The following is a 46,002-nucleotide window of genomic DNA, read 5'->3' as shown; positions in this document are numbered from 1 at the left end:
AGATTCAGCTGCCAAAATAAAATATAAAATTTACACACTTAACTTGACAAAGTCGTGCCAGTAAAGCAGCCGCTCTATCTGCTCTAGGGTACAGCCGCACGCACCGAGGGGATTGGGCCTTTTGGCGTACTGTCCATGGAAATCGCTTCCGCCGGTTTCAAGCAGCCGATACTTCCCCGCCATCTCCCTGAGCCGCGCTCTGGCTGCTGCGGAATTTCTCGGATGCCATACTTCTACCCCTTGTATGAGGCCTCTGCGGGCAAAATCTTCTGCCAAATCAAATGAATCGAACTGTTCTGGATGTGCGATCACCGCGATACCGCCCACATCTTTGATGACCTCCGCCACCTTATCCACAGATGGATAGCTGCTTCGCACGTAGCAGCTGCCGCGGGAGGAGATAAGCTCCTCCATCAGCGTCCCGATAGCGGTGTTTGTATAGCCGAGGTTGCAAAGCACCTGCATGAGATGGCATTCATAGACTGCCCCGCTCTCACCAGACAGCTCCTCCACGTCTTCCACGGAAAATCCAGGATACAGCCTGCTGATTTTTCCTGCCATTTCAAGCTTTTGCCGCCGCCGTCTTGCAAGCGTCTCATCCAGAAAGCTCTGCAGGCCGGCTCCATCTTTCGGATAGTAGCAGAGTATGTGGACATTCCGGCCGGTTCTTTCGTCCCGCGCAGATATCTCCACTCCAGGTATGACCTTGACGCCTCCCGGCCTGACCAGCTTAAGCGCCTTGTCTGAACCTGCAAGCGTATCGTGGTCAGTAACCGAAATGTACGCAAGGCCGATGTGCTCTGCATAACCCAGTATATATTCTACAGATGCGGAGCCGTCGGAGCATACCGTATGCACATGCAGATCACCGGCAATCCTTCCCTCATCGGTCTCTATCCTCATGCTATTCATTTTCAATTGCCATTATCATATCGATACGGTCCTGGTGCCTGCCTCCCATAAATTCCGCATCCAGCCATTCTTCTATAATCATCTTCGCAAGCTCGCTGCCAACGACACGTGCACCGAATGCAAGTACATTCGTATTGTTATGCTGTCTGGAAAGCTTCGCCGAATATGGTTCCGAGCATACGACCGCCCGTATTCCCTTTACCTTGTTGGCGGCCAGGGAGATTCCGACGCCCGTCCCGCAGATAAGGATTCCAAGGTCCACTTCCTTGGCAGCGACGGCCTCGGCGACCTTACGTCCATACTCCGGATAGTGGCAGCTTTCTTTCGTATCTGTTCCAAAATTAACTACCTCATACCCCTTCTCTTCCAGAAACTCTACAACTTCTTTCTTCATATCAACCGCTGCGTGGTCATTACCAATTCCAATTTTCATTATTGTTCACGTGCTCCTCTCTTCCATTCATTTTCTTTTTATATTATAATGGGTAGGTATTTAATTAGCAATACCCAGAAAAGGAGACAAACTATGATACAATTGATTGCCAGCGACCTCGATGGTACCATTCTGCAGGATGACGCCCAGACTGTCAGCCCGAGAATGATGGAGCTTATCATGGAATTAAAGCAGAAAGGGATCCGTTTCGCGGCAGCCAGCGGCAGGCAGTACAGCAATCTGCGCCGCCTTTTTGAACCAATTAAAGATGAGATATCCTATATCGCCGAAAACGGTTCTTTATGCATACACAAAGGCCAGGTTCTCTCACGTGGAATCATCGAGAGGGAACTCGGCCTTGAAATACTGGATTCCGTAAAGGAATACGGTAAATGTGACTGCTTCCTGTCCTGCGAATCCGGCGGTTATATGGATTCCGGCAATCCGGAGTTTATCCGGCACATGACAGAAGTTGTAAAATTTGATATACGTCAGGTAGATAGCCTGAAAGATATCCATGAACCGTTTCTGAAGATAGCAGTGTGCAGCTTTTCCGGTACGCGGGATATGGCCCCCTTTTTCAAAGAACGTTTCCGCGGCAGAATCAATGTAGTGACTTCAGGCAATCTCTGGGTCGACTTTATCGCCCCGGGCGCCAACAAAGGAGCTGCCTTGTCCAATCTGCTGGCACATCTGGATATACAGGCAAAAGACTGTATCGCGTTCGGAGACCAGTATAACGATGTTGAAATGCTGCAGCTTGCAGGCGCAAGCTACGCCATGTCTAACGCTGCGCCCGGTATCGCCTACTACTCTACCTATGTCACGGATTCCGTGGAGGAGGTGCTGGAAGACCTGGCGGCGTCTGTCGGCAAGGAGATACGCGGTTAAGGGCTTCCGGTATATCATTCCGCCGCATCACTGTAAACCGCATACCGGCCTTTTCCTTCTGCCTTCGCCTCATAGAGCGCTTCATCGGCCCGTTTCATGACTGCGTCATAGTTTTTCTCTCCCGGCTCTACCATTGCTATGCCAATGCTCAGGCCCGTTCCAGCCTCATCATAAGCTGCTTTCAGAATCCGCTTGGCTGCATCTTCGGCTGCTTTAACGCTGTCTACCTTGTACATCCATATGACGAATTCATCTCCGCCGAACCGGATGACGATATCCCGGTCGCGCGTATTCTGCATGAGTATCCGCCCTACATTGATGAGTATGCGGTCTCCTTCATCATGTCCGTATGTATCGTTGACCCCTTTGAAATTATCCACATCTATAAAGAGGCAGGCACCGAACGACTTGTTCTGCTCCATGTGCATCCCTCTCTCGACAATACGCTTTCCTGTCACCCGGTTGAAGCAGCCTGTCAGATAATCCCTCTGCATCTTTTTCACATTCTTCTGCAGATGACGTATACCGCTTACACTTGTAAGCAGTATCAGGACCACGGCGATGATTACTCCTGCCAGCATCCAGAGCGAAGTAGTCCTAAGCCCTTTCAGCACCTTTTCCTCGGCGTCCGTTACGACGAGCGAACAGATGGTCCAGTCATTGTACTCTGACGGCTGATAGTAGAACAGCCGTACTTTGTTATTATTGTAATAAGTCATATAGCCGGATTCGCCGGCAGCCGCATCCTTCTTAAGCTTCTCGACACCGTTTCCGTCCTTGTACTGCATCGTCTCCAGCATATCATATATCGTCGTGAAGTTTTCCATCCCTTTATAGGAGGCAACTACTTTTCCTGTCTTGTCGAATACAAGCGTTGCTCCAGCTTTTTCCGTAGCCGACGTATTCAGTGCCTGTCCAAGATTCAAGGTCGTGTATTCCGCACAGACTGCCCCGCTCACCTTTCCGTCTGTCCAGATAGGCACGGCCATGACGACTGTCTCCTGTCCGTCCCAGCTTCCGACCAGCACATCGGAGATGACTTCCTCTCCCTGCATCACTTTATTGTAGTAGCCCCGGTCGCTGATGTCCGCCGTCTCGTTATCTCCAAAATATATCGTCCCTTGCGTATCCGCGATTCCAAAGCGCATATCATCCGAACTGTACTCCTTAAGAATCATATGCCAGTTTTCATCACCTGACCCGTCCGGCTCATCACAGAAAGCGGCAACCGTCCTGTACCAGTTCAGCCTGCTGTTTACGAACTGCCAGAAATACTGTTCCTTATACTCGTTCTCTGTCTTTAAGTTCCTGCGGGCTTCTGACAAAAGCTTCTCATTCATGTCCATATAATAGCAGACGACAGCCGCAATCATAGCCGCCAGTAATATTACAATAGCGACTATATATTTCAGATAAGACAGATTACCCTCTTTCTCTCTTCCAGATCTTCTCATCGTACGTACCCAACCTTTTTATTCGTTGCCTCTATTGTACTATGAACCGGAAGATTATGGAACTATGTTTTCCTTTTCTTTTGGCAGACATTCTACAGAATCTCTTTTATACCGTCAGCCATAGCGCACAGGATAATACAGCAGGATACTGCCCCCGCGTCCGGCACGCCTCTGGAACGTTCCCCGAGCCTGCTGGAACGGCCATACTTTGCAGCCATATCCTTTGTGGAATCCCGCCCTGCCTTTGCCGCGGCCTTCATCCTGTCCAGAGCCTGCGCAAAGCATCCTTCCGTGCCGGCTTCTGCTTTCAGCGTATATACGGCCGGTGACAAGGTGTCTATGAGCGTCTTGTCACCAACTTTGGCCTCTATGATATCCTGCAGCCCCGTTAGCCCTGCTTCCAGCATAAGACTCAGCTCATCCAGTCCAACTACATCAAAGGAGGCGCCTGCCCGGGCCATTTCCGTAAAGACGGTGCCGTAAATAGGGCCCATGGAGCCACCAATCTCTCCAAGAAGAACCATTCCCAGCTGTTCCAGCCCGTCTGTAAAGCTGATGTCCCCGCTGCCATATCTGTCTGCAAAGAGCGTAAACCCTTTGTTCATGTTCATCCCGTGGTCACCGTCACCAATCAACCCGTCTATCTCACCGAGATAAGCCTTATTGTCCTGTACCGCCTTTACGATGGCAAGCAGCACGGGCTTTCCCTGCACATTATTAAATCCCTCCATCTCTGCCTCCTATAGCTGTGTCATGCCAACGCACTGTACCGGAAAGTCAAGCAGGTCTTTCAGCTCGCCATCCAGCTTCATGACAGTCAACGTAACGCCCATCATATCCAGCGAAGTAAAGTAATCTCCTACATATGCCTTGTATATACGGATACCTTTCTTCCTGAAAATCTGTTCCATCTCATTGTAAAGCACGTATAGTTCCATCCGCGGCGTGGCGCCCAGACCGGATATGAGTACCGCGGCCTCCTCATTCTTCCCAAATGGATTGTCTCCAAGCACGATATCCACCATACGCCTTGCCATGCCGGCGGCACTCTCAAGCTTGCAGACTTCTATCCCCGGCTCGCCGTGATGGCCGATTCCCACTTCCATCGTCCCTTCTCTGATTTCAAAGTTAGGGTGTCCGACCGCGGGCAGCGTACACGGCGTCAGCCCGATGCCCACGCTGCGCGTATTGTCTATGGCTTTCCTGGCCGCGGCAATCACTTCGTTAAGCTTGGCACCCTGGGCCGCTTTTGCTCCCGCTGCCTTCCACATGAACACCTCACCTGCCACGCCCCGGCGCTTTTCCCTCATTTCCTTCGGAGCCGAGGCCACATCATCATTGGCTGCCACCGTCTCTACATGGATTCCTTCCTTCTCCGCCATCTTGACCGCCATACGCACGTTCATATTATCACCGGAATAATTGCCGTACAGGCAGGCCACGCCTTTTCCCTGGTCTGCCGCCCGGAATGCGTCCAGGAAGGCCGCAGCCGTCGGCGAAGAACATATCTCTCCAACCGCGGCCGCGTCACACATGTTCTTCCCTACATATCCGACAAAAGCCGGTTTGTGCCCGGAACCGCCTCCGGTAACGACACCTGTCTTTCCCGGGGGGATGTCCCTGGCCCGCACTACACGGGAATTTCCGGTCCTTTCTACGAGATTTGCATGCACGTTCAAAAAACCTTCCAGCATCTCATCCACGATATCATCTGGATTATTCAGTATTCTCTGCATATCGAAGCGCCTCCTGTCTCACATAATCTGATTGGCTGCCCAATCCCTCTTCTTCATTCTCCGAGAACCTCAGCCTCTATGTCCAGCATCTTGCAGACCATCTTGAGTTCCCCCGTCTTATCGCCATATACGGCATGGCAGTGGTTGGCATCAAACTCATCCAGAAATATCTGATGATCGAAGGGCAGCCGTGCATATACATGAGGCCATTCTTCTGTGGTCTCCTTCATCTTCTCGTCCGGGAGCGTGACAAATTCAGCTGGTATGATTGTGAGCCGGTACCTCCCTTCCTTACGGTTGAGCCGTGCAATGGTTGCCCGGCCGGGTGCAGTCATCAGATTCACATGGCATCCTCCTCCTGCATAGATATCCAGTGCCGGATACAGCTTCGTCCTGCGAAGGTTCTCTTTGTAATCGTCGTGTCCCGTCGCATAATAGGTAGACTGGGAGCCACAGTTACAGAATACCATCACGCCGTGCTCATCGTCATAATGCCTCACATCCATAAAAATGACCGGCTCATCCGTGAGCAGCCTCAGAATCTGCATGGTAAGCGCGGCATCGGAATCCGCTTCACAGGCGCAGACGACCGGCTCCTTTGCACCGTCCCAGTCATAAGGGTCATTGCAGAACGCCGCACTGATACACTCGGTACAATAGTGGCGGCTCATCTCGTAATGGCACTTGACCCCAACAAAATCATATCCATTGTCTTTGATAATCTTCTTCAGCGCCTCGTAATGCCGGATTTGGGTTCTTAACTTATCCCTTGTAAAGCTGCCGCCATTATACCGTACCTCTCCCACATATTCTTCCAGCCAGGATAATGCCTTGTCGACTTTTTCTTCCGGCACTTCCCCGGCAAGCCTCACAAGCTCGCTCTGATCCATATGATCCACATCTACGCCGAACTTCTTCTGCCAGTCCTGCATGCTCACTGTGGCGCTGTACATTCCCAGGCTGCGCCCGCCTATGAGGCCATACTTCTGGCCGTTCAGACGGGTGACGGTCCGGGCGCATCTGGCAAACCGCATATACCTCTCAAGGACCTCCGGCTGCGCGATATCCCCGCTCGCCCTGAAATGCCGGATCCCAAGGTGGTTCAGCGCTCCTCCCGCGGCAAGCATCGCTACCATGCCCGGCCAGTCCGGATTCAGATTTGCAGCCAGCAGGAACGGCCCCTTGCCATTACGCGCAACGATTGCGGAAAAGTTCGGGAACGCAAATACGCCATAAGCCAATACCGTACCGTCCACATCCATCTTTCTCAAGTATTCGGCCTGTTCTTTTGCGGTCCTGACACTGCACACAAGTTCTTCTGCTTCTATAACTTCTATCTCGCCGGATTCTCTAAGCGCTCTGGCAATGGCATCAACCTGCTCCTGCACAATGCCCTTGAGCTGTGCGTGCACTTCAGGTTCACCGTCCGACAGACCTACGATTCCTATTACCGGTCTCTTTTTCATCTTGCCACCTCCTGTCTAATCATTGAATTTTACATAGCCCGGATGCCTGGCACCGGGATTGTTCTTGTGGAACGCAGCGAGAAGCTTGTCTATCTCTTCCCGCGAAAGCTCATTTGATCTGCCGAGAAGTCTTGCCATATATGTTATCTTCGCGTTGTATTCCAGCGTCTCTGTCTTATAGAAGGCCTTGATGAGATCCGTCCCTACCGTGACCGTACCGTGATTCTCCAGCAAGAATGCGTCATAATCCTGAAGATACGGGATGAGGCCGTCCGCCAGCTCCTGCGTGGACGGCTGCGCATATGGTATGACAGGTACGGCTCCAAGCGCATACACTGCCTCTGGCAGGAGATAGAAATCAAGGGGAATGTGTGCGACTGCAAAGGTGGTGGCATAAGGAGGGTGTGCGTGTACGACAGCCCCGACGTCCTCTCTCTGCTCGTATATCTTCAGATGCACTTTCACTTCTGAAGAAGGTGTATATTCTCCCTCCAGCATCTCTCCTTTCCTGTCTACCTTCACAATCATCTCCGGCCGCAGATAGCCTTTACTGATGCCGGTAGGGGTAGTCAGATACTCCTTTTCATTCAGCTTTACGGTGATATTGCCGTCGTTGGCAGCCACAAAGCCGTTCGTGTAGATCCGTTTTCCGATATCACATATAAGTTCTTTCAATTCTCTTTCTTTCATCCGTACCCCTCCCATTAATTTTCCAGGTCCAGGATTACCTTGACTGCCTCTTTCTCCGCCACAAGCCTCACGGCCTCCTGGATATCTTCCACGTTCAGTACATGGCTGTAGAAATCTTTCGGATGAATGACGCCTTTTTTTATCAGCCTGATATTTTCTGCCGTTATGTCATACTGTCCATATGGAAAGTTCAGCATCTGCAGGCGCGTGTTATTCTTCAGCTTTGTCACATCCACCATCGCGTCCGTATTCCGAAGCACGCCCATGGAACCGATGATTCCATAGGGTTTCAGCAGATGGGAGCCTTCCAGCAGAATCGAGGTCTGGCCGACGATATCAATGACACGGTCAAAGATTCTTCCCTTCAGCACCTCTTTCTTGTCCACTTTCGTATAATTGATCGTCTCATCTGCACCGGACAGAGACCTGGCCAGGGCAAGCCTTTCCTCCACCCCGTCTATGGCCACGATCTTCCTGGCTCCGAGATGTCTCATATATTTCATCGTGGCAAGACCCATAGGGCCTGCCCCGTACACAAGGACGTCCTTGTCCTCCACATCAAAGTTCCTGGCCGCGCTGAAGCACTCATTCAGCGTGATGAGGCATCCTCCGTCGATGACATCGAAATCTGCCGGAATCTGTACGCATTCCAGCTGCCTTGGGTTCAGCAGCGAGAGATCTTCCCCGTCATCAACCATCGCCTTCTGATCCTGGACGATACCATAGTCGCACATTGCGCCCCATGTACAGCCGTACCGTGTACCCGGCATCATCTTAATGATTGGATTCATAAAACGGTCGCCGATCTTATAGTTTCTTACTTTGCTTCCAAGTTCTACGATATCCCCGATTCCTTCATGTCCAAGCAGCGTGGGAAAGCCGTCCACATCCACAGACATCTCCCCCCGTATGATGTGGAAGTCGGTCCCGTTACAAAACCCGCACGACTTCATCCTTACGAGCGCTTCATACGGCCCTATCTCCGGGACCGGAACATCACGCACCAGTTCTACGCCGCCGCCCCCGACAGCCGCCACTCCCCGCATATATTTTCCCATCATAACGTTCTCCTCCTTGTTAAGCTCTTACACTGGTCTTTTCCATCCCCGTATATCGCACGGTTGTCTGTATCTGCTTTAAATCTCTCGTATTCTCCGCGGCGTTTCTTCCACTGTCCGGCATCCCGGGGCTGATATTCCTCTGTCCGGCACATTGCCTGAGACACGGACCTTATCTCCTGCTGAGAAGCGACCATCCCTGTTCCATATGCCTGGAGCAGCGCATTCCCCACGGCTGATGCTTCTGACGGCCCGGTCTTTACCGCAAGTCCCGTGGCATCCGCCAGAAACTGGTTCAGCAGTTCAATTCTGCTCGCACCTCCAATGACATACAGCACTTCTATCTTCCGGTCTGCTGCATCCTCCAGCATATCCAAAGCCTCTGCCGACCGGAGGGCGATGCTTTCGTATATGATTCTCACGATCTGCCCTGCGTCTTCTTCACCTGGCGCTTCCTGTCCCGTGTCTTTCAGATACGAGCAGATCTCCTGTACCATATCCTCCGGGTTGCGGAACCCTTCATATTCCGTATCAATCATTCCCCGGAACGGTTCTGCCCTGCACGCCATCTCCTTCAGCTCCCCGTACTCAAAGTTGAGGCCCCTCTCTTTCCATCGCTTTCTGCATTCCTGCACGAGCCACATAGCCGTTATATTCTTCTTCAGCAGTACCTTCCCGAACGCCATTCCAGTATTCGAAAGCTGATATTCATAAGACTTCCCTGCATCTGCCGGCGCATCCAGTTCCATACTCATAAGGAACCACGAGCCGGTGGCAAGGAAGGCCCATGCCTTCCCCGCCTCCGCGGGAACCGCCATTCCTGCGGAGGCGGTGTCGTGCACTGCAGGCATGACTGCGGATACTCTGCCTATGCCAAGATATCGGGCCAGGTCTTCTCTTATAGTGCCCACCCTTGTCCCGGGCGGCACCACAGGCGGCATAATCTCTTCCGGTATGCCATAACGCGCCAGCATATGGAAGTCCCATTCCCCCTTCTGCATGTTGTACAGCTGCGAGTACGAAGCAACGGACAGCTCGGAACAGACCACGCCGGTAAACAGGTACATGAGCATATCTCCCAGAAAGAGCAGCTTTTTTCTGCCCCAGAGACCTTGCGGGTACTCTTCCATATAGGCCAGAAGCTGGCACAGCGTGGAATCCTTAAGCTTCCTCTGTCCCGTCCGCCGGTATATCTCCTCATAACCCATTACGGCCTCCACTTTCTCCAGCGCCCCATCAGTCCGGCTGTCCCGGTAAAAGACCGGCATCGATATGGAACCGCTGTCCAGATCCAGGATTCCAAAGTCTGAGCACCAGGAATCTATCCCGATAGAATCAATAGAAATACCCTGTTTTGCAAGCGACATGACCACCCGGCATATTCTGCCATAGATGGCGAATATGTCTGTGGACAGATGTCCAAGATAAAACGAGCGCTCTGTCGCAAAGCGGTCTGCCTCTTTCATATACAGCACTTTATCTGCCTGCATCTCTGCCAGATATACCTTCACATTACTGGAACCAATGTCCACAACAAGACTACGCATACTCTTTTCCTCTCTATGGACGGTAATGGCCTGCCATATCCGTACAGCCGAGCAGGTCCATCTTCTGCCCCATTATCTTCTTCATCACTGCCATGGCCTCCTTATATATCTCATTTGGCTCCCTGAGCGTCTCATCCTGAAGCGTCTTTCTGACCTGCCGGTAGAATGGGTCTTTGATGTCCGAAGAGATATTGACCTTATTGATGCCGAGCTTTACTGCCGCTGCCACCTCTTCATCCGGATTGCCGGAACCCCCGTGGAGGACAAGCGGAATATGCACCGCGGCCTTAATCTCTTCCAATATATCCAGCCGGAGCTTTGGCACATACCCTTTCGGATACAGTCCGTGGGCAGTACCGATACCGACTGCCAGTGCGTCCACCCCTGTAAGCCTTACGAACTTTTCCGCCTCGGCGGGAACCGTATATGTAATCTCCTTCGTCCCTTCCTCCGCACTGTTTCCCATGATTCCGATCGTACCAAGCTCCGCCTCGACGGACACGCCGAGCGGATGCGCAAACTCAACGACACGTCCCGTTATCAAAACATTCTCCTCAAAGGACCTGCGGGAGACATCTATCATGACGGATGTATAGCCGTCACGAACTGCCCGTTCAATCTGGCTGTACATGGAACCGTGATCCAGATGAATGACCACGGGCATCCTCGTGTCATTGGCGGCCTTGACGCAGTATGTGATAAAGGCATCGCCCAGGAACTCTAGTTCATCCGGATGTACTTCGATGATTACCGGAGCATGCTTCTCTTCCGCCGTCTCGATTGCCGCTTTTACTATCTGGCTGCAGCCCGCATTGAAAGCAGGTACTGCAAAGTGGTGCCGGTCTGCCACCTCCAAAAGCTCTTTCATATTCATCAGCATCTCTTTTTCCTCCTGTCTTTCTTTTATCTGGCTAAGTTGAGATATCTTCCATATCTCTCTTCCCATTTCTCTTTCTGGCCCGGTATGTATGTCACTTCCGGAACATCCTTTGCCGCTATGCGGGGGAATGCGTCCATAGACGGAACCGCCCCCAACGCATGCAGCTGGATAAGTATATTCCCGGCGGCCGCTGCCTCCGGGTGCCCGCAGACGACCGGACACTGCGTGGCATCTGCGGCACATTGGTTCAATAGCCGGTTATGTCTTCCCCCGCCCACGATATACATATAAGTCACCGGACAGCCCGTCACGTCTTCCAGCTGCTCATTGTGCCGCCTATACTCCAGCGCAAGTCCGTTGACGACGGTACGCATGACTGCCTCCGGTGTCTCCGGCACTTTCTGCCGGCTCCTTAAGCAGTACCTCCGAATCTTCTCCGGCATATCGCCGGGCTTTTTGAAGTCCGGGGCATCGGTGTATATCATAGACGGGAAATCTCCCCCTTCTTCCGCCCTTGCAGCAAGCTCCGGTATACGCAGATTCTTTCCTTCTGCTCTCCATGCCCTCACGCACTCTTCTAATATCCAGAGCCCTGTTATATTGCGGATAAGACGGAACTTTCCGCCTGGCTGCCCCTCATTGCTCATCTTGTACCCGCAGGCTGTATCTGTCGTATATGGGCTGCCACACACGATTCCTTTGACAGACCACGATCCGCTGCTGATGAACGAACTGCCCCGGGTGTACGGGACAACAGATACCGCCGAAGCCGTATCATGGCATGCAGATGCAGTCACCACCGTACCACGCAGATTGGGGATTCCCCCTGAGATTTCCTTTCTCAGCACTCCAATGGCGGTGCCGGGAGCAGACAATGGATGGAATATATGCGCCGGCAGTCCGAGACGTTCAATCAATGCCATATTCCACTGTCCACGCTTGATATCCAGCAGCCGGGACGTGGTCGCTATCGTATATTCATTCACCATGTCCCCGGTAAAGAGATAGGCAAGCAGATCCGGCAGGAAGAGGAGGCGCACGGCACGTTTCAGGGAAGCAAACTTCTGCTCTGCCATTCCCTTCAGTATATGGGCTGTGCCTGTAGTGGCGTAGGTTACGCCGGTTCTTGCATAGATCGCTTTCTCATCGTTAAAGTATGCTTCGTATATGCCGTCACTGACCTTATCCCGGTAAGCAAGCGGACTGTCAAGAAGTGCGCCGCTACTGTCCAGCAAGCCGAAATCCGAGCCAAATGTATCAAAACCAATGGAGTGGATCCTCTCTCCCCGCTTAGCCGCGTCTCTCACCACCTGAACCAGATTATCCTTCATCTCCTCAATATCCCAGTAATAATGTCCGCCCCTGCTGACAGGCGCATGCCTGAACCGGGCCAGCTCTTTCATGGCAAGGCCCCCGTCCGTATATAAGCCTTCCATCACCCTGTAGCTGCCTGCGCCTATGTCCGCCGCCAATACCCTGCACATCGCCTTACCTCCTGTTACCGTGTTATCTTTCTCTGCTTCGTATTGTTCATAAATCTCTCTATCTGACGGCTGCTTCTGACTGCCATGTGGGCCCCTATGTCCAGTGAATTGACCGCACCCGCGGCACAGGCGAATCTTGCACACTCGTACAGGCTCCTTCCCCCAATTACCGAATGGATGAAACCCGCCGTAAAGTTATCGCCGCAGCCTGTCGTATCCTTGGCCGCCACCTCAAACGGGTCAACATAGAATTCTTCCTCCCGGCTCCTTACGTAGCATCCTTTCTCACCGAGCTTGATGACTGCAGTGCCCACCCCTCTTGAGAGCAGCTCCGCCGCCGCATCTCTTTCGTTCTTCTTCCCGGTTATATATCTGGCCTCGTCTATGCTGGGCAGCAGATAGTCGACATATGGGTATACGCTGTCCATGGCACGGGGGCCTAGCTGTTCCACATCATGATCCATATCTGCAAATGTCAGCACGCCTGCTTTTCTTGCCTCCTGCATCAGTACAGCCGCATCGCCCCGGTCAAGCCTGTAAGACGTATAGAGGCTTCCGATACAGACCGCCTTCGTCTTCTGAAGCATATCCAGATCTATCTCCTTCAGGGAGATGCCTTCTTCATATCCTTTGTGCAGGAAGAACTTGTGCCCGCCGTCTTTTTCCAGTATGACAAAAGCCGTTGTAGAACGGCTTGTTCCATCCCTGCACAGATATGACAAATCTATCTTTTCCTCCGTGAGATTCCTGTACAGCGCTTCACCTACAGGGCCATCGTCAATTCTTGCAACAAGCCCCGCCCGGTCCCCAAGCCTTCCGAGCACTATTGCTTCATTTGCCGCGTCACCGCCTGTCGTAAACAGGACGCTATTAAGCACCGTGACCGGTTCCGTAAAAGATTCCGGTTCCATACCTTCTATCAGAATATCCTGCACACAGGAGCCTACACAGAGAATGTCATATTCTTTATATCCTATCGTACTCATCTGATGTCACCTGCTTTACATTTTAATCATACCCTTCACCACATCCTGTGCATCCCGCACTACCGTCTCGAACGCCCTGCCTGCTTCCTCCAGTTCAAACTCGTGCGTTACGATCTGTCTGACATTGATGCTGCCGCTTGCAATAGCTGCAATGGCTCTGGGATACAGGTTGCGGTACCTGAATACGCATTTTACGACTGCTTCCTTCTCCATAAGCTGAAAAAAGTTGTAGTTCACTTCACTCTGGGATGCCATTCCGACGAGAACCACCGTTCCGCCCCGCTTTGCGATATACGCGGTCTGGGCTATCGTCACCGGCGACCCGGCTGTCTCAAACACGACATCCGGTCCTCCGCCCAAGATTTCTTCTATCCTTGCCGCCACATCTGTGCCGTCTGCCCTGATTGTGTGCGTCGCTCCCATCGTCCGGGCATATTCGAGCCGTTTCTCATGCAGGTCAACGACGACGATATCGGCCGCTCCACGGGCTCTTGCGGCAAGCATCGTCACAAGCCCGATACAGCCTGCCCCGAGTATAACAACAGACTGGCCTAACGTAACCTCTCCAAGTGATGTAGCGTGAAGCCCCACCGCAAGCGGCTCTACGAGAGCCCCTTCCATCGTGGATACGTGGTCCGGAAGCCGGAAACACATATCTGCCGGATGTACGACGTATTCCTGCAGCGCGCCTCTCACAGGCGGTGCGGCAAAAAACTGAACGTCCGGGCAGAGATTATAGCGCCCTGTCTTGCAGAACTCGCACCTCCCACACCCGTATCCCGGTTCCAGCGCTACCCGGTCTCCCGGCTTCAGTCCGGTTACATCGTCCGCCGCTTCCGTCACCGTCCCCGCCACTTCATGTCCCAGGACAAAAGGTTCCCGCAAGACACAGTCCCCCACTCTTCCATCCTTATAAAAGTGCACGTCCGAACCGCAGATTCCATTATATTCAATTTTAACAAGCACACATCCCTTTCTGAGCTTCGGGATATCCTCTTCTTCTATTGCCATCTTCCCCGGCTCTGTCAAATATACCACTTTCATCATTTGGCCCCTTTCCTTCCGTCACAAGATAGATTGTCCTGTATCCTTGTCAAACAGGTATGATTTCTCCATATCGAACGCGAGCCGGACCGTATCGCCTTCCCGTGCCTTTGTCCTTGCATGTACGCTGGCAGTCACTTTATAGCCTGCATATTCAAAATACAGCAGCGCCTCTGCTCCAAGCAGCTCATATACTTGTATCCTCGCCGTGATACATGACCGCTCCAGCGTGTTGATGATGATTTCAGAATCTCTGATATCCTCGGGACGTATGCCGAGCGTTATCTCTCTGCCTGCATATCCTTTCTCTTTCAATGGACCCTGTCTCGACTCCGGCAGTTCCAGAAGACCACTTCCGACTCTGAGGGCGAGACGCCCGTTCTCTTCCACCACGTCAGCATCTAGAAAGTTCATCTGCGGCGTACCTATGAATCCCGCCACAAACAGGTTCGCAGGCCGGTTGTACAGATTCTGGGGAGTATCCACCTGTTGGATTACACCGTCCTTCATAACGACGATTCTCGTCCCCAGTGTCATCGCCTCCGTCTGGTCATGGGTCACATATATCATCGTAGCCTGGAGCCTTTCATGCAGCTGCGAGATTTCCAGGCGCATCTGCACTCTGAGCTTCGCGTCCAGATTGGACAGCGGCTCATCCATAAGAAATACCTTCGGATTTCGGACGATTGCCGCACCCATGGCAACCCTCTGCTTCTGCCCTCCCGAGAGCTGGCTTGGCTTTTTCTTAAGCTGGCTCTCCAAGTCCAGGATTCTTGCGGCTTCCCGCACTTTTTGGTCCGTCTCTTCCCTTGTCAGCTTCCTTCTTCTGAGACCAAAGGCAATGTTATCATAGACGCTCATATGCGGATACAGCGCATAGCTCTGGAACACCATAGCAATATCCCTGTTTTTCGCAGGCACTTCATTGACTGCCACGCCGTCTATCTTTAATGTCCCGGAAGTGATATCCTCAAGACCTGCAATCATTCTGAGCGTCGTCGATTTTCCGCACCCGGAAGGGCCTACAAAGATGATAAATTCTCTGTCCTGGACCTCCAGGCTGAAATCTTCCACGGCACTCACCCCATTTGGATACGTCTTGCAGATATGCTCCATGCTGATATTTGCCATTTTGATATCCTCCTTCTATTATTTATAAAACGGCCCGTATGTCCCACAAGCACGGTAATCCTGCCCCTCCTTATCCATTCCGAACGCATTCCAGCAGGCCGGGCGGAATATATGCTCTTCCTCCACGTTATGCATGCAGACAGGAATCCTCAATATAGAGGCAAGTGTTATCAGATCCGCGCCTATATGTCCATAGCTCACAGCCCCATGGTTGGCTCCCCAGCTGTTCATCACACTGTAAGCTGACTGGAAGGCGCCCTTCCCCGTCACCCGGGGTACAAACCACGTGCACGGCCATGTATAGTCTGTCCGCTTCCAGAGCGTATCCGTTACCTCATCCGGAAGGTCAAGCGTATATCCCTCTGCAATCTGTATCACAGGGCCAAGCCCTTTGATGAGATTAATCCTCGTCATCGTCACCGGCATCTCTGCCTTCGTCACAAACCTGGAGGAGTATCCCCCTCCTCTGAAGTAGCCCTGGTCGGCCGGACACCACTTCACAGCCTCAAGGCAGTCTTTTATATCAGCATCCGTCATATCATAAAATGGCTTTACGACCGCTCTTCCCCCTGCATCTCGCACTTCACCGCACATATCAAGGCAAGAAGCGCCTGAATTGATCAGGTGGATGAACCCTCCCGCCACCTTGGCCATACCGGATAGCTCATAGCCCGCAGCCCGCCATACCGCCTCTTTGGACCAGTATGTGCGGACATCCGAGAACATCTGGGCACGTCCTGTCAGAAGCTTTCCGAACAGCATGGAGACTGCATTGAGCGTATCGTTCTCTGTGGCAAATATATAAGGCTCGCGGGCGCCATTCCAGTCAAAGGAAGAGGCGAGCACTGCTTCCGTAAAATCTGTATTCGGATAGTGGTCGGTCCACTGCCGCTGTCCCTGGAACCCTCCTGCTATCGCATTGTGTCCGATTGCTTCTTCCGGGAACCTTTCCTTCAGCCTTTCATTTCCATTCAGCAGGTCCTTGATGATACACGCTGACTTTACTGCAAATTCCCAGTCATTTTTCTTTTGCTGCGAAGACTTTCTGACCTGTTCCGGATTCTTGTCCAATCCTTCACGGCAGTTTTCTTTTCTCCAGGCGAGGGCCCGCTCATATTCCTCCCGATCATATATGCCTTCCTCCATCCTTCGGAGCACTTCCACCTCATCTACAGACTCCACCCGCATTCCCAGGTACTCTTCAAAAAAGTCCGTATCAATGGATGAGCCTGCAATACCCATACATACAGAACCTATCTGAAGGTATGATTTCCCTTTCATGAAAGCCGCCGCGACCGCCGCCTTGACGAACCGGAGCATCTTGCACCGCACGTCCTGAGGCATTCTCATGTCGTCTTTGTCCTGTACATCGCGTCCATAGATTCCAAATGCGGGAAGCCCTTTCTGGGCATGAGCCGCGAGCACCGATGCCAGATATACCGCACCCGGGCGCTCTGTCGCATTGAACCCCCATACGGCCTTGATCGTTCCCCGCTCCATATCCATCGTCTCAGATCCGTAACACCAGCACGGGGTAACGGTCAGTGTCACCGCGACTCCTGCTTTGTGGAACTGCTCTGCACAGGCCGCAGCTTCTGCGGCCCTCCCTATGCTCTGTGCGGCAATCACCACGCGCACCGGCTGCCCGTCAGGATACGTTAGTTCCTCCTCTATAATTTCAGCCGCTGCACAGGCCATCCCCATTGTCTGCTCTTCGAGAGACCCTCTTACATCCAGCATGCCTTTCCTTGCGTCAATCACCGGTCGTATGCCGACCACAGGATACGCTCCGATATAACGGTTTCCTGCCATCCTACCACTCCTTTCGCTTTGAACGTTCCGTATAGAGCTGCCGCCCCTGTCATACGCAGGTATAGGCGCCGTCCACGACAAAATCAGCACCCGTCGTAAATGTGCCGGCATCGCTTGCAAGATAAAGCGCCACTCCCTGGAGTTCTTCCGGGCGTCCCATCCTCTCCAGCGGAGAGAGGCCGGTCCATACAGGAATCAGTTCATGGCCTTTGATCAGGTCGGTCATAATATATCCGGGGCTTATGCTGTTGACCCGCACATTTTTCCCTGCCCACTCTACCGCCAGCGATTTCGTGAGCATGATGACCCCGGCCTTTGACGCATTATAGGCTGCCTGTGGCTGAGGAATATTCACAATATGGCCTGACATGGAGGCGGTATTGATGATGGATCCTCCTCCCTGGCGTATCATGTATCTGCCTGCCGCCGTCGCAGTGAGGAACACTCCTGTCAGGTTGATGTCTATCACTTTCCTCCACTGGTCGAAGGTCATCTCTTCCGCCGGGGTATTGATGGATATCCCGGCATTGCAGAATGCCACGTCTATCCGGCCCATCTTTTCCGCCATGAAAGAACACATCTCCTCCACCTGCTCCGGGCTGGTAACGTCCACTTCGATGCCAACCGCTTCGATTCCGTATGCACGGCTGAGTTTCGCGGCCTCTTCTTTGGCCTTGGTTTTGTTCCTGTCTGCAAGCGCCACATCCGCTCCTGCTCCGGCCGCCGCCATGGCATAATTCAGCCCGATTCCCTGGGCCCCTCCCGTCACGAGTACCTTCTTGCCCTTCAAAGAGAACTTATCAAGTATATTCATCCTTTCCACTCCTCTATCTGCTGTATTTACTGTCATATATGTGATAGAAATAATCGCATTCCTCAGCGCTTAAATCTAACGGGCTGCCAAGTACATCGGCATAATACAGTGCCTTTGTAATGGCTTCTGCCGCCTCTACTTTATTCATGGCGTCCTCCACCGTCTTCCCGACTGCCAGTACGCCATGATTCCCAAGTATCACTACGTCACTGTGTGCGAAGACCGGAATCGCACCTTTCAGGATATCTCCGGTGCCGGGCCGCCCGTAGGGCGCCACCTCGAACACCTTGAAGTTTGCCATCATCTCAGGGTATCCTTTTGTAACCACCGGCCTGTTGCATATGGCATGCGCGGTCAGGAACGTGGGATGGCAGTGTACGACGCCCCCGATATCTTTTCTAATCTCATATGCCTGGAGATGCATGGGAAGTTCTGAAGTGGGCTTACAGCTCCCGCCTGTCTGGTTCCCCTTATCATCAACCACGGCAATCATATCTTCCGTCAGAAACGCCTTGTTCTTTCCGGTGGGCGTTATATAGACGGTGTCCCCGCTCTTTGTCGATATATTTCCTTCGTAGGCATTGACCAGATTCTTTTCATCCAGACGCTTTGCAACCGTAAGTACCTGTCGTATCAATTCTCTGTCCATATTCAAGTAATCTCCTCTTTTTTTTGTATTTCTGCTATCCCTTGACCGCTCCTGCCGTCAGTCCCTTGATCAGAGACTTCTGTGATATCCAGCCAAATATCATGGGCGGAATGCACGAGATGGAGGCGGATGCCGACAGCTGTGCGATAAACTGCCCCTGCTGCTGCCCGAACCTCGCCATATAGACCGGAAGCGTGGCTGTTGCATTCGTCGTCAGATTATAGCCAAGGAAGAATTCATTCCAGATAAATACCGCCACAAGCAGTCCCGCAGTCATGATACCAGTCTTCGTAAGCGGAATGATGATCCGCATGATCAGCTGCCTGTTTGTACAGCCATCTATCCTGGCCGCTTCCACCACTTCCTCCGGCACGTCTTTAAAAAACGAATACAGGAGCCAGATGCACAGAGGCAGATGGAAGCCTACGTACAGAAACAGCAGCCCGCCCCTCGTATGATTCAGGTTCAGTTCCTTGAACGTGATATAAAGAGGTATGAGGACAGCCACCGGAGGAAGGAGAATCGTCGTGACAAACCAGTTGTACAGGCTCTCCCCACGCCCTTCCTTCTTAAACTTCGCGAATACGAGCGCATATGTGGCAGGGATGCCGATTACGAGGCAGATTCCCGTTCCAAGCAGTACATGGAATATTGTATTCTTCAGGTAGTTGATCATAGAGACGTCCGCGAGCACCTTCTGCCACGTCACGAGCGTCGGATGGAACAGGATGGCAGGCACGGCCGCATCGGCCTCTGTCTTAAAGCCGCTTAGGATCATATATAGGATTGGGAAAAAATAAAATAATGCAAAAGCCAGTATGATAATGCCTGCTATCCACCGTCTGGCTTCTTTTTTTGCCGCAGCTCTTCTGCTTCGTGCATCTCGTTTTACCACTGCTTTTTTCATGTCATCCCCTCCCTTACTCGTATGCCGTACGGCGCTTCTTGATTGCCCTGAATATCAGATTGATAACTGTCAGCGTCACAACGACCGTTATGACGGACAGGGCCGCTGCCCGCCCCACGTTAGACCCGCTGAACAGCGTCTTATATATGTAATAGGTCAGCGTATATGACTTCTGTCCAGGCCCCCCTCCCGTGGTCGTCAGTATAAGGCCGAACTCTTTTACAAGAAATATCAGCCCGAGCATGAGCGCTACCTGCATATGGTTGAATATCATCGGCAGCTTGATCTTAAATATCATCTCGAACCAGCTGCATCCGTCCAGGCTGGCCCTCTCCAGCACTTCCCCGGGGATCCCCTGGAGACCGCCCAGAAGGACGAGCACAAAAAAAGGCATCCACTGCCACACAAACAGAAATACGACAAGCGGCCTGGCATAGTAGCTCACAAAATCGACTGCCCTGATACCCATCCAGTCCGCTATTGTTCCGACCCATCCAAAATTAGTATTCAGGATGACCGTCTTCCAGAGAACGCCGGTAGTCGTCGTCATGATAAAAAACGGACTTAAAATCAGTGTCCTGGATATCGTCTTGCCCGGTATGTCACAGTCCAGCATGAGTGCGATAAGATAGCCGAAGATGAGGCACAAAAGCAGCGCCGCACCAATCATCACTATCGTCTGGAGACAGATCGTATAGAATTCCGGGTTCCCCAGATAATAGCTGAAATTCTTAAGCCCGGAAAACGTAATCCCCTGATCTGGACGAACGATGTTCCACTGCAGCATCGAGAAAATAATCGTCAGGATAAACGGTACCTGCGTAGCTACAGCCACGATTACACATGCAGGAACTACAAAGCTTCGTTCCACCGGATATTTTTTCTTTATGTTTCTTGCTATTTTACTCATAGGCTCCATTCCATTCTTCATTTGGCTGCTGTAAGTATTGAGATGCAGTACACTGCCCGACAGAGACGGGCGCTCCTGTCAGGGAGCATAAAGGGCTGCTGCTTCGCCGGCCGCCGCCGGCATAAGGCAGCGGCCCTTTATGATACTGCCTCTACTTCTTGTATCCGCCTTCTTCCGCAGCTTGTTCAAAGGCTTTCTGCGTTGCGGCCAGCGCTTCATCCAGGGTGATTTCGTCCGTCACATAGGCAGCCAGAGATTCCGTCATCTTATCACCGGCCTCCTGGAATTCAGGAATCGCAATGTACTGCAGCCCCACATAAGGAACCTCGTCTTTACACGGATTGTTAAAATCAAGGTCGGAAAGCGCATCCAGTGTCGGCTTTGCATACGGCAGATCCTTGTACGCATCCAGCTCATAGGTAGATGCTCTCACGCCGGACGGGGTGGATGCACCGCTCGGGTCCTTTTCAAGGGACAGATTCACGTAATCTTTGGAACATGCCCATACCATGAAGTCGAACGCAGCCTGCTTCTTTTCATCGGCAGAATTCGGGTTGATATTCATCCCCCAGTTCCAGAGCCATCCTGAAGGAGACTGTGCATATCCTACTTTCCCTTTGATAAGGGAATCGTCTGCTTCCAGATTAGGCCCATTGGATGTCGCGTCATACCAGATGCCGCACTTGCCGGAATTCATGAGGCTGATGCATTCGTTATAAGTGTACGTAATGATGTCGTCCTGCCCTGCATCACGGAGAATATTCTTATACATCTCCCATGCGGCCCTCTGCTCGTCTGTCTCTACCGTGGCATTCCAGTCCATATCATAGAACTTTCCGCCCATGGCATTGACGATGGTGACAAAAGGAGCTCCGCTCATGCCCCATCCTGGCGCGCCGCGCATCGTCATGCCTGTGATTCCTGCCTCCTCATCGTCGACGGCCACCGCGATATCGTAGATGTCTTCCCATGTTGGATTCTCCGGCATAGACACTCCGGCATTATCTAGCAGCTCTTTATTGTACATGAAGAAGCTTGCCTCTCCAAAGAACGGGAGCGCGTAGACGTCCCCCGTCTCCGGATCTGACAGGGAATCCAGCATACTTGGGAAGATATCATCCAGATCCAGTGATTCCTTCTGTTCATCCGACATCTTGTCGATATACGGCTGCAGATTCTCCGCCCATCCATATGTAATCCAGAAGTTCGCTTCATAAGGGCCTGTAAAATAGATGTCGTAAGTCGTACCGCCCGTAGATGCCTCCAGCGTCGCTTTCTCACGCAGGTCATTTTCCGGGAGCACCGCAAAATCCAGCTTGACCCCCTTCTCGTCATAGTATTCCTGAGCCAGCTTGACAAGGTTGGATACAATCGGATTGTTCAGTGTAGCGATGGATACCACGATCTCTTCACCAGACGATTCTTTGCTCTTTTTTTCGTCCTTCTTTCCTGCACAGGCTGCAAGCCCCGTACACATGCACAATACAATCAGAAGTGCCAATATTCTTTTTTTCATAAACTTTTTACCTCCTTGATAATTTATAATAATCTGCCGACCGCACCCGGCTGTGCAGGAGGGCCCTCAGCCCGCACCCGGAATGTCCGCCTTCAGAATTATTCAAATGTAAACACGACTTTGACAGAACCGTTCCCCTTTCCGCTCTGTTCAAAAGCTGTCTCATAATCTTCCAGGGCAAACTTATGGGACACGACACCGTCCGATTTAAGCGCCCCTGTGTACAGACCTTCTATCGCCTCCGGGAAACATCTGTGGCTCAGGCTCACCCCATACATGTCAAGCTCTTTGCCATCCCCGATGACACTCCAGTCACATGTGACCGGCTCGAGGAACAGGCTGAACTCGATGAACCTTCCCCCCTTGCATATTACATCCAGTCCCTGCTTCACGCTGGACGGATGACCGGTCGCCTCTATGTATACGTCACATCCGTATCCGTCCGTCATATCCATTATCTTCTCCTTCAGATTCTCCCGGAGAGGATTGATCGTCACATCGCATCCGAATTCTCTCGCCTTTTCAAGCCGTTCCTCGTTCAGATCCAGTGCGATGAGGCGCTTCGGGTTCCTCTTCCTCGCCGCAGTAATCATGCCGAGTCCCAGACACCCGGCTCCCGAGATGACGACAATATCATCCTGGCCCGGTGCGGCCCGGCCGACGGCATGCATAGAACAGGCATAGGGCTCAATCAGCAGTGCTCGTTCCAGAGGCATATCCTCCGGTATCTTATAGACAAGAGACTCTTTCGTGAGCTTTGCGTATTCCGCAAAACCACCGTTCAGATAATATTTGAATCCATATACGTTGTGAGGAACACACAGATGGTATCTGCCTTCTTCGCAATATCTGCACGTCCCGCATGGCGCAATCTGCTCTACCGCTACCCGGTCTCCGACTTTGAAACTGCCGTCCGCGATTCCATATGTCTCCTTTTTCTCGGTCCTGGAACCAATCTCCACAATACGCCCTGTGAATTCGTGTCCGCCGATGGCCGGCACTTCGAGATAAGGAGCGCTGCCTTCGTCCCCCCAGAACACGCTGCCGCCATGATACGCCTTCAAATCCCCTGCACAGATACCGCAGCCCTCGACCTTGATGATCATCTCCCCTTCACCTGCCGTGGGCCTGTCCACTTCTTCATAACGGTAGTCATGAACACCGTATGTAACAAGCGCTTTCATCTTAGACTGCATTTGCATAGCCTCCTTTTCTTCACGCGATACAGATATACGGTCAATTGATTTTCTTCATTCTATGAAGCAAAACGCTCGCTGTCTACAGACAAAATGTTCATTCTGACCTGATACCCTTTATTTTTAAATAGCTTTTGTGCAATTTGCACATAGTTCCAAAATGCAACATAATGTTGATTTTTCCTTGTAAACTCATATTGTTTTTTATTTAAATCTTGAAAAGATTTATTTTTCACTTGCAGTTGTTGGTAAAATAGTAGAAAAGGATGTGAATACTATGGATAATCTGAAAAAGCTCAGAATACAAAGAGGCTTGAGCCAGCAGCAGCTGGCAGATCTGCTGCATACAAGCCAGCAGTCGATATATAAGTATGAAAAGGGAATTGCAGAACCGAATCTGGAGACATTAAAAAATATGGCGGATTATTTTGAAACTTCTATCGACTACCTTGCCGGATTTACTTCTATTCCCCATAAAATCGAACCCGTGGCAGAGTATGACCTGAATTCTGATGAACAGGCCCTGATTGAGAAATACAAGAAGCTAAGCCCGAGAACCCGGGCAATCATGCACATAATTATAGACGAATACTTGCACAGCTCCTGAAGATGACATACATAAATGCTTTCTTGACATCCCTAATCACGCTATCTATAATCATTATAAGATTTGCAAAAGGGGGGATTCTCAATGAAGGCAGCATCCAGGCAGTCGCTCATCTATGATTATATCAAGAAACACGGCGAGGTATCTATCAACCATATTGCCGGTTATTTCAACATATCGCCTGTCACGGTGCGCAGATATGTGGACAAGCTTCAGCAGAACGGGCTCGTCTCACGAAAATACGGGAAAGCTCTCATAGCTGACAACAGTAAGGCAGAGCTTTCTTTTTGTTATCGTTCCATGAAAGGTACTGAATATAAGCAGGCGATTGCCCGCCTTGCACTGCCCCACCTTCTGGAGTCGTCCTCCGTCTTTCTGGATGCGAGCACGACCGTGCTCGAGCTGCTCAAGCTGCTCCCCCGGACCCATTCCCTGACCGTCTACACAGCCAGTACAGCTATCCTGAGCTATCTGAAGGACTATCTAAATGTCACCTTGTTCATCATGGGCGGCTATCTCTCACATACCGATGGCGTCACCCTTGACTCCGAGGTCACAATCAATACGGCCCGTCAGATATATGTGGACGCGGCCTTCATCTCCTGCGGAGGGTTCTCCGCCGGGGGCTTCTTCGACAATGCGACGACCGGAATCGATGTGAAAAGAACCATACTACAGAACTCGGCTCACAACTATCTGCTTGTGGACCACACGAAATTTAACTCAAACGGAATCTTTCTCGTAGAAACATGGGCCCCGATACAGACCCTCATCTGTGATGCCTCCTTTGACAAAAAAACGGAAAGGCTTCTTGAAACGAAAGAGGTGCATATAGAATATCCCAAATATAGGATTCATAATACGTAAATCAGATACCCCGTCAAATTGGGGTATCTGAATTGTAGCACAGTCTGGTGCAAAGTGCAACGGGGAAATCAGTAAGTGGCCGCATTCCACCTGAGTTCGTTCTTAAACTGGCGTATCGTCGTGTCTCTGTCGATGTATACTGCCTCGATTCCCATGGCTTCTGCCCAGTCACCCATCTGTTCTGCGCTCAGGTCATAGGAGAATGCCGTATGGTGTGCGCCTCCCGCCAGAATCCATGCTTCTGCCCCAGTCTGAAGATTTGGCTCCGGCGTCCAGAATGCAGTGGCAACCGGAAGTTTCGGCATCGGCTTTTCTGTCTTTTTACAATTTACGTTGTTGATGATAAGCCGGAACCGGTTCCCCAGGTCAATGAGCGATGTCGCCACAGCCGCGCCTTCTTTTGCCTTAAATACAAGACGGGCCGGGTCTTCTCTGTCACCCATGCTGAGCGGCTGGCACCGGATGCCAATTGGACCTTCCGCAATCGACGGGCACACTTCCAGCATATGAGCCTGAAGGATTCCTTCTTTACCCGGAACGAGGTTATATGTATAATCTTCCATGAAGGAAGTCCCTTTCGCATCTTTCATCCCCTGCGTCATAATCTTCATGATACGAACCATGGCTGCCGTCTTCCAGTCTCCCTCGCCGCCAAATCCGTATCCTTTTTCCATGAGCCTCTGGATGGCAAGTCCGGGGAGCTGTTTTAAGGAGCCAAGGTCGCCGAAATGCGTGACAATCGCCTGATAGTCCTTTTCTTCCAGAAACCGTTCAAAACCGATCTCTATCTGGGCCTGCACAGCCGCATGCTCACGGAATTCCTTCTCGTCACGGCCTTCCGGCAGTATTTCATATCTGTCGTAGTATTCCTCTACCAGCGTATCGATGTCTCCTCTGGATACCGCTGCGACTGCTTCCGCTATCTCATTGACAGGATACGCGTCCACTTCCCATCCGAATTTGATCTGCGCTTCTACCTTATCCCCTTCGGTTACTGCCACATTACGCATGTTGTCGGCGATGCGCATGACACGCACATGGCTGCTCTCGATGATTCCTACTGCTGTGCGCATCCAGGCGCCTATTTTTTTCTGGACCTTAGTGTCTGCCCAGAAGCCGACCACTACCTTCCGCTCCATTTTAAGGCGGCTGAAGATATGCCCGTATTCCCGGTCACCGTGAGCCGCCTGGTTCTCATTCATGAAATCCATGTCAATCGTATCGTATGGTATCTCTTCATTGAACTGCGTGTGCAGATGCAGCAGCGGCTTTCTGTACTCCTGCAGGCCGAGGATCCATGACTTTGCCGGGGAAAACGTATGCATCCATGTGATGACGCCTGCACATGTATCATCATTGTTGGCCTCATTGAATGTCTTTCTGATCAGCTCATTCGTAATCAGCGTCGGTTTCCAGACGGCCTCATACGGAAGATTGCCGGAGGCGTTCAGCGCTTCCACTATTTTACGGGAATGCTCCGCGACGTGGGCCAGGCATTCTTCCCCATATAAATCCTGAGATCCGGTACAAAACCAGAACTTATACTCTTTCCTTTTCATCATATATCTGTCTCCTTCAAGTTGTGCTCATTTACTTCTGCTGCCTTAACGTCTCTATCGCTGCTCTTTCTATTGGAAAGCCAGCCGCGTATCGATGTATGAATGTCTCATAGCCTTCTACATCTTTTGGATCAGGTTCTGCCTTCGTACCTGCATCGCTGCCAAATACATTGGCGGCCAGCCAGTCAGCCAGATTCTCCTTCGTCCTCTCCCGCCTGTAAGCGGCCAGAAGCGCGATTCCCCAGGCTCCGCCTTCTCCGGCTGTCTCCATGACAGATACCGGCGTGTCGATGGCAGCCGCCAGAATCTTCTGGCCCACCTCTTTCGTCTTGAACAGACCGCCATGCCCAAGCATCGTATCCAGCTTCACTCCCTCGCCTTTGAGCAGGATATCCATCCCTGTCTTAAGCGCTCCGAGTGACGTAAAGAGATGGACGCGCATGAAATTAGCCAGATTGAACCTGCTCTGCGGCGTCCGCACGAACAATGGCCGGCCCTCTTCAAATCCGGTGATATGTTCCCCTGAGAAATAGTTATATGCCAGAAGACCTCCGCAGTCCGCGTCGCCTTCGAGCGCTTTATGATAAAGCATGCCGTACAGCCCGCTCATATCCACATCTATCCCGAAGCTCTCTGCAAATTCTCTGAATAAGCCTACCCAGGCATTCAGGTCAGAGGTACAGTTGTTACAGTGCACCATGGCAACGAGGCTGCCATCAGGGGTCGTCACCATATCAATCTCCTCATACACCCTGGACAGCTCTTTTTCCAATACTGCCATGGCAAATACGCTTGTGCCTGCCGATACGTTACCGGTACGGACAGCCACGCTGTTTGTCGCCACCATGCCCGTTCCCGCGTCCCCTTCCGGTGCGCAGAGCCCGATTCCTGCCTTAAGGCGTCCAGACCGGTCCAAAAGCCTTGCTCCTTCTTCCGTAAGGGCACCTGCATCTTCTCCGGCAAGGAGCACCCGGGGAAGCAGTTCTTCTAATTTCCAGGGGTAATGCTTATCTGACACCAGTCCGTTAAACTGCTCGATCATCCTGCTGTTGTAGTCTCCTCGCTTGACATCGATGGGAAACATGCCCGAGGCGTCTCCTACTCCCAGCACCTTCCTTCCGGTCAGCTTCCAGTGTACATAGCCCGCCAGGGTCGTGAAGAACCGGACATCCTCCACATGCTCTTCTCCGTTCAATATGGCCTGATACAGATGGGCAATGCTCCACCTCTGGGGAATATTATAATGGAATACTCCCATAAGCGCTTTTGATGCCTGCTCTGTAATGGTATTGCGCCAGGTGCGGAAGGGAACAAGCAGTTCATCACTATCGTCAAATGCCATATACCCGTGCATCATAGCACTGATTCCAATCGCCCCTACATGCTCAAGGACAATCCCATACCGGCTGCTTACATCTTCCGCCAGCTTACTGTAGCAATCCTGAATCCCCGCCCACACATCATCCAAATCATAGGTCCAGATACCGTCCACATACCGGTTCTCCCAGTCATGGCTTCCGGATGCGACGGGCTCGTTGTCTTCTCCTGCAAGCACCGCCTTGATACGGGTTGAGCCAAGCTCAATGCCCAGTGCGGTCTTCCCGCTTCGTATCGCTTTCTTAACATCACTCATATTCCAACACCTCTCCTACTGGGAAGTCCCTTTTTTCCGTGCCATGACAATACTCTGAATGATAAGGAACAGACAGAGCATTGCAGCTATCGTAATTCCTGTCCACCACGCCTGATCCAACCCTGCTGATGATACGATATTCTGTATCAGGCTGAGCGACAGCACCCCGAAGAGGGTACCGACTATATTGCCGACTCCGCCGGTCAGCAGCGTACCTCCGATAATCGCGGAGGCGATGGCATTCATCTCCATTCCGCTGGCATGTGAAGCAGCTCCGCTCCCTACGTGAAGGAAGTATACATATCCGCCGATACCTGCCAGAACTCCACAGAGCAGATGCGCCAGGAATCTTGTTCTCTTTACATTGATTCCGAGCATCAGCGCACTCTGCCTGTTGCCTCCCACTGCGTAGAAACCACGGCCGAGCCTGGACCATCTGAGCAGGACGAACAGCAGGGCGACAAGCAGCAGCGCGACGACCACGCCGATTTCAACGTAAGCGTCTACGTACTTCCCGATTCTGTTTACCGATCCCATGCCCGGTACGGTGATACGCGTCTCTTTTAAAGCTACGAATGCCTCGTTCTGCACGTTGAATGGGTTCGTATGTACAATCGTGGTCATACCGCGGGCAAAGAACATCCCCGCCAGCGATACGATAAACGGCTGGATATCCAGATATGCTACCAGGAATCCCTGCACAAGGCCGAATCCCAGTCCGATGCCAAGGGCAATCAGCGCAGAGACGAAGATATTGCCGTCCTTGTAATCCAGGTATACCGCACAGCACATGCTGACCAGCGCCGCTACTCCTCCGACGGAGATATCGATGCTTCCGGTGACCATGACAATGGTCAGGCCGCAGGATGCGATAATCAGTGCCGCATTTGCATTCAGTATATTAAAGAATGTCTGCGGTTTCAGGAATCCCGAACCCTGGAACAAGATTGCGCTGACGTACATCAACAGGAATACACCGATGGTGATTACGAGCAGCAGATTCGTATCGGACATTGATTTTATGCGCAGCCGTCTGACGCCTGCAGGCTGCTTATCAGTCATTGCCATAGGAACCAACCTCCTTTTTCTTTACTGTCATCTTCTTGAATGCGGATGACATCTTATCTCTTACAGCCGGTGCACTTATCACTACGAGCACGATGACGACGATTGCCTTATATGCAGACAATGCATCTGACTTTACATTGAACTTATAAAGCGTCGTTGTCAGAAATTGTATTACATAGGCACCAAGGACAGACGCTGTCATGTTAAACTTGCCGCCGCTTAGGGCATTTCCCCCGAGCGCGACCGCAAGGATTGCATCCATCTCGATATCTTTGGCGATGACCGAGTAGTTGATGGATGAGATACGGCTTACCTTGATCAGTGCGGCCACCGCAACGCACAGGCCAAGGATTACAAAGCTCAGGAACTTGATAAATGCCGGGTTCAGGCCATTTAGCCTGGAAGAGCTTGCATTGATTCCGACCGCCTGCGTATATAAGCCCAGGTTCGTGAACTTCAACACAAGTGCTGTCAGAATGATGCAGCCCAGTGCGATGAAGAATGGTGTGGGGATCGGTATTCCGGGTATGAACCCTCCAAAATAGGTAAAGCTCTCATCGCTTACGACCGGCAGCTCATTATTATTGATCCATGCCGCTACAGAACGTCCTGCCGTGAACAGAATCAGCGTGGCTACCATAGGCTGGATGTTGAATCCCGCAACCAGCATTCCGTTGAAGGCTCCAAAGAGCATCGCAACCACGCAGGCGACGAGGAAGGCCACGATAATCGGTGCCTGCAGCTCATCCGGCCTTGAGTTCGTGCCACAGAGCACACGCAGGATTACCGAGCCTGCGATGGCAATCGCCGCGCCTACGCTGATATCCTGCCCGCCTGACGCCGCCGTGACGAGCGTCATGCCAATGGCAAGTATTGCAAGCTCTGAACCGTAATCCAGGATTGTTATCAGGTATCCAGACAGGACGTGATTGCCTGCACTGTTGACGTCCATTGATATCTTAAAAAAAGACGGGTCTACTATCAGGTTAAATACAGCCAGCAGCAAAAGTGCCGCTATCGGGATGAATATCTGCTTACCGGCTATCCTGCCCACCACCTGATTCATAGTTGGTCTGTTTGTATTATTCTTCTGCATTCTCTTTGTCACCTCCGGCAATCATACCCATGATACTGCTCTGGGTCAGGTCTTTGCCCGAAATCTCACCCACCATCTTGCGATCCCTCATGACAATCAGGCGGGAACAGGTACGGAGCATTTCGTCTGTCTCAGAAGAGATGAATGTGACACTCATACCTTCTGAAGCAAGTTTCAGTACTAATTTCTGTATCTCGATCTTGGTGCCTACGTCGATACCACGTGTCGGTTCATCCAATATCAGATAATCTGGATGCGTGAAGAGCCAGCGGGCAAGTATCACTTTCTGCTGGTTCCCTCCGGAAAGCGATTTGATCGGTGTATCCGCGGATGCCGTCTTGATATCGAGAAGCTTGATGTACTCATCTGCAATCTCATTAGCTTTCGCTCTTGAGAACGGTTTGAAGAATCCCTCCAGCACCTGGGCCGCCAGAATAATATTGTCACGTACCGAAAGGTCTCCTACTATGCCATCTCCTTTGCGGTCTTCCGGAAGGTAGGCGATGCCGTTCTTCATCGCATCAATCGGTTTGGATATCTTTATCTTCTTTCCATCCTTCTTTACGGTTCCTCCTATGACTCTGTCCGCACCGAAAATAGCGCGGATACATTCGCTTCTCCCCGAACCGAGCAGTCCGGTAAATCCATTGACTTCCCCTTTTCTTATATTGAAATCAAATGGTTTGATACCCGCATCACTCTGGAGCCCTTCGGCTTCTAATACAGGGGGGACGGAATCATCCTGCTTATACATCAGGCTCTCATCCCTTATCTCCTCAGCATCATCCAGCTCCTTCCCGAGCATCTTTGCAACGAGCTGTACACGCGGGAGGTCTTTGATCGCATATTCGCCCACCAGCTTTCCGTCACGCAGGACCGTAATCTTATCGCATACCTCATACACCTGCTCCAGGAAATGGGTAACAAAAATGATGCCTACCCCTCTTGCCTTCAAATCACGCATGAGCCCGAATAATTTCTCCACTTCCTGCTCATCCAGAGAGGAAGTCGGCTCATCCAGAATCAGCACCTTGCAGTCCATATCCACGGCGCGTGCTATGGCGACCATCTGCTGAATCGCGATAGAGCAGTCCGAGAGCTGCTGTGTCGCCCTGGCCGGTATGTCAAGCGCTTTCAGCATCTTATCTGCCGCCTCGTTCATCTTCTTCCAGCTATGTCCCAGAGCCTTTCCGCGGCCAATGTGCATGTTTTCGGCCACCGACAGGTTCGGGCAGAGTGTAATCTCCTGATATACTGTGCTGATTCCGAGATTCTGTGCATCCTGCGGAGAACGGATTACCGCCGCCTTATTAAGCCCTTTCAGGTATATCTCCCCTTCATCTTTCATATAGACGCCGGTCAGAACCTTGATCAGGGTAGATTTGCCTGCTCCGTTCTCGCCCATCAGCGCATGTATCTCACCTTCACACAGCGTAAAATCTACCGCCTGCAGGGCACGTACTCCGGGAAAGCTTTTATGGATATTCTTCATTTCTAATATAGCATTCTCTTTCACCAGTGCATTCACCTCTAATCTCTTTTCATAAAAGGGCCCGGGAGCGTATTTACTGTCCTGTACGCTGCGCCGCGCCCTTGTCAAGCGGATAATCCGCTTTGCTGCCTAGTTCCTGTATCAGATGCCGTACTTCTCTACATCTTCCTCTGTAATCGTAGTGGCATCGAATCCTTTTTCATCCATGATGATAGTCTTCTCTTCCACTTCGCCGCCGTCTTCAATCGTCTTGATAACTTCATCTATGTAAGATGCCTGGAACGGATTGCACTGTCCGTCGTAGTTCCAGTTCTGTGCAAGCAGTTCTTCCAATGCCCACTTGTTGCAGTCAAATCCCATAATTATCACGTCTTTGCCTACGCCGTGAGAGATGTTGGCCTTGTCAAGCGCTGCTACGGCACCTTTGGCCATGTCATCATTCTCTGCATAGATTACGTTGAACTCTTCACCGGAATCGATAGCTGATTGGACAATCTGCTGTGCTTTCTCTGCATTCCACTCTGCCGTCTGCTGTGTAACGATATTCCAGCCTTTATCCTTGGCTGCCGCATCAAGCGCTCCGGAACGTCCTTTCTGTGCCGCGGAACCCATAACGCCCTGGATATGGATGATGTTGTATGCGTCAAGTCCCTGTTCTTCCAGCCAGTTGACTGCTGTCTCGCCTTCTTTTTCCATGTCTGAGACGATGGATGCTTCGTACAGGCTCTCGTCTGCGTCAATCGTGCGGTCAAATAAGATAACTCTCGTCCCTGCATCCTGGGCATCCTTCAGGACAGAATCCCATCCGGCCGTGTCAGCCGCTGAAAGGAGAAGGTAATCGACACCGTCCTGGATGAACTTCTGGGCTGCGGTGATCTGCTCATCGTTCTTAAGGCTGTAAGCGAAGGAAGCGTCATATCCGTTTTCCTTTGTAAACATCTCTTTCATATCTTTGTCATTCGCCGTACGATATCCGGACTCGTTCGGGTCGTTATTGATAATGCCGACTTTAATCGTACCGTCCCCGGAATCTTTCTTTTCGGCATCATCGTCTGATGATCCGCCTGATGATCCGCATCCTGCCAGACCCAATACCATAACAGCTGTAAGCAATACTGCAACAATTCGTCTTTTCATAATTTTTACCCTCCTGGTTTTCATAGTTCACTGTAGCGGGGCCCCGCCTCTTTGTAATTCAACCTTATCACCCAGGCTTCCACATATCAATCTGTAATCCCGCGCATTTTAGAGGTTTATTAGTTTTTTACAATACAGCTTTTCTGTGATATAATATAATTTAAATACAACTTTTCACCTGTTGTATGTTATTTTAAGATACAAGAAGGAAAATTTACGATTTTAATAGATTTATGCATGACAGTCATATGTCATCTTTCGCTGTCCGTACTGTGAACTTCATTCGGAGCGGGGCAAAAGGTATGATTTTTATTCTTCTTTTATGTTTTTTTCCTATCATTCGGACAGAAGATATCAACTATTTTTCAATTTTTTACGGAGGTGCCCCATGGCAATCAAGTACAAATGGCTTGCCGGCCGGCTCAGGGAACTGATACCCGATTATATCGGCAATGGACGCAGTAAACTGCCGTCAGAGCAGGAGCTTTGCACAAAGTACAAGGTCAGCCGCCAGACGGTCCGCTTTGCGCTGGCGCTGCTGGAAGAAGAGGGTCTGATAGAAAAGAAACGGGGGAGCGGCTCCTACATCACCGGTCTCTCCTTTGGCCCTTCGGCAAATGAAATCGGGATTCTGATGTCCGATGACTCAGAATACATATATCCCGGTGTCATAAATGACATACGCACTACCCTGACACAGAGCGGATTTTCCGGCAAAGTATACGTGACCCGCAACCGGTTCCAGAGCGAGCGCCAGATATTGTCTGAACTGCTCGACGCGCCTCCCCGCGGAATCATAGTGGAGGGCAGCAAAAGTGCTCTTCCAAACCCGAACCTGGATCTCTACCGCAGGCTGATTAAGAAAGGGTGCATCGTGCTGTTTCTTCACAACTATTATCCGGATCTGAACGACTGCCTGTATGTGAAGGATGACAATACCGGAGGCAGCGCGCTGCTTGTGAGACATCTGGTGGAACAGGGGCATACTGCCATCGGCGGCATATTTAAATCAGATGACCAGCAGGGGCCAGAGCGTTTTCGGGGATTTATCGAAGCCATGAGAGACGCCCATCTGCCTGTTCCCGATGAGCGAATCGGCTGGTTTGATTCCCGGAATCTGGATAAATTACAGCGCTTTCAAGACACAAAGTTTCTGAAACGGTTCGTGCTGGAATCACTGGATTCCTGTACTGCCGTCATCTGCTACAATGATATGATCGCGTATTTCCTTATCAAGGAGCTAGGCCTTGCCGGTTACCGGCTCCCTGACGATATGGCATTGACCGCCTTTGACAATACGTACTTAAGCAGTTCCGGCATACTGTATTTTACCACGCTTACCCACAGGCCGCATGAGATGGGGACCGCTGCGGCGCAGATGATGATCCGCAGATTAAAAGGATCTCCTGCCATATCGCAGGAGATTCCATGGAGAATCAATCTGAAAGAAAGTACGACAGAGAATATCGGACTTATCTAGTCCTTTTTGCTGTTCCGGTATTCTCTCGGGCTTAAGCCCTGGGTCTTCTTAAATACGAAGCTGAAATAATGGGAATCCTTATACCCCACTTCCAGTGCAATCTCGCCGGAAGACTTATCCGTAGCCCCAAGCAGCTTCTTCGCCTTTTCCATCCGCTTCTCCGTGACATACTCGATAAACGTTTTCTGCATGTTCTGGCTGAATACGGCGCTTAGATAATTGGCGCTCACATCCGTCTCCTCTGCCACACTGCTTAAGGACAGGGATTCCCGGTCATAATTCCTGTCTATATATTCCAGTGCATGCCTGAGCAGTCTGCCGCTCTGATAGCTGCTTTTTCTGTCGCGAATGCATATTGCCGCCCGGAGCGTATCTACAAAGTAGTCAAAGACTTCCGCAGGCTTCATATGCATATCCCGGATACCGTTGTCCATCTCTTTTTCATAGTCTTCCTGTGCCGCCCCGATAGATTCCATGAATGCCATGACCGTAAATCGAATGTTGAGCACTACATAATCTCGGAACATTCTGGACTCCAGCGCTTCCCTGATACCTTGCAGATACGATTCCACAAAGTCATGAATCTCGCTGCTGTTACCTCTTGACAGAAAGTCACGGATAATCTCCGGTGCTATTTTGGACGGGTTCACATTCCCTATATTATTCTCTTCCCGCGGCATAAGATAATCCGCAAGCGTCGCCTCTGTCAGGAGGTGAAGGTCCGGCATGATAAAACGATATGCGAAGTAGTGGTTAACCTTTCTATAGCAGTCCGAAAGCAGGCTCAACCGCTCCACCGGGCTGCCAGCCGCGACATACCAGTCCATCTGCCCCTCTTCCGGCCCACATACTTGCCGGATATGTTCCAGTGCCTTATCCGTCAGCTCCTCCATCTGCTCGTTATCGGCCTTCACGAGCACCCCATAGCAGTTGGCATTCCACCGGAACGGTATATACTGGGGATGGCGCAGGAAATAATGCAGCACTTCTTCCTGCTTTCTGATTAACCGGTCACCACGGCCGCCAGCCAATATACCGGCCTTTTCCTGCATGCAGAGGAACAGAAGGTTATAGCTTGACGCCGAAAGCTCCATGGACAGCCTGGCCGCTTCCTCGTAAATCTCCTTAACGGATATCTCTCCTCCTCCGAGCACTTTTTCAAAAAACTGCCTCCGGGAAAACTGTTCATATTCCCGCATTTCGTTTTGATATTGTATCCGGTATGCGTCCTGCTGCACATCCTGAACAATCTTATCTTTCAGTTCCAGCAATACTTTTCTGAGGTCCGCTCTTGTCACCGGTTTCAGCAGGTACTGGTCCACACCTGCCTGGATGGCCTCTCTTGCATATTCGAAATCGTCATAACCGCTGATGATGATAATCTTTATCCTAGGGAATTCGGCCCTTACCATCTTGCTTAGAGACAGTCCGTCCATAAATGGCATCTTTATATCGGTAATAAGCAGATCTGGCCTTGCCTTGCGTATGAGCGGAAGCGCCATCTCCCCGTCCGCCGCCTCTCCCACGAACCGGTATCCATACTGTTCCCACGGAATCTTGTCGCGTAAGCCTTCCCTTATCACGCTCTCATCTTCTACCAAAAACACTTTTAACATTATTTTCCCTCTGTTTCCACTAATAAGATCTGTCGTCGATAACGCTGTCTACATTTTTCTTTGTAAATACCCGTTCCGAGACAAAATATTCTTTCTCTGCACGTTCTCCACTTTCCAGCGTCTTGATTACCTTCTCTATATATGTACCCTGTTCCGGGTTGCACTCGATATCAACATTGATAATTCCTTCTTCTACCTTCTCCAGTGCCGACTTTGTGGCATCAAAGGAGATTACGATGATGCCGCCTTGCGTCCCCGTCGTCATCCCGGCTTCCTGAATCGCTTCCAATGCCCCAAATGTCATATCATCATTCTGGGATACCACGACATCGATGTCCTCATACTTATGCAGCATTTTGTTCATCTCTTCCTTCCCCTTGGCAGTTGTAAAATCAGCATCCACCTGTTCGAGTATGTTCCACTTGTCATGCTGTGCCGCGACAGAATCGAATCCTTTCGTGCGTCCGATGACTGAACTGCTGCCATTCGTCCCCTGCAGAACAACGATATTTACCGCCTCACCGCCCCGGCCCTCTTCTTCCAGGTATCCGGAAAGCCAGCGGCCTGCCCTTTTCCCTTCTTCCGTAAAGTCAGAACCGACCCAGGCGGTATAGAGGGACTCATCTTTTACATTTACTTTCCGGTCCATCAGGATGACTGGTATCCCCGCATCTTTTGCCTCATTTAGTACCGTGTCCCATCCATCTTCTACGATGGGCGAAAATACAATATAGTCTACCTGCTGAGATATAAAGCTGCGTAGTGCTTTGATCTGGTTCTCCTGTTTCTGCCTGGCATTGTCAAATATCAGAAAATACCCGTTCTCTTTGCTGAACGTGCTTTGTATCGATGCAGTGTTGGCCGTCCTCCATACCGATTCGCTGCCTATCTGCGATACTCCTACCACAATCAGGCTGTCATCCTTGGGAGTGATCGTATCCTGTCTGTTCTCTTCCTTCAAGTCCTGCCCGCACCCAGACAGCAACAGCAGCACGGCCAGGACAGATAAAATCAGCCGTGTATTCCTCTTTGCCCTCTGTTTCATATGTCATCTCTTCCTTTCCTTCTGCGGCTCTTCTGCCTTGACTGCCGGGATGGTAATCTCCACCGTTGTCCCTTCTCCTTTCACGGAGCGGATGGTCATACCGTATTCGGGGCCGAAGTACATATGAATCCGTTCATTTACATTGGCAAGTCCGAAGCCTTTCTTCGTCTCACCGCAGGGCCGTTCTATCTCTTCCCTGAGCTGTTCAAGTTCCTCAGCATCCATGCCCACTCCGTCATCACTGACTGTAAGGTAGATGATATCGCCCTTTTTTTCTCCGCTGATACAGATATTGCCTTTGGCCCTCTTGCATTTTATACCATGGTAGAGTGCATTTTCCACGATAGGCTGTAGCGTAAGCTTCAATATCTGATACTCATACAGGAGAGAATCTATCCGAAATTCATATTCTAATATATCATGGTAGCGCATCTCCTGAATCTCCAGATAACTTCGTATATGCTGCTCTTCCTGCCCTATGGAGATGAATTCTTTCCCTTTGCTGAGCACCAGCCGGAAGAAGTCGGACAGCGTGACCACCATATCTACCGCCTGTTCCGTTTCGTTGCACTCGATCAGCCAGACAATCGTATCCAACGTATTGTACAGAAAGTGAGGATTGATCTGCTCCTGCAAAAGCCGCAGGTCTGCTCTTCTCATCCTCTGCTCGTCTTCCTTCACCTTACTGATCAGCCCCTGCATATTTCCTGCCATATTATTGAATCCGTGGGCCAGCACCTCAATCTCGTCCCCGGAATCTGCACTGGCCCGCGCTTCAAAATCTCCTTCCGCTATCTTCTCGGTGGCAACATAGAGCTCCCGTATGGGCCGGAGGATTCCCGATGCTATCAGGACCGTCACCACTGTCACCGCCGCTACGAGAAGGATGACCAATATGATGCATATGACGATGAAATCATTCATCTGACGGTTGAGGTTATTGGTAACCTCTTCCATGCTCTGCGTCTGATAGTATATGTAATACTGGATGTCATCCTGAATGAGTTCTGTCAGAATATATATATTGTTGTCCAGCTCTTCTATATTCTCATCGTACCGCTCGCCGGCGGATACGCTCTCTACAATATCATCCACCCTCTTCTCCAAGGTGTCGATATTGCGCAGCAGGCTTCCCAGCCAAAGCCTGCTCTCCTCCTCCGTCGTTATATCCATAAGCTTCGTGAATTCGCTGCGAAGCTCATCAATCATGACGTATGGATCCTTCAGCGTGTCTTTCTCCGATATGTTGTCAAACGTAACATATCCGACCACAAGCTTGTACAGGCTCTCATCCATCTCCTCTTTGAAATCCAGATTATAATTATTGGCAATGGTAAGGTTCCTCACAATATCATCATAGGCACGGCTGTAATTCGTCATTGAGATGAGCAGGTACACGACCATAATCAGGAAAGGCAATGCCGCCATCGCCGTGAGCATCATTATCTTGTTTTTGATAGGAAACCGTATCTTGTTATCCCCGGATTTCTTCCTGAAAAAATTTTCTCTCTTCATCCTGCCCTCCATTTCATCCATTTTATCATAACGTACAGCAAATGGAAAGAAGGCAGCATTATGATTGATACATGTAAGCTTTACAAAGTGGGGCTTCATAGCAAAACCGGCGCAGCCAATGCCGCGCCGGTCCCTCTGTTATCTTATAGCACTTCTCTATACGCCTGCTCCTGATATCAAGCGGTCTTTTTATCTTGTTTCATCAGCGTCCGGATGCCGTCAACCGCAAGCACTACTGCAAGAATTACAAGCAGGACCGCGATAATCGTACGTACGTAGCACCATGATACGCCTTCGCCTCCCAAAGAGATGCCTGCTACGTTGGACTTGATTGTAAAGCAGAGTGACGTGATTGTGACTACGAGCATAAATGCCATCGGGATATAGAACATCTTGTTGTTCTTCCCTGCCTTGCCAAGCCATGTGGCCACACCGAGCAGTCCCAGTGCCGCAAGCAGCTGGTTTGCCGCTCCGAACAGAGGCCACACGTTCGCGTATCCTGTAAGGCCGAGACCGACTCCGAGTATTACCGTAATTATCGTAGCTACCATAGGATTCGTAAGCACTTTCTTATATCCTGTCGTCTCCGCAATCGTCTCTCCCGGATTCAGCCAGAATTCCTGGAACATATAGCGGGCCAGACGTGTGGCGGTATCAAGTGATGTCAGGCAGAATGCGGACACTGCAAGCACAAGCATGGAGTAAGCGACTTCTTCTGTTCCTGCCAGTCCCGGGATGGAACCTACCATCTTAGAGATACCGGTTGCAAATACTACGGTCGGTGTAACCGTCTCTCCTGAGGCATAGTTCGCCCAGATGTAGCCTACCGCGCAGAGAGAAATAATCGCAAGCGCACACTCGATGAGCATACCACCGTATGCGATTGGACGGGCATCTCTTTCATTGTTCAGCTGTTTTGCCGTCGTTCCAGATCCAACGAGTGAATGGAAGCCTGATATAGCGCCACAGGCAATCGTCACAAACAGAGCCGGGAATAAATAGCCGAGCGATGCACCGGTCGGTGCCAGCGTGTCTTTGAATCCTGTGAATGCAGGAATATCCATAGTCGCACCGCCTGTAAACGCGCTGCCCACGATTCCCACGACTGCCACAGCCATCATGAAGTAGAGCAGGAAAGAGCTCAGATAGTCTCTTGGCTGCAGCAGAATCCACACAGGTGTCACGGATGCTACCGTGATGTAGATACCTACGATAATCATCCAGGTCGTGTTGCTTAAGTATAATGGATGCCAGTTGAACCCGATTGCCATGCAGACAGCGATTGCTGCTACGCCGATGATGGTTGATACGCCAAGTGACGCGTTCCGTCTGTATACGAGCAATCCGAATACTATGGCAATCACAATAAACAGTATGGAAATCATGGCAGTTCTTGCATTGGCTGCACTGGCGGCCACGTCCACCGCCCCGCTCTCCGTATATGTCGCCATAAATGTGTTGGCAACTATAGAGGCAAAGGCTGCGACTACGAGAATCAATGTAAGATAAGAGAACGTGATAAACAGCTTCTTTGCTTTTGTTCCCATCGAGTCCGCGATGACCTCGCCCATGGACTGTCCTTTATGGCGGATGGACGCAAACAACGCGCCGAAGTCATGGACCGCACCGAAGAAGATTCCTCCAATCAGCACCCATAATAATACGGGCACCCATCCGAATACCGCCGCCTGGATAGGCCCGTTGATCGGACCGGCTCCTGCAATGGATGAAAAATGATGTCCGAGCAGCACAGGCGCCTTTGCAGGGACATAATCCACACCGTCCTCTTCCGTATGTGCAGGCGTCTCCTTGGACGGGTCTACGCCCCACTGCTTGGCGAGCCATTTGCCGTATGTGACATAGGCGATGATAAGAATCGCGATGCCCGCTAACAATACTACAATACCATTCATTTTGTTTTCCTCCTCATTCCTTCTTTTGTTCTTTATACCGACCGGATTCCTTCAGCTTTCCGGCTGGCTGCTAAAAAGGCCCTATTACTTTGGCCTTAGTATAGCCTTTCACCAGTTCCTTGGCCGAACGGTTGCCGAAGACTTTTTTATTCTCCATGTCAAAAACGAGAATCCTGACCTCGCTGTAGCCGCGGACTGTCCATTTGTAATTTTTCACGAAGCTGAAACGCTTCACCGCCTGCTTCGCTTCCTCGGGTATGCCCTTCTCACATATGAACACGCCTGTAATGTACGTATACATATGATTTTTTTCCGGCCATTTCTTACCGCCTCTAACAAGCTGTGGTTCTATGTATGAGGCAACCTGTAATCTGAAATGCTCCAGGTCGTCCACTCCAAGACTGTCCTCCACACGAAAAAACACGTGCTCAAAGCAGTCTGCCCGCCACAGTTCTGCCTTCTTGACGAGGACATACTTGGCGCTGGTCACACTGAAAGCCGCGTGTGCATCATATATATCCCCATTGATACTGCAGGTTCGTTCTATGTCATAGCTCGCCTCATAAGATGCAAGCAGTTTTTCTAATAGTTCTACGCCTGTCATATATGAAATTCTCCTTCGCTGTTACTGTATCACAGTAAAGCATTTCTTAAAATACTCTTAAATTTTATCATTAATTGTTGGGAAATGCAAGACTTTTAGAGCGCACTCCATATTTCTTTATAAGCACAAAGTTACTGCGCAAATTGAATTGGGGACGGGGTTTTTTTAAAAAACCTCCGTCCCCAATTCAATTTGCCGTGTCCCTCATCATTCCTCTCTGTCATTGGTCAATTTCAGCTTATCGAGGATATAGAAGATAAGACTCAGTATCATTCCGACGATACATGCCAGCACCATCCCTGTCAGCTGTATATTTCCGAACTTTACCGCTATGCCGGACAGGCCGGTTACGAATACGACAGATGTCAAGGTCAGATTCCTGGACCTTCCGTAATCCACTTGGGAATCTACCAGGATGCGGATACCGGACGCGCCGATCATGCCATAGAGCAGAAAGGAGATTCCCCCTATGACCGGACCCGGAATGGTCTGGATGAGCATAGACAGCTTGCCGACAAAAGAACAGATGATGGAGAGTACCGCTGCTCCTGCAATGACGCGCACGCTGTATACTTTCGTAACCGCCATGACACCGATGTTCTCCCCGTATGTCGTTGTAGGGACAGAGCCAATCATGCCGGATATCATGGTGGATAGATTGTCTCCAAGCAGGGAACGGTGTAGGCCGGGATCCTTCAGCAGATCTCTTCCCACAATCTTGCTCGTCACTACCTGATGCCCAATATGTTCAGAAGCTATGACCAGCAGTACCGGCAGGATAATCAGTATGGCCTCCATGCTGAAGCGGGGCGTCTGGAAATTCGGCATCTCCAGCAATGATGCGGCAGCTACCTGCCCAAAGTCCACCATTCCGCAGCAGACCGCGGCCACATACCCCGCGATGACTGCTATAAGTATCGGTATGACGGACAGGAACTTGCGGAACACGATATTACCGAATACAGCCACTCCGAGCGTCACCATAAATACGATTATATTTCTGCTGTCCATCTTCTCATCCAGAAGCCCTGCGTTACCTGCCGCCGAACCAGCCAGCTCCAGGCCGATAAGGGCCACTACCGGACCCATGGCAGCGTGCGGCAGCACGATATCTATCCATTCAGAACCGAACTTGTAGATAATCAATGCAAGCACGCACCCGAAGAAACCGACTACCACAAATCCTCCAAGCGCGTACTGATACCCCATCTCACTTATCACGATGCCCGCCGGCGCAAGGAATGCGAAGCTGGAGCCGAGATAAGCCGGCGCCTTTCCTTTTGTAATGACGATAAACAATAGTGTACCGACGCCGTTCATGAACAACACGATTGCCGGGTTGATTCCGAAGATAAACGGAACGAGCACAGATGCCCCGAACATGGCAAACATGTGCTGAATACTAAGCGGTACGAGCAGCCGGAAAGGAACCTTGTCCTCTACCTGAATAATCTTTCGACCTTCCATTTCATTTCCTCCTCATCTGTTCTTTTCTAATTTTACTCTCGCTCCATTCCGTCGCTCCAACCGATGCGACTGCGAGCGCGCCGCACCTGTTAGCATATTCTGCGCACTCCTTTAATGTTCTTCCCTCTGAAAGCGCACTGAGAAATCCTGCGGCAAAGCTGTCCCCCGCTCCCGTCGTATCAATGCAGCGTACCCCGGGCACGGCCGGTACTGCGAAGCTGTCTTCTGCGCTTCGCACGACACATCCATCTCCTCCACATTTGACGATTACATTTGCTGCCCCTGCCCTCATCAGACAGGCGGCAGACTCCTCCGGATGCCGCATGCCCGTTATAAGAGCCGCTTCGTCCGCATTGGCAAACAGATAGTCGACGTAAGCAAGGGCCGGAGCAAGGTCTTCTGCCGTCTCCTTGTTTTTACATTTTGTCATGTCTGCACAGACTGTGATACCCTGTTCCTTTGCCGTTTTAAAAATTTGGCACAGGCCATCCGTATCTATTTCCGGAGAGACAAAGATGCTGGCGAAGCAAAGAATCTTCGTACCGGGAGAAAACGGCATCTTGATATGAGAAAGCGAAAGCCTTCTCAGACTTCCGTACGGATTGGTGAGGAAGCTTCTCTCCCCGTTGCCTTCCACGAGCACAATATTGATGCCTGTGTCCATGTCATCACAAAAGCAGCTGTCTTCAAGTATAATACCTTCTGCCGCGCAGTGTTCCGCCAGCATCCTGCCGGCCATATCTTTCCCGATGACTGTGGCAAGCCTCACACGTTTCCCAAGACGGGCCAGCACCGTCGCCTCATTCAGCGCGTCTCCACCTGTGGACATGCGTATCTCATCCGCAGGCAGGGAACCGGTCTTAAATATGTCGGCGCCGACCGGCCGCGCGAGCACATCCACAATCGCCGCTCCAATAATTAATATCTCACCGTCCATCCGTTATCCCCTCCGTTGCAAGTATCTTCCTTTTCCAGCGTCTCATAGATCATCCCTCCCGGAAAACTTTCCTGCATTATGTCATAAAAAGCCCGGAAAACCAAAGTTTCCCGGGCAAATTATATACTTTACGCCTTTATATGATCAGATTACTCGATAATCTTAGCAACACGGCCTGATCCTACTGTACGTCCGCCTTCACGGATAGCGAAACGAAGGCCCTGCTCCATAGCTACCGGATGAATCAGTTCGATAGTCATCTCAACGTTGTCACCAGGCATGCACATCTCTACGCCGTCCGGCAGGTTGCAGACACCTGTAACGTCTGTAGTTCTGAAGTAGAACTGTGGACGATAGTTGTTGAAGAATGGAGTATGACGTCCACCTTCATCTTTTGTAAGAACGTATACCTGTGCTGTAAATTTCTTGTGGCATGTTACAGAACCTGGTTTTACAAGAACCTGTCCTCTTTCAATCTCATCTCTCTGAACACCACGAAGAAGCGCACCGATGTTGTCACCAGCCTGAGCCTCGTCAAGCAGCTTACGGAACATCTCGATACCAGTTACGACTGTCTTTCTTGTCTCTTCATGGATACCGACGATTTCAACTTCCTCAGATACATGAAGAACACCACGCTCAACTCTACCTGTAGCAACTGTTCCACGTCCTGTGATAGAGAATACGTCCTCTACAGGCATAAGGAATGGCTGGTCTGTTGCACGCTGTGGGTCTGGAATATAAGAATCAACTGCGTCCATGAGCTCCATGATCTTGTCGCCCCATTCTCCTGAAGGATCTTCAAGAGCCTTAAGAGCAGAACCCTGGATGATTGGTGTGTCATCGCCTGGGAATTCATATTCGTCAAGCAGTTCACGGATTTCCATCTCTACTAATTCAAGGAGTTCTTCGTCGTCAACCATGTCACATTTGTTCATGAATACTACGATGTAAGGAACGCCTACCTGACGGGAAAGCAGGATATGCTCTCTTGTCTGAGCCATAACACCGTCCGTAGCAGCTACAACAAGGATAGCACCATCCATCTGAGCAGCTCCTGTAATCATGTTCTTAACGTAATCGGCATGTCCCGGGCAGTCAACGTGAGCGTAGTGACGTTTGTCTGTCTCGTACTCAACGTGAGCTGTAGAGATTGTGATCCCACGTTCTCTTTCTTCCGGAGCCTTGTCGATGTTCTCGAAATCTACTGCAGCGTTACCTTCTACTCTCTGAGAAAGAGTCTTTGTGATAGCAGCTGTCAAAGTTGTCTTACCATGGTCAACGTGACCGATAGTACCGATATTGCAATGTGGTTTGTTTCTTTCAAATTTAGCTTTAGCCATTTTGAATATCCTCCTTATTATATCGCCTTCCAGGCATTTATTATTACTTTACGTTTACTCGGCTATCTCTGATTATATTTCAAATCGTACAGTTTTTCAAGCCTTTTTCATACTTTTTTACCGCCTGTACAGCTTATTAGTCATTTTTAGTTGATAACACTTTTTCCTGTACAGATTTCGGTACCTGCTCGTAGCTCTCGAAGAACATGGAGTAGTTGCCACGTCCCTGTGTTCTGGAACGTAAGTCCGTTGAATAGCCGAACATCTCGGACAATGGGACGAATGCGCGTACAATCTTGCCGCCGCCAAGGTCATCCATACCTTCCACACGTCCACGGCGTGAATTGATATCGCCGATAACATCACCCATGTATTCTTCCGGCATCGTGACTTCAACCTTCATGATAGGCTCAAGCAGAACAGGGGAAGCCTTCTTCATGGCATCCTTGAATGCCAAGGAACCGGCAATGTGGAATGCCATCTCATTTGAATCGACTTCATGGTAAGAACCATCGTATACGTTAGCTTTCAGTCCGACTACCGGGAATCCTCCAAGAATACCTGACTTCATGGCCTCCTCGATACCTTCTCCGATCTTCGGAATGTATTCCTTCGGAATCGCACCACCGACTACGCTTGATTCAAACAGGAACGTCTCCTCACCGTTGACATCCATCGGCTCGAACTTAACCTTACAGTGTCCGTACTGTCCACGGCCGCCTGACTGTTTCGCGTACTTGCTGTCAACATCAACCGGTTTTGTAAATGCTTCTTTATAAGCAACCTGAGGCGCGCCTACGTTAGCCTCTACTTTAAACTCTCGCAGAAGTCTGTCTACGATGATTTCAAGGTGGAGCTCACCCATACCTGCGATGATGGTCTGTCCTGTCTCATGGTCTGTATGGGCACGGAATGTCGGGTCTTCTTCTGCAAGTTTTGCAAGAGATTCTCCAAGCTTGCCCTGGGAAGCCTTGGTCTTCGGCTCGATAGCGAGCTCGATAACCGGTTCCGGGAACTCCATGGACTCCAGGATTACAGGATGCTTCTCATCACAAATCGTATCACCTGTCGTCGTGAACTTGAATCCGATAGCAGCCGCGATATCAC

The 46,002-nt window shown here is 50.8% G+C and carries 40 protein-coding genes (1 of these 40 cut by a window edge); 4 read left to right on the top strand and 36 right to left on the bottom strand.

What is annotated here, in order from left to right:
* Window positions 1-30: 30 nt before the first annotated feature.
* Window positions 31-903 (bottom strand): PHP domain-containing protein, encoded by an 873-nt coding sequence (locus HJV72_RS10520; RefSeq protein ID WP_208070820.1) that lies wholly within the window; start codon window positions 901-903, stop codon window positions 31-33.
* A 1-nt stretch (window position 904) separates the two neighbouring features.
* Window positions 905-1,345 (bottom strand): ribose 5-phosphate isomerase B, encoded by a 441-nt coding sequence (rpiB, locus tag HJV72_RS10515; protein WP_208070818.1) that lies wholly within the window; start codon window positions 1,343-1,345, stop codon window positions 905-907.
* A gap of 93 nt (window positions 1,346-1,438) precedes the next feature.
* Between rpiB and HJV72_RS10510 the strand changes: the two genes are divergently transcribed.
* On the top strand, window positions 1,439-2,236 hold the full coding sequence (locus HJV72_RS10510) for an HAD family hydrolase (RefSeq protein WP_208070816.1): 798 nt from the start codon (window positions 1,439-1,441) through the stop codon (window positions 2,234-2,236).
* Between the two features lie 14 nt (window positions 2,237-2,250).
* Here HJV72_RS10510 and HJV72_RS10505 read toward each other — a convergent pair whose 3' ends face one another.
* From HJV72_RS10505 to HJV72_RS10415, 19 genes are all read right to left on the bottom strand, one after another.
* Window positions 2,251-3,690 (bottom strand): sensor domain-containing diguanylate cyclase, encoded by a 1,440-nt coding sequence (locus HJV72_RS10505; protein ID WP_208070815.1) that lies wholly within the window; start codon window positions 3,688-3,690, stop codon window positions 2,251-2,253.
* Between the two features lie 92 nt (window positions 3,691-3,782).
* Window positions 3,783-4,421, bottom strand: coding sequence for a dihydroxyacetone kinase subunit DhaL (gene dhaL, locus HJV72_RS10500; protein WP_208070813.1), 639 nt, complete (start codon window positions 4,419-4,421; stop codon window positions 3,783-3,785).
* A 9-nt stretch (window positions 4,422-4,430) separates the two neighbouring features.
* Window positions 4,431-5,426: a dihydroxyacetone kinase subunit DhaK gene (locus HJV72_RS10495; RefSeq protein ID WP_208070811.1), complete on the bottom strand. Its 996-nt coding sequence runs from the start codon at window positions 5,424-5,426 to the stop codon at window positions 4,431-4,433.
* 53 nt (window positions 5,427-5,479) lie between these two features.
* Window positions 5,480-6,892 (bottom strand): L-fucose/L-arabinose isomerase family protein, encoded by a 1,413-nt coding sequence (locus HJV72_RS10490; RefSeq protein WP_208070809.1) that lies wholly within the window; start codon window positions 6,890-6,892, stop codon window positions 5,480-5,482.
* A gap of 15 nt (window positions 6,893-6,907) precedes the next feature.
* Window positions 6,908-7,582, bottom strand: coding sequence for a class II aldolase/adducin family protein (locus HJV72_RS10485; RefSeq protein ID WP_208070808.1), 675 nt, complete (start codon window positions 7,580-7,582; stop codon window positions 6,908-6,910).
* 14 nt (window positions 7,583-7,596) lie between these two features.
* On the bottom strand, window positions 7,597-8,643 hold the full coding sequence (locus tag HJV72_RS10480; protein WP_208070807.1) for a zinc-dependent alcohol dehydrogenase: 1,047 nt from the start codon (window positions 8,641-8,643) through the stop codon (window positions 7,597-7,599).
* Window positions 8,640-10,187, bottom strand: a complete 1,548-nt coding sequence (locus HJV72_RS10475) for a rhamnulokinase (protein ID WP_208070806.1) — start codon at window positions 10,185-10,187, stop codon at window positions 8,640-8,642. The genes HJV72_RS10480 and HJV72_RS10475 overlap by 4 nt, the downstream gene beginning before the upstream one ends.
* Before the next feature lie 13 nt (window positions 10,188-10,200).
* Entirely contained in the window at window positions 10,201-11,067 is an 867-nt protein-coding gene (locus tag HJV72_RS10470; RefSeq protein ID WP_208070805.1) for a ketose-bisphosphate aldolase, read from the bottom strand.
* Between the two features lie 23 nt (window positions 11,068-11,090).
* A complete protein-coding gene (locus tag HJV72_RS10465; RefSeq protein WP_208070803.1) occupies window positions 11,091-12,551 on the bottom strand; it encodes a rhamnulokinase in 1,461 nt (486 codons plus the stop codon).
* A gap of 14 nt (window positions 12,552-12,565) precedes the next feature.
* On the bottom strand, window positions 12,566-13,537 hold the full coding sequence (locus HJV72_RS10460) for a carbohydrate kinase family protein (protein WP_208070801.1): 972 nt from the start codon (window positions 13,535-13,537) through the stop codon (window positions 12,566-12,568).
* Window positions 13,538-13,552: 15 nt separating this feature from the next.
* Window positions 13,553-14,584 (bottom strand): NAD(P)-dependent alcohol dehydrogenase, encoded by a 1,032-nt coding sequence (locus HJV72_RS10455; RefSeq protein WP_330618947.1) that lies wholly within the window; start codon window positions 14,582-14,584, stop codon window positions 13,553-13,555.
* Between the two features lie 18 nt (window positions 14,585-14,602).
* Complete coding sequence (locus HJV72_RS10450; RefSeq protein ID WP_208070799.1) at window positions 14,603-15,712, bottom strand: ABC transporter ATP-binding protein; 1,110 nt, start codon at window positions 15,710-15,712, stop codon at window positions 14,603-14,605.
* Window positions 15,713-15,730: 18 nt separating this feature from the next.
* A complete protein-coding gene (locus tag HJV72_RS10445) occupies window positions 15,731-17,524 on the bottom strand; it encodes an L-fucose isomerase (RefSeq protein ID WP_208070798.1) in 1,794 nt (597 codons plus the stop codon).
* A 49-nt stretch (window positions 17,525-17,573) separates the two neighbouring features.
* Window positions 17,574-18,338, bottom strand: coding sequence for an SDR family oxidoreductase (locus HJV72_RS10440; RefSeq protein ID WP_208070797.1), 765 nt, complete (start codon window positions 18,336-18,338; stop codon window positions 17,574-17,576).
* Between the two features lie 13 nt (window positions 18,339-18,351).
* Window positions 18,352-18,987 carry a class II aldolase/adducin family protein gene (locus HJV72_RS10435; RefSeq protein ID WP_208070796.1) on the bottom strand — a complete coding sequence of 212 codons (636 nt, stop codon included), beginning with the start codon at window positions 18,985-18,987 and terminating at the stop codon, window positions 18,352-18,354.
* Window positions 18,988-19,021: 34 nt separating this feature from the next.
* Window positions 19,022-19,894, bottom strand: coding sequence for a carbohydrate ABC transporter permease (locus HJV72_RS10430; RefSeq protein ID WP_082912901.1), 873 nt, complete (start codon window positions 19,892-19,894; stop codon window positions 19,022-19,024).
* A gap of 13 nt (window positions 19,895-19,907) precedes the next feature.
* Window positions 19,908-20,804 (bottom strand): carbohydrate ABC transporter permease, encoded by an 897-nt coding sequence (locus tag HJV72_RS10425; RefSeq protein ID WP_243765607.1) that lies wholly within the window; start codon window positions 20,802-20,804, stop codon window positions 19,908-19,910.
* Window positions 20,805-20,955: 151 nt separating this feature from the next.
* Window positions 20,956-22,320, bottom strand: coding sequence for an ABC transporter substrate-binding protein (locus HJV72_RS10420; protein ID WP_208070794.1), 1,365 nt, complete (start codon window positions 22,318-22,320; stop codon window positions 20,956-20,958).
* 98 nt (window positions 22,321-22,418) lie between these two features.
* On the bottom strand, window positions 22,419-23,516 hold the full coding sequence (locus tag HJV72_RS10415; RefSeq protein WP_330618946.1) for an alcohol dehydrogenase catalytic domain-containing protein: 1,098 nt from the start codon (window positions 23,514-23,516) through the stop codon (window positions 22,419-22,421).
* A gap of 277 nt (window positions 23,517-23,793) precedes the next feature.
* Here HJV72_RS10415 and HJV72_RS10410 point away from each other — a divergent pair, with 277 nt between their 5' ends.
* On the top strand, window positions 23,794-24,123 hold the full coding sequence (locus HJV72_RS10410; RefSeq protein WP_208070792.1) for a helix-turn-helix domain-containing protein: 330 nt from the start codon (window positions 23,794-23,796) through the stop codon (window positions 24,121-24,123).
* A gap of 84 nt (window positions 24,124-24,207) precedes the next feature.
* A complete protein-coding gene (locus HJV72_RS10405; protein WP_208070791.1) occupies window positions 24,208-24,990 on the top strand; it encodes a DeoR/GlpR family DNA-binding transcription regulator in 783 nt (260 codons plus the stop codon).
* Between the two features lie 68 nt (window positions 24,991-25,058).
* On the opposite strand, the gene araA is transcribed toward HJV72_RS10405, so the two are convergent.
* From araA to HJV72_RS10375, 6 genes are all read right to left on the bottom strand, one after another.
* Window positions 25,059-26,552 carry an L-arabinose isomerase gene (gene araA / locus HJV72_RS10400; protein ID WP_208070789.1) on the bottom strand — a complete coding sequence of 498 codons (1,494 nt, stop codon included), beginning with the start codon at window positions 26,550-26,552 and terminating at the stop codon, window positions 25,059-25,061.
* Window positions 26,553-26,580: 28 nt separating this feature from the next.
* Complete coding sequence (locus HJV72_RS10395; RefSeq protein ID WP_208070787.1) at window positions 26,581-28,182, bottom strand: xylulokinase; 1,602 nt, start codon at window positions 28,180-28,182, stop codon at window positions 26,581-26,583.
* A 15-nt stretch (window positions 28,183-28,197) separates the two neighbouring features.
* Window positions 28,198-29,250 carry an ABC transporter permease subunit gene (locus tag HJV72_RS10390; protein ID WP_208070786.1) on the bottom strand — a complete coding sequence of 351 codons (1,053 nt, stop codon included), beginning with the start codon at window positions 29,248-29,250 and terminating at the stop codon, window positions 28,198-28,200.
* Window positions 29,237-30,346 (bottom strand): ABC transporter permease, encoded by a 1,110-nt coding sequence (locus tag HJV72_RS10385; RefSeq protein WP_208070785.1) that lies wholly within the window; start codon window positions 30,344-30,346, stop codon window positions 29,237-29,239. The genes HJV72_RS10390 and HJV72_RS10385 overlap by 14 nt, the downstream gene beginning before the upstream one ends.
* The gene (locus HJV72_RS10380; protein ID WP_208070830.1) at window positions 30,333-31,838 is read right to left on the bottom strand and encodes a sugar ABC transporter ATP-binding protein; all 1,506 of its coding nucleotides are present in this window, start codon (window positions 31,836-31,838) and stop codon (window positions 30,333-30,335) included. Before HJV72_RS10380 ends, HJV72_RS10385 begins: the two co-directional genes overlap by 14 nt.
* A 141-nt stretch (window positions 31,839-31,979) precedes the next feature.
* Window positions 31,980-32,975 (bottom strand): ABC transporter substrate-binding protein, encoded by a 996-nt coding sequence (locus HJV72_RS10375; RefSeq protein WP_208070784.1) that lies wholly within the window; start codon window positions 32,973-32,975, stop codon window positions 31,980-31,982.
* A gap of 388 nt (window positions 32,976-33,363) precedes the next feature.
* Between HJV72_RS10375 and HJV72_RS10370 the strand changes: the two genes are divergently transcribed.
* On the top strand, window positions 33,364-34,455 hold the full coding sequence (locus tag HJV72_RS10370) for a GntR family transcriptional regulator (protein ID WP_208070783.1): 1,092 nt from the start codon (window positions 33,364-33,366) through the stop codon (window positions 34,453-34,455).
* Here the strand turns inward: HJV72_RS10370 and HJV72_RS10365 are convergent.
* From HJV72_RS10365 to fusA, 9 genes are all read right to left on the bottom strand, one after another.
* Window positions 34,452-36,071 carry a response regulator transcription factor gene (locus HJV72_RS10365; protein ID WP_208070782.1) on the bottom strand — a complete coding sequence of 540 codons (1,620 nt, stop codon included), beginning with the start codon at window positions 36,069-36,071 and terminating at the stop codon, window positions 34,452-34,454. The genes HJV72_RS10370 and HJV72_RS10365 overlap by 4 nt on opposite strands.
* 19 nt (window positions 36,072-36,090) lie before the next feature.
* Window positions 36,091-37,116 (bottom strand): ABC transporter substrate-binding protein, encoded by a 1,026-nt coding sequence (locus HJV72_RS10360; RefSeq protein ID WP_208070781.1) that lies wholly within the window; start codon window positions 37,114-37,116, stop codon window positions 36,091-36,093.
* Window positions 37,117-37,119: 3 nt separating this feature from the next.
* Complete coding sequence (locus HJV72_RS10355; RefSeq protein WP_208070779.1) at window positions 37,120-38,631, bottom strand: sensor histidine kinase; 1,512 nt, start codon at window positions 38,629-38,631, stop codon at window positions 37,120-37,122.
* Window positions 38,632-38,807: 176 nt separating this feature from the next.
* The gene (locus tag HJV72_RS10350; protein ID WP_208070777.1) at window positions 38,808-40,544 is read right to left on the bottom strand and encodes a carbon starvation CstA family protein; all 1,737 of its coding nucleotides are present in this window, start codon (window positions 40,542-40,544) and stop codon (window positions 38,808-38,810) included.
* Between the two features lie 70 nt (window positions 40,545-40,614).
* Window positions 40,615-41,148, bottom strand: a complete 534-nt coding sequence (locus HJV72_RS10345) for a hypothetical protein (protein WP_208070776.1) — start codon at window positions 41,146-41,148, stop codon at window positions 40,615-40,617.
* 207 nt (window positions 41,149-41,355) lie between these two features.
* Window positions 41,356-42,615 (bottom strand): uracil permease, encoded by a 1,260-nt coding sequence (gene uraA, locus HJV72_RS10340; RefSeq protein ID WP_208070775.1) that lies wholly within the window; start codon window positions 42,613-42,615, stop codon window positions 41,356-41,358.
* 1 nt (window position 42,616) lies between these two features.
* Complete coding sequence (locus tag HJV72_RS10335) at window positions 42,617-43,552, bottom strand: carbohydrate kinase family protein (RefSeq protein WP_208070774.1); 936 nt, start codon at window positions 43,550-43,552, stop codon at window positions 42,617-42,619.
* 149 nt (window positions 43,553-43,701) lie between these two features.
* Window positions 43,702-44,895: an elongation factor Tu gene (gene tuf, locus HJV72_RS10330; protein WP_006443176.1), complete on the bottom strand. Its 1,194-nt coding sequence runs from the start codon at window positions 44,893-44,895 to the stop codon at window positions 43,702-43,704.
* Between the two features lie 136 nt (window positions 44,896-45,031).
* A protein-coding gene (fusA, locus tag HJV72_RS10325; protein ID WP_049728730.1) for an elongation factor G crosses the window boundary here: on the bottom strand, window positions 45,032-46,002 show its final stretch. The gene runs 1,147 nt beyond the window's last position; 971 of the gene's 2,118 nt are visible here — the last part of the coding sequence; its start codon lies off the right edge, out of view — the gene reads right to left on this strand; its stop codon occupies window positions 45,032-45,034.

The sequence above is a fragment of the Extibacter sp. GGCC_0201 genome, from assembly GCF_017566055.1.
GTDB lineage: Bacteria > Bacillota > Clostridia > Lachnospirales > Lachnospiraceae > Extibacter.
Note: the sequence above shows the minus strand (reverse complement) of the source record. Positions and strands in the feature narration are given on the sequence as shown.

What these genes read in the sequence shown, in the direction of transcription:
- HJV72_RS10520 (WP_208070820.1), bottom strand. Translation starts at nt 903, where the DNA reads ATGAGGATAGAGACCGATGAGGGAAGGATTGCCGGTGATCTGCATGTG.
- rpiB (WP_208070818.1), bottom strand. Translation starts at nt 1,345, where the DNA reads ATGAAAATTGGAATTGGTAATGACCACGCAGCGGTTGATATGAAGAAA.
- HJV72_RS10510 (WP_208070816.1), top strand. Translation starts at nt 1,439, where the DNA reads ATGATACAATTGATTGCCAGCGACCTCGATGGTACCATTCTGCAGGAT.
- HJV72_RS10505 (WP_208070815.1), bottom strand. Translation starts at nt 3,690, where the DNA reads ATGAGAAGATCTGGAAGAGAGAAAGAGGGTAATCTGTCTTATCTGAAA.
- dhaL (WP_208070813.1), bottom strand. Translation starts at nt 4,421, where the DNA reads ATGGAGGGATTTAATAATGTGCAGGGAAAGCCCGTGCTGCTTGCCATC.
- HJV72_RS10495 (WP_208070811.1), bottom strand. Translation starts at nt 5,426, where the DNA reads ATGCAGAGAATACTGAATAATCCAGATGATATCGTGGATGAGATGCTG.
- HJV72_RS10490 (WP_208070809.1), bottom strand. Translation starts at nt 6,892, where the DNA reads ATGAAAAAGAGACCGGTAATAGGAATCGTAGGTCTGTCGGACGGTGAA.
- HJV72_RS10485 (WP_208070808.1), bottom strand. Translation starts at nt 7,582, where the DNA reads ATGAAAGAAAGAGAATTGAAAGAACTTATATGTGATATCGGAAAACGG.
- HJV72_RS10480 (WP_208070807.1), bottom strand. Translation starts at nt 8,643, where the DNA reads ATGATGGGAAAATATATGCGGGGAGTGGCGGCTGTCGGGGGCGGCGGC.
- HJV72_RS10475 (WP_208070806.1), bottom strand. Translation starts at nt 10,187, where the DNA reads ATGCGTAGTCTTGTTGTGGACATTGGTTCCAGTAATGTGAAGGTATAT.
- HJV72_RS10470 (WP_208070805.1), bottom strand. Translation starts at nt 11,067, where the DNA reads ATGCTGATGAATATGAAAGAGCTTTTGGAGGTGGCAGACCGGCACCAC.
- HJV72_RS10465 (WP_208070803.1), bottom strand. Translation starts at nt 12,551, where the DNA reads ATGTGCAGGGTATTGGCGGCGGACATAGGCGCAGGCAGCTACAGGGTG.
- HJV72_RS10460 (WP_208070801.1), bottom strand. Translation starts at nt 13,537, where the DNA reads ATGAGTACGATAGGATATAAAGAATATGACATTCTCTGTGTAGGCTCC.
- HJV72_RS10455 (WP_330618947.1), bottom strand. Translation starts at nt 14,584, where the DNA reads ATGATGAAAGTGGTATATTTGACAGAGCCGGGGAAGATGGCAATAGAA.
- HJV72_RS10450 (WP_208070799.1), bottom strand. Translation starts at nt 15,712, where the DNA reads ATGGCAAATATCAGCATGGAGCATATCTGCAAGACGTATCCAAATGGG.
- HJV72_RS10445 (WP_208070798.1), bottom strand. Translation starts at nt 17,524, where the DNA reads ATGGCAGGAAACCGTTATATCGGAGCGTATCCTGTGGTCGGCATACGA.
- HJV72_RS10440 (WP_208070797.1), bottom strand. Translation starts at nt 18,338, where the DNA reads ATGAATATACTTGATAAGTTCTCTTTGAAGGGCAAGAAGGTACTCGTG.
- HJV72_RS10435 (WP_208070796.1), bottom strand. Translation starts at nt 18,987, where the DNA reads ATGGACAGAGAATTGATACGACAGGTACTTACGGTTGCAAAGCGTCTG.
- HJV72_RS10430 (WP_082912901.1), bottom strand. Translation starts at nt 19,894, where the DNA reads ATGAAAAAAGCAGTGGTAAAACGAGATGCACGAAGCAGAAGAGCTGCG.
- HJV72_RS10425 (WP_243765607.1), bottom strand. Translation starts at nt 20,804, where the DNA reads ATGAGTAAAATAGCAAGAAACATAAAGAAAAAATATCCGGTGGAACGA.
- HJV72_RS10420 (WP_208070794.1), bottom strand. Translation starts at nt 22,320, where the DNA reads ATGAAAAAAAGAATATTGGCACTTCTGATTGTATTGTGCATGTGTACG.
- HJV72_RS10415 (WP_330618946.1), bottom strand. Translation starts at nt 23,516, where the DNA reads ATGCAGTCTAAGATGAAAGCGCTTGTTACATACGGTGTTCATGACTAC.
- HJV72_RS10410 (WP_208070792.1), top strand. Translation starts at nt 23,794, where the DNA reads ATGGATAATCTGAAAAAGCTCAGAATACAAAGAGGCTTGAGCCAGCAG.
- HJV72_RS10405 (WP_208070791.1), top strand. Translation starts at nt 24,208, where the DNA reads ATGAAGGCAGCATCCAGGCAGTCGCTCATCTATGATTATATCAAGAAA.
- araA (WP_208070789.1), bottom strand. Translation starts at nt 26,552, where the DNA reads ATGATGAAAAGGAAAGAGTATAAGTTCTGGTTTTGTACCGGATCTCAG.
- HJV72_RS10395 (WP_208070787.1), bottom strand. Translation starts at nt 28,182, where the DNA reads ATGAGTGATGTTAAGAAAGCGATACGAAGCGGGAAGACCGCACTGGGC.
- HJV72_RS10390 (WP_208070786.1), bottom strand. Translation starts at nt 29,250, where the DNA reads ATGGCAATGACTGATAAGCAGCCTGCAGGCGTCAGACGGCTGCGCATA.
- HJV72_RS10385 (WP_208070785.1), bottom strand. Translation starts at nt 30,346, where the DNA reads ATGCAGAAGAATAATACAAACAGACCAACTATGAATCAGGTGGTGGGC.
- HJV72_RS10380 (WP_208070830.1), bottom strand. Translation starts at nt 31,838, where the DNA reads ATGAAGAATATCCATAAAAGCTTTCCCGGAGTACGTGCCCTGCAGGCG.
- HJV72_RS10375 (WP_208070784.1), bottom strand. Translation starts at nt 32,975, where the DNA reads ATGAAAAGACGAATTGTTGCAGTATTGCTTACAGCTGTTATGGTATTG.
- HJV72_RS10370 (WP_208070783.1), top strand. Translation starts at nt 33,364, where the DNA reads ATGGCAATCAAGTACAAATGGCTTGCCGGCCGGCTCAGGGAACTGATA.
- HJV72_RS10365 (WP_208070782.1), bottom strand. Translation starts at nt 36,071, where the DNA reads ATGTTAAAAGTGTTTTTGGTAGAAGATGAGAGCGTGATAAGGGAAGGC.
- HJV72_RS10360 (WP_208070781.1), bottom strand. Translation starts at nt 37,116, where the DNA reads ATGAAACAGAGGGCAAAGAGGAATACACGGCTGATTTTATCTGTCCTG.
- HJV72_RS10355 (WP_208070779.1), bottom strand. Translation starts at nt 38,631, where the DNA reads ATGAAGAGAGAAAATTTTTTCAGGAAGAAATCCGGGGATAACAAGATA.
- HJV72_RS10350 (WP_208070777.1), bottom strand. Translation starts at nt 40,544, where the DNA reads ATGAATGGTATTGTAGTATTGTTAGCGGGCATCGCGATTCTTATCATC.
- HJV72_RS10345 (WP_208070776.1), bottom strand. Translation starts at nt 41,148, where the DNA reads ATGACAGGCGTAGAACTATTAGAAAAACTGCTTGCATCTTATGAGGCG.
- uraA (WP_208070775.1), bottom strand. Translation starts at nt 42,615, where the DNA reads ATGGAAGGTCGAAAGATTATTCAGGTAGAGGACAAGGTTCCTTTCCGG.
- HJV72_RS10335 (WP_208070774.1), bottom strand. Translation starts at nt 43,552, where the DNA reads ATGGACGGTGAGATATTAATTATTGGAGCGGCGATTGTGGATGTGCTC.
- tuf (WP_006443176.1), bottom strand. Translation starts at nt 44,895, where the DNA reads ATGGCTAAAGCTAAATTTGAAAGAAACAAACCACATTGCAATATCGGT.